Here is a 57,671-nt window from a genome sequence, read left to right as displayed (position 1 = left end):
GCCGCGATCACGCCAACACCGAGATACCAGCCTGGCCGGGCTGGCAATGGCTTGCCGAGACAATGGCCCCGGAGCCTGCCGCCGCGTTCGCACGCGCCCGCCCAGACATCGTCTCAGGCGTCGTCATCGCGCACCCTGAACTAGTCGACCAGGCTGTCACCGCCATCGGCGACCTCGACCTCGACGTCGCCCTCTGGGTCGGCGCCGTCGTCGACACCAACAACGCAGCCCACGCCCAGAACGACGAAGGCACCCGCGCACACATCGTCCTGCCGCATCCAGGCATCTTCGACCGGCAAGCAGCCCGCGACATGATCGACTCCGCGACCCAGGCCCACACCGAAGCAGCCGAACGTCTCACACGCGCTACCGACCGCGCGGCCGATACCCGCGACATCCTCGCGGCGCTGTCACGCCTGTGGAACGACCTGCCCGACGACCCCCGGCCCGAGTATGTCCAGCGGCTCAGGACCGCCAACGAACGGCGCGAAGCTGCCCAAGAAGAACAAGACCGGGCCGCAGGTCGGGTGACCGACCTCGAGCAACAGCAGACCGAAGAGCAAACTATCCGTGATACCGCCCAGCAACTGCACGACGAAGGAGCCGACACCCGTCGCCTGCTCGCCCCGGTGATCTCCGCCGCTGACTCACGTGCCGAGGCACAACGACAGCTGCCGGCATTGCGCGCCGCCGTGGCCGAGATCGACCGTCGCGTCGAGGACCTGACCAACGGCCGCCCCCTCCTGATCGCCGAGGCCGACACCGCGGCGGGGCAAGTAACCGAATACACCAGACTCCACGAGGACACCGCCGAGAAAATCCGCGCGGAAGGCCTGTCACCGACGACACAGGGACCACTGCCCAGCGACCACGAGACCACCATCAAGGCCAGGCTGGCCGGGGCGCAAGAAGCACTCGAACAAGCCGCTATCGATCCCACGATGCGCGAGCAGCTCCGCCACACCAACCAAAGCCTGGCCGACCTCAACGCGAAACTCGACGCCGACCCTGCCCGCCGCACGCTTGCCAAGCAGTTGGCCACCACCGATGCGGCCCGCCACCCCGTGGCGCTGAACGCCGCGATCGAGTCCGCGCGCCAGAGCGAGGCCCAAGCTCGAGAGGAATATGCCAAGGCCCGAGCAAACGCCGAAAGGACCGCGGCCGACTACGACCGATGGACCAGGGATACCACCGACAAGACCTCCCCTGACGTGGAAGGCATCCCAGGGGCCTTCCGAGTGACTCACCCCGCCGACGCGGACCGACACGCAGACCAACTCGACTCGCTAACTGCCGACCTGCTCGACACCCAGCGCCTCGAAGACCGCAAGGTCACCAGCGAAGCCGAGAAAGCCCAGAAAGCTGACCTGGCCCGACAACTCGTCGACGCCTCGATCAAACCGCTACGCCACCTCGGCGACAGCACACTGACCGGAAAGCGGTGGGCTGACACCGGCGACCTCATCAACCGCATCACCGAGGTCTCCGGACGACTCCGTGAAAGCACTACCGCACTCGGCGACGCCGAGCGAGTCCAGCAAGCAACAGCCGGAACCGTCCGTGCGCATGCCAACGGCCCCCACGCACGCAAGGTCGAGGATGCGGGCGACCCCCGGGTCATCGACCTGCTCACCCTTCTGCGCGCCGACGCCCAGCTCCCCGCCGAAGCCGAACGCCTGGCCGAACAGCTGGAACAACGAGCGGCAACCCTGCGCGACGACCTGAACCTCCACGAACAGCGGGTACGCACCTGCGCCAACATGCTGCACATCCAAGCCGCCACCGCCATGGACCGCCTGCGTGCCTACCAGAACCAATCCCGGCTCCCCGACGGACTCGGCGACTGGTCCCAACGCCAGTTCGTCATCATCGACCACGAGCCACTCCCGGCCGACGAGTCCGTCGCGGTCGACCGGGTCGCCCGCGTCGTCCACAGCCTGCTCACCGAGCAGACAACACGCACCGACGCCCAGTCGCTCCTCTTCGGCGCCACCCGCGCCCTGGTCGACGCACCATTCCGGGTCCGCATCCTCAAACCCCACACTGACCTGTCCCTCGACCGGGTCGACGTCGCAGAACTCAAGAACTTCTCCGGCGGCCAAAGCGTCACCGCCGGCGTCCTGCTTTACGCGACAATGACCCGAGTACGCGCCACCGGCGACGCCACCTCCATCGGCTGGCTGTGGCTGGACAACCCCTTCGGTCAGGCCTCCGCCGACCAATTCGTCCGCACCATGCGCCGCGCCGCCGACCAACTCGGACTCCAACTCCTGTTCACCGCGGCGCCCAAGGACAAAGGTGCCCTGTCGATGTTCGACCGGACGATCATGCTCGCTCGCAGACACCGCCCCTCCGCCAAGGAGAACGTGGTCGTCCTCGACGACGGATCCAAGGACATCGTCGACCTGACCCTCATCCAACGCGACGTCACGGCGGTACTCGGCGGATGACCATCGACCCAGCAGCACTGCGCGACCACCTCGACCCGGACGGACGAGGCGGTCGCCGACACATCGACGACGTCGCTCGCGCAATCCGCGCCCTCGCACCACACCTCGACGCCGCCGCGACCCCGGAACTGGTACGCGAGGTCGTGCAGGCCGGAGCACAACAAAACCTCTGGTCGGCCGCCCGGACCACAACCGTGACACGCGGCCGCACCACCCTGCCCCGAACGATCACGCTGCCACGCACCGCCGCACCGGCCGACCGGCTACGTCCCGCGAACGTCCCCCTGCGCGACGAACTGGCACCCTGGGCCACCCGATTGCCGCTATCGCAGCCCCAACGCGACGTGCTGCTGGCCGTCAACGACTGGCTACGCCGAACCAACGGCGGAGTCACCCCCGTCGTCGAAGCCGCCGAACGCGCCTACGAAATCCTGCGAGATGAGAAGGCATTCGACTCACACCCACCCCGCGGCGGCGCAACCCTGTGGGCACCCGACCGGATCACCCTCGCACTCCTGCGATGCCACCGGACGCCGACACCCCTGACGTGGGAACCAACCACCCCCACGATCAGCCAGTCCGGCCCAATTCTCTGCGTGGAGAACCACGCAACCTTCCGAACCCTCCTGCGCATCATGCGAGCACAACACCGGCCGCGCTGGGTCGCCGTGGCCTGGGTCCAAGGGCGCAACACCGCGCCCCTGGAGTCCATTCACAACCTGCCCTTCATCGCGACACGCGTCGACTACCTCGGTGACCTCGACCCAGCCGGGCTCGCCATCGCCGCAACCGCCTGCGCAATCGCTCAACAAGCCGGAGTGCCGGCCGGACCAGCCGAAGAACTCTGGTCTTTGCTGGTCCAGCAGCCCCACAGAACCGGCCCCAGCATCGACGTGAGCAGCGGCCGCGCGCTCGTCGGCTGGCTACCGGACGGAGTCCGGGAACCGGCCTTGTCCCTGATCACTGCTGGCCTGGCCATACCACAGGAAGCTCTACGCTTCGATCTGCTTGACGCGGCACTCTGCCCATAGTCCGCGCGGTACAACGCTAGGACCGCAGCGCCGCGGCAAGCAGGCACACACCTCTGGCGGGTGTAGGTCCTGCCGCTATCGAACGCGGGTGATTTCTTTAAGGCAGTGAGATGGTCGTGCTCATGCTGACGGCGGGTTGGGTATCGGCATGTGTCGATCTGCCGACACGAACTCCCACGACCCGTATAGCAGGGGTCCGGCACCCCCGTTTACCCCCCGAAAACCCCCGCTGGCGGGCGACAATCGGTGACAACTGCTGATCAATGCTTGGTTGCGTTTGTCCAGCTCAACGCAAGGTTTCGACAACCAATGACAAGTGGCGAACCGTCGCGGTCTAGCACAAGGGGTCGCCGGTTCAAATCCGGTTACCCCCTGACAACCGTCACCTCGGACGGGTCAAGGCAGCAACAGGTCCTCAAACAGCCCGGATACGTTAACCCCCACAAATCCCTTTCACGTTTCCTGAGGGGCTGCGGTGGGGGTTCCTCTTTGCCGCCGTTTGATCGGCGTTTCGAGTCCAGGGATCGTCGGCTGGATCGGTCCCGTTGGGCCCTGCCTTTCACCTGTTGCAGCGGGAGTCTCGAGGACGGCGCTGACCGCGGTGCAGACGATCGTCATCTGACGCGCTTTCATTTGCGCGGTGACATCATTCGGGTGGACGTCCGGAAGCTTCGCGGCCGCTTGAGTCAGGAGTTGGTCCTCCCGCAGGTAGAGCGTGGACATCCGGCTGGCGGTGGCATCTCGGCTGCTGGTTGAACCGTGCCGGCAGCGATAGCGGGCGCGACCATTCGCCCGGTGTCCCTCGGCGCGACGTCCGCACAGTCCGCAGATGATCAACCCGGTGAGCTGGTAGTGGCGCGGGCTACCGCCGTCGTCAGGTCGGGTGATCGCGTTGACGTGCTGGGCGCGGACGAAGTCAGCTTCATTGATCAGTGGTGGGTGAGCCTGCTGGGTGGAGATTGCCCACTGGTCTTTGGTGTTCCAGCCGTGCGTCGGCCGCCGGCCAGGAATGCGGGTGGTCTTGTCGCCGGGTTCGGTCTCGTGATGGTCGGCTGATTGGCGGTTCCAGACCTGCCGGCCGGTGTAGCGCGGGTTGCCCAGGATCGCGGCGACCGTGCGCAGGGTCCAGGCGGCGCCGGTGCGATGCGAGTTACGGGCCCGGTCGTGCGCGGAGGGTGGGATGACGCCGAGCGCGTTGAGGGTGCGAGCGATGCCGGCGGCGCTGTTGCCGGCGAGGCGTTGGGTGAAGATCCATTGGACGTGTCGGGTGGTCTGCGGGTCCGGATCGAGGCGGTGCAGCCGTCGGCCCCACCGGGCGTGGACCTGGTTGGGGTGGGCCGGCGTCGACCAGGCGGTAGCCGTACGGCGGGCGGCCGCCGAGGTGCCGGCCTTGCTCGCGGACCTGGGCGCACATCGCGGCGCTGGTCCGGACCGTGAGCGCAGTACCTCCCGCTGGGACTGATGGCCGAGTAGCAGGAGCAGCGCTTGGTGGGCCGGGGCGTCGAGATTGATCGGCCCTTCGGCCTCAGGGAGCCAGACGACGATGTTGTGTCGTTGGAAAAAGGGCATCAGTTTCTTGAGTTGTCGGCCGTAGAAGGCGCGTTCGTGTTCGCCGACCACGATCGCGTCGAACTTGCGGTGCGGGCTGGCGATCGCGGCCAGCTGGGCGGCAGCGCTGGGCCGGTGCGTCCAGGCCAGACTGCGGGAGTGCCCGACGTCGAAGAACTCGGCCACGATCTGGCCGTGTCCGTCGATGAGGCGGGCGGCGCTGTCGTACTGCCACTGTCGTGACGACACCGGATCCTGGTACTCGGCGGTGGAGATCCGCCCGTAGAACGCGAACCGCGTGCGGCCCGCAGTAGGCCGTGTGTGCTGTCCTCGAGCGCGTTTGCTGCCGGTGGTCTGCAGCCAGCGGTCGAGAGGGTCGTCGTTGTCGGTGTCAGCAAGGGGCGTCATCGCGATCACCTCATCCAAGCCTGATGCAAAGCCAGACCCGGTTCGCCCACCGCGATGACGCGACCAGCGTCGACGTCACCCAGACGGCAACGAACACCCGTCTGATGAATTGACCGACGCAAGGACCTCGTCCTGCACGCTCCTCCGCCGTCGTCGCTTTCATCAACTGGACCGACAAGAGATCGTGTTGTGGGCTTGACCCGTTTCGACGGACAGGGCTGATGTGTCGATCTTATTCAGGCGGCTTCGCCGGTCGTTAGCCGGTGCGAGCCAGTGGCTTCGAACGCGTCGACCAGACTGTTACCCTCCGCATCCTGCGGGTCCTCAGCTCAGCCAACATCCGGATCCGGCTCTCCACAAAGATCGCTGTCTGGAGGTGCGCGGCCGCTGCGGCCTCCTTCTGCAGGAAGGCGGGGATCCAGACCGGCTTCCGGAAGGCTGTGTCAGCGCCGTCGTTTCGCATCAAGGAAATAAAGTCAGTCATGAGATCGCGAAAGCAAGAATTGCGGAGGATTCGCGCCTGTACCGTCGCAGCCGGTGCATGCGTTTGGGCGGTCCGGCCGGCCGTGCGGCGGATGGCTTGGGTGGTGCCTATGCTGTCGCTCCTGGCGCTGGCCGGGTGCTCCGGGGCGGCATCGCCGAACCTGACGGCAACGGCGGCGGCCAGGACAGCGACCGTCGATTGTGACCGGATCGCAGGTGGCGGTCGGACGTTCTATGAGAGCAATCCGACCGCCCGACATGCTTCACCGGTCAAGCGTGCCCGGGTTCCCCTCCGATTGGCGAACGCAACAGAGCCGCTCATGCCTCCTGACTGATGGTGATCGACGACCCCAAATGTCGTAGGTGAATCCCCATCGGAGGTGACCGTGTGTAGTGTCTCTTGTGGACTTCTGTAGCCGGTTCATACGATGCTTTCGCCGTTGCCGGATTGGCGTGTGGGGGTGGGACCGGATGGTCTCAGAGCAGGGTTCGTCGGACATCTTCGAGCGCTGGCACCGGTGGATCCGAACTGTGGTGTACGGCGCCGCCGGGGTCTTGGTGGCGTCCTTGGTGTCGGCGGGTCCGGCGCAGGCCGATCCTGGCGTCTCGCTGAAGACGGCGAAGGAGCGGTCGGTTGTCGTCCGCCCGGTGTCCCCGCGTACTGCTGCCGCTTCGCAGACGGATACCTCGCGGTGGCAGCCGGGCAAGGTGGGTTGGCCGGTCGCGGGTACGGCTGCGGTGTCGCTGCCGGAATCCGGTACGGCGCGGGTGGCCGTCGCGGGTCAGCCGGTGCGTGTCGGCCGGCCCCAGGCGGCAGGATCTGCGTCGCGTGCAGCTGTGCCGCCGGTGGCATCAATGCGGTCGCAGGTGCTGAGTCGTGCGCAGGCAGACGCTGCCGGCATGTCCGGGCTGATGCTGCGGCTGGCCCGGTCGGATGACGCTGGTGTTCCCGGCCCGGTGTCGGTGGAGGTTGACTACTCGGCTTTCCAGCATGCGTACGGCGGTGACTGGGCGCGCCGTCTGCGGGTGGTGACGTTGCCGGGCTGCGCGGCTGTCACGCCGGCGGACCCGGCCTGTCAGGCCGCCGTAGTGGTGCCGGCCCGTAACGACATGGCCCGTTCGACGGTGGTGGCGGACGTCCTCGTGCCCGGCGCCGAGGACGGGGATGCCGCGGGCGGGATGGTCCTGGCGATCACGGCGGCGGCAGCCTCGGCGGACACCGGAACGTTTGCCAGGTCCAGTCTTGCGGACGCCTCGTCCTGGGTGGCGGGGCAGCAGTCCGGCGACTTCAGCTATTCGTATCCGATGCCGGTGCCGCCGTCACCCGGCGGTCTGGACCCGGACGTCGAGTTGGTCTACAACTCTGGTGCGGTCGACGGCCGGACCAACGCCGAGAACGCGCAGGCGTCGTGGATCGGCGAGGGCTGGGAATATGAGCCCGGGTTCATCGAGCGGCAGTTCCGGGCCTGCCGCGACGACGTCGAGGATTCCACGCCGGCGCAGTACACCAATGCCACCGACGACCTGTGCTACCGCGACCAGAACGCGTTCCTGCACTGGAACGGCACGACCACCGAACTGATCCTGGACGACGCGACCGGTAAATGGCGGCTCGCCGACGACGACGGCTCCCAGGTTCAGCTCGTCACGACCTCCGGTGAGACGCAGAACTACAACAACGAGAAGTGGAAGCTCACCACCACCGACGGCACCCAGTTCTGGTTCGGCAAGACTCAGCTGCCCGGGTGGGCGGCCGGTGACGCCACCACTAACGCGGTGTGGGGGGTCCCGGTCTTCGCGAACCGGTCGGCCGAGCCGTGCTATCAGGGCGGCGGGTTCGCCGGATCGTGGTGCTCGATGGCGTGGCGCTGGAACCTCAACTACGTCGTCGACCCGCACGGCAACTCGATGTCGTACTGGTACCGCAAGGAGGTCAACTCCACCAAACTGGCCGGCGGCACCGCAACGAAGGGCTACGACCGGTCCGGTGTCCTGACCCGCATCGACTACGGCACCCGCGCCGGAACGGAACTCCAATCTCCGGCGCCGATGAAGGTCGACTTCCAGTCCGGGAACCGATGCCTGGCCGACTGCGGCACCGAGTCCGCCCCGGTGAAGGCGAACTGGCCCGAGACACCGTGGGATCTGCAATGCGGTGCGGCGCCGTGCAACAACAACCCCGCGCCCTCGTTCTGGACCTCGCGGCGGCTGTCGATCGTCACCACGCTGGTGCGCAACGACGGCGCCGACATCCCGGTGGACCAGTGGGCCTTGACCCAGAGTTTTCCCTCCAACGGCGACACCCCTGCCACCGATCCCGCCCTGTGGCTGTCCAAAATCGCCCACACCGGGAAGAACGGTGGCAGCGCCACCCTGCCGGACATCACCTTCGGCGGCACCAAATACGCCAACCGCACTGACTTCAACGTTTCCGCAGCCGTCCCGCAAACGTTCAAGTACCGGCTGACCAGTGTGAAATCCGAAACCGGCGGCCAAACCTTGATCGCCTACGAAGGATCCGACTGCACCGTTTCCTCCCAAGGGGAGCCGGACGCGAACCCGAAACGCTGCTTCCCGCAGTACTACACCCCGCCCGACGCGCCCGCGGGCTGGTCGTGGTGGAACAAGTACCGCGTCAGAACGGTCACCGAACGGGACCTGGTCGGTGGCTCACCGGACGTCGTCGACACCTACGACTACAGCACCGCCGGCTCGTCCACCCCGGTGTTGTGGCACCACAACGACACCGCCAAGTTCGCGCTGCCGCTGCCCAAGCGCAGCTGGTCGGACTGGCGCGGCTTCTCCACTGTCACCGTCACCTCCGGCGCGACCGGCGGAACACGCACCAAATCCTCGCACCGCTACTTCCGGGGGATGAACGCCGACCGCACCGACGCCGGCGAGACCGCGCGTGCCGCGTCGATCACCGACTCCCACGGCACGGCCTGGACCGACCACAACCCCCGCGCCGGGTTCCTGCTCGAGGAGATCGACTTCGCCAGCGACGGCATCACCGCCCTGACGAAGAGCCGATACGCGCCGTGGCACACCGCCGAACCCAACGCGCAACGCGTCGAGCACCCCGATCACCTGCAACCCACCCGCGCCCAGGCCTGGTACACCGAACTGCTCCGTCAGGAGAATTTCGAGTACCTCGCCGCCACCACCAGCTGGCGCGAGGACGAGATCGAATACGAGTACGACGACACCTACGGCCAAGTCACCCGAGAGATCGACCGCGGCAACGCCGCCACCACCGATGACGACACCTGCACCACCACCAGCTACGCCCGCAACACCGCCGTCACCGCGTGGCTGATCGAATACCCGGCCGAAGAAGTCACCACCACCTGCGCCACAACACCCGGACCAGGCGACGTCCTCACCGGACAGCGCACCTACTACGACTCCTCCGGCGTCCTGGGCGCGGCCCCGACACGCGGACTGGTCACCCTCACCGCCGACCTGAACTCATACACCGGCAGCACCGCGAACTGGGTCGCCACCCTCGCCGCCACCTACGACGCCCACGGCCGGATCCGCACCGCCACCGACGCGATCAACCGCACCAACGAAACCACCTACACCCCCGAAACCGGCGGACGCCTGATCACGGTCGCCGTGAAAAACCCCGCCGGGCACATCACGACGACCACACTCAACCTGCGCGGCAAACCCCTCACCGAAACCGACCACAACGGCAAGACCACCACCGCCGCCTACGACCCGCTCGGCAGGCTCACCAAACTGTGGCAGCCCGGCCGCACCACCGCCCAGACACCCAGCACCGAACACCGGTACACCGTGCGCGGCGACACCGGCACCAGCCATATCGAAACCCTGGAACTCGGGCCGAACGGCAACACGATCGGCTCCTTCGAGATCTACGACGGTCTCGACCGCACCCGCCAGATCCAAACCACGGCGCCGGACGGCAAGAACGTCATCGCCGACACCCGCTACGACTCCCGCGGCCTCACCGTCACCGAAACCGAGCTCTACAACAACAGCTCCGGACCGACCGGCACCCTGGTCACCTACGCGGACTCCGCCGTACCCACCCAGACCCGCTACACCTACGACGCCGCCGAACGCCTCGAAGCCGAAGAACTGTGGTCACTCGGCACCAAGAAGTGGGCCACCACCAACACCTACGACGGCGACCGGGTCACCACCACCCCACCCGCCGGCGGCACCCCCACCACCGTGCTGAGCGACACCCGCGGCCGCACCACCGCCCTGCTGCAATACCGGGGCGCCACACCCAGCGGTATCAACGACCAGACCAACTACACCTACGACCGGCTCGGCCAACTCACCGCCATCCAGGACCCTGCCGCCAACACCTGGACCCGGGCCTACGACCGCCGCGGCCGCACCATCACCCAGACCGACCCGGACACCGGCACGACCACCCTCGAGTACGACAACGCCGACCAGCTCGTCGCCACCATCGACGGCCGCGCCAAGAAACTCGTCACCATCCACGACGCGCTCGGCCGCACCAAAGAACTCCGTGACGGCTCCATCACCGGAACCCTCCGCGCCAGCTGGACCTACGACACCCTCCGCGCCGGACTGCTGACCTCCGCCACCCGATACAACGGCAGCGAGCAATACGCCACGACCGTCACCGGCTACACCGACCTCGGCGACCCCACCGGCGTCTCGGTCACCATCCCCGCCGTCGCCGCCTACGGCACCATCGCCGGTACCTACACCACCGACTACACCTACAAGCCCGATGGATCGCCCGCCACGACCACCTACGCGGCAGCCGCCGACCTGCCCGCCGAAACCGTCACTAACGCCTACAACGACGCCGGATACCTCACCACCCTGACCGGCGTAGACACCTACCTGTCCGGCACCGAATACCACTGGAACGGCGCATTCAAGCAGGGACTGCTCGGCAGCAGCGGCAAACGCATACGGCTCAACGAGGACCTCGACGAGGCAACCGGCCGGCACACCAAACGCCAGGCGCACACAGAACACCCCGGCGGCCCCGACACCTGGGACGAGCAACTCACCGAGAGCTACCGCCACGACCCCGCCGGCAACGTCCAAGCCATCAGCGAAACCAGCGGCGGCACGACCATCTCGCAGCAATGCCTGCAATACGACTACCTCCGCCGGCTCACCGAAGCGTGGACAACAACAGCCGCTCAATGCCAAGACGTGCCCACCCAATCCGCCGTCGGCGGCCCAGACCCCTACTGGCAATCCTTCACCTACGACCGAGCCGGGAACCGGCTCACCGACACGGTCCACCAACCCGCCGGCGACACCACCCGCGACTACATCAAACCCGCCGCCGGAGCCGCCCAGCCACACACCTACATCAGGCACACCACCCGCGGCGGCGGACCCACCACCGCCTACACCTACGACGCCTCCGGCAACCTCGCCACCCGCACCGGCCCAGGCATCAACGAGACCTACACCTTCAACGCCGAAAACCTGCTGACCACCGTCGCCGCCACCACCGGAACCCACAACTACCTCTACGACACCACCGGCCAGCGCCTCATCGCCGACGACCCGGCAGCAATCACCGCCTACCTCGGCCACACCGAACTTCGCCGCGACAAGACCACCGGGCAGGTAACCGCCACCCGCTACTACCCCAACGCCGTACGCACCAGCGCAGGCCTCACCTGGACCATCGGCGACTACAACGGAACAGCCCACCTCGCCATCGACGCCGGCAATCTTGCGACCACCCGCCGCCGCACCACCTCCTTCGGTGAAGCCCGCGGCACAGCACCCACCACCTGGCCCGACCGCAAAGGCTTCGTCGGCGGCACCAACGACGCCACCGGATACACCCACCTCGGCGCCCGCCAATACGACCCCACCACCGGCCGCTTCCTCTCACCCGATCCCCTGATCGACCCCAGCGACCCCCAACAAACTGCACCCCTACGCCTACGCCGGCAACAGCCCCGTCACCTTCACCGACCCCGACGGACTGAAACTCAAGTGGGGAGCCGGAGGCGGCGGTGGCGGCGCACGCGGCGGCGGAGGCGGTCGCAGCATCGCGGAATCCCCCGGCCGCGCCGGCGAGAAAAGCCAAACAACACCCAAACCGCAGCCGCCCAGGGTGTCTCGCGTCCAGGCGAAACAAATCAGAGCTGAAAGCCATTCGATCCGCGGAGAAATCCAGGCGGCTAAAGGCCGTGCTGGCGCCAAGCGAGCGACGCAAGGCAAGAAGACGTCGCCGAGGACGACCCCCAAGTCAGGCCCGCGCAAGAATGCTCCGACCGAGAAGGCGTCTCCGCAGAAGCCAAAAGCGCCGGATGGGGGCAAGGCGGACAGCGGAAGCAAAGCTCCAAAAGGAAAGCGGCTGCTCAAGCTCAAGCGGCCGGGATTCGTGAACTACGTCCTTGCTCGAGGAGGAAAGCCATATTACAGCGGGATGCGTGGGCCAGGACAAACTAAGGGTGACGTCGGATACCGTCACGGCAAGAACGGCGACCGTTTCGATCCGGCGAAAGACCAGGTCATCGAACAGCCAGGAACGCGTACTTACGGCGAGGCGCGACTCAATGAACAGGTAACCGCCGAGAAGTACGGTACAATTATTGGGCGAGGGGCGTCGACGATGAGAGGAAATCGGCAAAATCCACTTAGTCGATTCAAGCGCCCGGAATACGAATCGTACGTTAATGGTCTCGGCTAATTGGGACAGGGACAATGCCTGAAAGCATTTTGAGCAAAGAAGCCGTCAGTGAAGCTGCAGAACTCGCAGTCAATGTCTTCACTGAATGCGCAGATGACCTGCATCGGCCGCCGAGCATCGGCGAATTCCTCGAGGTCCTAGGATATGCGGTCCCGGAGAGCGTTGACCCGCAACCAGCAGAGCTTCCCGTCAGATACCGGGTGTCCTTTAGCAAGGGAGTAGTGCCGTCTACAGTATCGAGAGCCGCGGATCTGAACGATTCTGCTTTCCAGGCTGGCATGGATCTTTCTATTTATATCGCTGACCAAATCAGCAAACACACCAGCGAGGCTCCCACGATAAGCGAAATAGCCTCGGCCCTGAAAGAAGCCTTGGCGCACTCGAGAATTGAATTCAATGACGTCGCCGCTGCCGATCTATCGTCAATTAAGGTCGTCGGTGGTCGACGGGCGAAAAAAGTAAAGCTCGCAAGGGGAGACGTGATAGCCATACCGGCCGGAAGCGCTGGCTACCGGCTAGGAGTCGTGGCAGCCATAAACCAGTTCGGTACCGCCCTCGCTTTCCTGGACAAGCCGTCCAGAACTCCGCGGATATCGAGCGCCAATTACGAAATGAGCAGGCCCGCATATACAGACGACCGTGAGATCGCCAGCGGAGCATGGAGGTTGATCGGGCATAACGAGGAACTCCTGGAACACGTCAGCCCAGCACCTGAAATATTTCATCGACCCGACATCATCTGGCCTAATACCGACGTCGGCCCCTTCGGCTCGGCTGAATCTCCAAATGGTGCGATGCGGAAGCTGACCGAACAGGAAGCCAGTGAGATCGGTCTCATGGAAGACGAATTTCGTCAAATCTATCCCAGTTCCTTCCTTCAAACGCTTCTCGAAGAAGGCACTTTCCGCTAGCCGATCCAACGGCTGTCAATAAAGCGATGTCTTGTAACTCGATGCAGGCGTTGCTCGCCACCGGTTTCCGGTCAGCTGGACAGAGCGATGTTGTGCAGGTGGGCGATACCGGATGCGGTGAGGGCCAAGGTCCGGGCGGCGCGACGGTAGTCGCGTAGGATCTTTGTAGGTCTTGAGCCGGGCCAGGGCATGTTCGACACGGGCCCGGACTTTGCGATGCCTGGCGTTATAGTCCTGCTTCCACTCGGGTAACTCGCTGCCGTCACGGGGCTTGCGGTACGGCATGATCACTTCGAGGTTCCGGCGGTAGCCGCCGTCGGCCATCACCTCGCGACCGGCGAGTTGGGTGTTGATGCCGCTGCTGCGGTACACGATTGTGTCGTTGCGGTTGCCGGGTTGCGGGTCGCCCGAGGCGATGACGAGGCGGGTGTTCGCGTCGATCGCCACCTGCAGGTTGGTCGAGTAGCGGTAGTTCTTGCTCTGCGCGGCGAGCCGGTGATCCTGGGTCGGGATCAGGGTGCCGTCTACGATCGCGACCTGGTCTTTCGGGCAGTGGCGTACCGGCGCCGACGCGAGTAGCGGCCCGAGGATATCGATCACCCGGTGCACTGCCGAGTGAGAAACCCCGAACAGGGCTGTACCGTGCCAATACCCCGGTTATGATCTGTGACCTGCGGTTTTGCTGGTTCGGTCAGGCCGCTCGTCGGTACTGGTTGATGACGCCGCCGAGGACTCGTGTTCGCCGTAGCGGGCCGTCGAACGCTGTACCTGCCGAGAATGTCGTCCGGGCAGGTCAAGCTGCGTGCTCGTACTCATGGAGGATGCCGCCGAGGCGGTCATGTCGGTGGATGTTCAGCTGGGCGAGCCGGCCCGGCTCGGTGATCGGTGTGGGCAGCACAGCGAGCGGCCGGGCATTCGCGCCGCCCTGATGCGGCCGGTGAAGGTTGTAGAACCGCTCGTACTCCCGCAGCGCGTGGAGCAGGTGCCGCTGGTTCCAGATCAGCGTCCGGTCCAGCAACTCGCGTCGGCAGGTTCGCACCCGGCGTTCCATGATCGAATTCATTCGAGGCATTCGGATGCCGCTGAGCACACCGTGATCCCGACCTCGGCGAGGATCGCGTCGAACAGGCCGGGTACTTGCCGTCCCTGTCACGGATCACGTACTTCACAGGAGTCCTCGCGTCCTCGAGATCCATCACCAGGTTACGGGCTGCCTGGGTCACCCACGCAGCGCTCGGGTGCGCAGTCGCAACGAGGATCCGGATGCGGCGACCGGCATGCGCAATGACCGCCAGGACGTACATCCTGGTGCCGGTGAGCGTGATCGTCTCGATGAAGTCCACGGCCAGTAACGCCTCGGCCTGCGACCGCAGGAACTGCGCCCAGGTCGTGGCGGCCCGGTCCGGGGAAGGATCGATCCCGGCGTCACGAAGGATCTGCCAGACCGTGGACGCGGCAACCTTCACCCCAAGGGTGAGCAGTTCCCCGTGCACCCGCCGATACCCCCACGACGGGTTCTCCGCCACCAAGCGCAACACCAGCACACGGATCGAACGGACCGTACGTGGCCGTCCCCGCCGGCGCGGCCGGGACACCCTCGCGTGGCGGCGAGCAAGCAGGTCACGGTGCCAGCGCAGGATCGTGTCCGGGCGTACCAGCAGGTGCAGGCCGTGCAGGGTCGTCGCGGGAGCCGATGAAGTAGCGCCGCCAGCAGCGCCCGATCGGCTGGCTGGAACTGGATCTTCTGCCCGCCCAGCTGGCGCTGCAGCACCCCCAGCTGGTGCCGTAGCGCCAGGATCTCGGCCTCCTTGTCGCGATCGCTGCGAGGCAGCAGTCGCAGCAGCGCGAACGCGTTCGTGACGCTGAGGTATGCGATTGGGCATCATCGCGCAGTCATCGGTGACGATGGGGAGTGACGGTGCGGTGAGCAGGCAAAGATCAACCGCTGCGACCGGCGCGGTCGTGACCAGCGTGGACGCAATTTTCGGCAGGCACAAGGCTCTACGCCGGCATCGACGTGGGCCGTGTGCTAACCGGCCCACCAATACTGGTCCGCCCAGTACGGGTGGCCCGGCCAGTTGAAGTCGCACGTGGTCTGCACGACCCGCGAATCGCCGGAGCCGCGTGCGGCCAGGCACAGACCCGAGTTCACGTTCTGAATCTGGTAGACGTCTGGTGCGCCGCCGAGGGTGTAGAGGAACAGCCACTTCTGGTCCGCATAGTTCGCGCACCCGGTCGCCACCGCGGCGGACTCCCCGGAGCCGCGCGCGACGACGCACAGTTGCGGCGAGGCGAGACGCTGAATCGCGTTCTCGCCCACATTGGTAAAACTCCAGCGCTGGTCATCCCAGTACTTGCCGACGGTGAAATCGCAGGTCGTCTGGAAGACCGGGCGTTCTCCGCTGCCGACCTGAGCGGCCATGCACTTGCCCGAGTTGATGTTCTCGAGGTGAACGGCCCAGTACTGCGTAGCCTGGGCGGCGGTCGCCGGCACGGACAACGTCGCGACGGCCGCGAGCAGGATGACGACGAACAGTCTGATGAGTTTCATAGCCTCCCCCGTGGATGCATGAAAGTTTGCTCCACTGTAGCCAGTCCGGCGGCCGCGCACTACTGGGGCGGTATGCGAATGGCGTTCCAGAAGTTGCGGTTTCCGCCCGAGATCCGGCTGAACTCGGCGGGCAGTTCCGGCCATGTCGTGCGCACCAGGTTGCGCACGTAGTCGGTCAGCACCTGCCGGTGCTCGGCGAACTGGGCGTCCGTCATCACGCCGCGGATCGAGCGGACATAGGTGCCTTCCATCGTTTCGAGCTGGCGTTCCCGGAACCACTGCATCTCCTGGTTCACCGCCGCCCGCTGGCCGGCGTTCGGCGCGAACTCGTCGATGTCGCGCAGGTGGTTGCGGATCTCCCCGATCGACCGCCGTGCCACGAACTTGCCCCTGTCCAGCATGGTCATCGCCGGGCCCGGTGTGTACCGAGTGGCCATGAGCTCGGCCTCGTGAAGCTGCGGCATGCGCGCGCAGCCGGATCTGCCGAGTGTGTTGAACGTCGGGCTTGTGGACTGCCTGGCCCGCGAGACCGATCACGCTGCGCCCGGCGTCGGACCGCAGCCCAACACCCCCGAACACGCCGAACGATCAGCAACGCGATCGCATAAACCTGTGGGGCTCGTAAAGTCGGTTCGGCTACGCTGCCTGCGAGTATTCGTTGATCAATCCGCCGAGGATCGGGCGTCGTTGGACTCCGGCATTGTTGAGGTCGACGACCTGCGGCGGCGGATTCGGTGGTCGCTGTTCGAGTGATCGGTGTGGACGGTGCTGATTGTAGTGACGGGCATAGTCGGCCAGGACGGCGGCGAGATGCCGTTCATTGATGACGAGTAGCCGGTCGGTGCATTCACGGCGGACGGTACCGACCCAGCGCTCCGCGTGCGCGTTCGCCCGGGGCGCCTGCGGTGGGGTGCGGATCACCTCGATGCCGGCCGTGGTGAAGACCGCGTCGAAACCGGCGGTGAACTTTGCGTCCCGATCGCGGAGCAGGAACCGCAGCGCGTCGGCGCGCTGGTCGAGGTCCATCAGCAGGTTACGGGCCTGCTGGACGACCCAGCCACCGGTCGGGTGCGCCGTGACGCCGACAATGTGGACCCGGCGGCTGGCCGGCTCCAGGAGGAAGAACACGTAGATCCGTTTGAAGAACACCGTGTCGACCGTGAAGAAGTCGCAGGCGACGGCCGTGCGGGCCTGGACGGTGAGGAACTGCTTCCAGGTCGGGCCGGCCCGTCGCGGCGCCGGGTCGATAGCGGCGCGTGCAGAATCTTCCACACGGTGCTGGCGGCGATCTGCCGACCCAGCCTCACGAGTTCGCCCGGGATGCGGCGGTGTCCCCAGGTTGGGTTCTCGGCGGCGAGGCGTAGCACCAGCGCGCGGATCTGCGGGTCGATCGCTGGCCGGCCGTGGCCACGCTTTGTCGGGTCCTGCGCGCAAACCGGCAGGCCGTCGAGCGGGCGCCGGCTGGCCCGGCACCCGACCCGGGCCCGGCCGGAGCTGATCGCGACCGGCCCGGGGCAGGTGTTCTCCTGGGACATCACAAAACTGCCCGGCCTCACCCGGGGCGTCTACTACGACGCCTACGTGATGATCGACATCTACCACCGGTACATCGTCGGCTACAAGGTCGCCGCGACCGAGTCGGCGGTGCTGGCCGAACAGTTCATCATCGACGTGTTCGCGGTGCACGGCATCCCACAGGTCGTCCACGCCGACGGGGTACCTCGATGACCTCGAAGAGGGTTGCGGGCCTGCTGGCTGACCCGCGCGTGCTGCGCTTGCATTCACGTCCGCACGTGTCGAACGACAACCCGGAATCCGAAGCCGCGTTCAAACAGTCAAATACCAACCGTCGTTCCCAGGCCGGTTCGGGTCGATCCAAGACGCCCGCATGTTCTGCGTCAGCCTTTTCACCTGGTACAACCACGAACACCACCACACCGGGATCGGCCTGCACACCCCGGCCGCCGTCCACTACGGCCACGCCGACGCGATAGCCGTTGCCCGCCAACAGGTCCTGGACACCGCATAGGCCGCAATCCCGAGCGATTCACCAGCCGGCCCGAACCGAAATCCCTGCGAATTGCCGACACCGCCTGGATCAACAAACCCGAACCCGCCACCGACCAGCTCGAGGCCTTGATCCTCGCTGCTTAACACGCACTGGCCTCACCGATCTTGACAAATTCCGATCCGTCCTGGACGAGTCGCGCCGTTGCATGAACGTCTCCGTTCACCTCTGTGCGCGTGCGGGAGCCGCCTGTTTTGCTGGAATCACTCGCTCGCTCACGGCGCCCGGCATTCCAGCCATTGCCTCCCGTTCCAGGTCACCTGTCTTTTCGAAGAGATGCTCGCAAGATGCACCGATGCGCTGGACTTGGTAGACCAGGTACGGAACTGCTGGCCACCAGGAACCGTCCGCAGCGGGGTCGTGTACCGCTCTGCCGAGAACGATCTCCCGTCGAGGCTCCATGATCGACTCGACGAGGCTGTTGGGCTCTATCGGCCAGGCTTTCCTGAGGACACGCTTTCCGCCGCATTCGGTCTGCGCACCGTCGGTGGCGGTTGAGTTTGAAGTAGAGGCAGACAGCGGTTGGCGACTCGGAGCCGGGTACGGCTTTGAAGCCTGGACGGACGCGGGGACGGACGAACGAAGAGGCGAGTCACCCAACCGATCGTCCCGAGCGATTACCAGGTCCACTTTCAGCCGCAAGAGGTGGAACTTTTTGGGAGGAAAGTACGCCATCACCGATACGGTGCTGGAGCCGCCCGGTGCCAACGTCGCCTGGTCCCTGGCAACCTGTCCAAACTGGATCAGCGTGGGTCGCCCTAGGTGCGACGTGGCGTTGTACCGCGAGCTAGCACCGTGATTGTCGCGGAGCACTGCATCCAAGCGGACTCGGTCGAGATCCGGTCCGATGTTCTGTGTGTCATTCACGTTGACGCCCATAAGGATATACAACGAGCCGATAATGCGGGCACTGATGGTCCCGCTATTCGTTACCTTCACAGTCACTGCTACCACGGCCCGCCCGGCTCCCGTGGTGACGCTGCCGAGCTCGGCCGTCACCGATATTGCAGGCGCCGTGTTCGCTGGCACGTAGTGGGTTGAGTACCAAGTCAGTGGCAATGCCACAAGGCCGGCGAGCAGGGTGGCAGCTGCGCCGGCGGCCTCAGCGCGTGTAAGCCGGTGCCCCTTGCCCTGCCCACCTGTCGAGGGCCTGGCCGGGAGGCGGCGGGCCAACACAAAGGCGAGGCCGAGCACGACCACGGACGCGAGGGCGACGACCACGGCCGTGATCCGAACCCAGACGAGATGCAGCTGCGGCTCGCCCGCACCAGCGCCCAGGGCCCAGAAACAAACAATCAGCATCGCCGCAGCGGCCACCGCACCGGCACGCAGACGGAGTCGGTGTTCTTCCTGCCAACCGACGATAGTTGCGGCGACCGTCAGTAGGCCAAAGGCGAGCAGGGCGGCACCGGTGATACGCACGGCGAGGCCGGGGCCGCGTAGAAGGTCATGGCCACCTATCAATAGGAGAGTTGACCCAGCCGTTCCCAGCACTGCGAGGCTCGCCCACCAAGCTAGGTCCGAGCTGAGATCCAATCCGCTCCAAGACCGCTGCACAGCGGCCCAGATTCTGGCTTTCGCCATACCACCAGTTCACCACAGAACGAGTCAGCTCGAACCGGCAGAATGGATGAGCCGAGGCTGTGCCTCACGCTGACCGCTGAGCCGCAACACTGATTCGTGGTGGCGTCGTTACTTGTCTTCGCCGGCTCCGTAGCTGGAACCCTCTCGTAGCCCGTGGATGAACCCGGCGACTGCCGCTCGTTCTCGGGCGGACATCTTCATCAGCGAATTGAGGATCCATCCGATGTCGTTGGGCGAGCCTCCCTGGGGCTTCTCCCTTGTTGGTTCGGCCGGGAGCGGCCGTGCCACGGGTGGTTATGGGTCAGCTTGCCGTCAGCTGCCCGGCCGGCAACAACGCTCTGAAGCCGATGGGGTTCCCGGCGACCATTCCCGGCGTGGTGGTCGCGGCTGGCCAGGATGCGCGCGGCGGCCGCGCCGCCTACAACTGCCCAGCCCCGGCCGGTGTGCCGGTGCAGGCGATCGAGGCGTTCGGCGGGCTCACTGCGGACCCAGTCGGGACAATTAACGGCAACCGTCCCCTCCAGGAAGCTCGTATGCGACGGCCCTCGTGACCGGCGCACTTGCCCGGCACCACCCGATCGTGGGGCGATGAGGTCGAAGGTCACAGACACAGCTGCCCCAGCCGGAGCAGGATCGACCGAGCAGGTACGCGGCTGACGTCCAGGCCACGCGATTCGCCTGATAGCCGAAGCCCGGCTGGAGCACGGCACCGAGTGGGCGGCGGCCACCTCGGTGGCCAAGAAACTGGGGAGGAGCACCGAGACGCTGCGCAAGTGGATTCGCCAGGCCCGGGCCAACGAGGGGCAGCGGCCGGGCAGCACCAACGAGGAGTCGGCGGAGTTGAAACGGTTGCGGCGGGAGAACGCGGGTGGAGCATCGCCGTTGGGGGAGCAGGTTGGTGCCTCTTCCGAGGCAGCGATACGCGTACCCAAAATGCGGCCGGACACCCTTGTTGAACTTCGCAAACGCTGGCGAAGTGCAGGTCGATCTCGATGGCGGGATGTATCCCAAACTGCTCCCCGCGGCGAAGCGGTCCTCGCAGATCTCGAGCAGCAGCGGTAGTAGGTCGGTGCCGGGCTGGCGGCGCCGAGCGCGTTGAGCCCGCACTCACTGCGGCATACCGCGATCATCGAGATCCTCAACGCCACCGGCGGCGACCTGCGCCGCGCCCAGGATTTCGCCGGCCACGCTGACCCGTGCACCACCCGCCGCTACGACCGGCTCGACAACCACGCATGGGTCTTGATGGGAAAGTTGGTACCGCATGGGGTGGCGAGTGCGGTTCTGGGAGCAGATCCGGGCTGGGTTGTCGACCGACGGGGCACGGCCGTGACGGTGATGTACTGGTGCAACCCCGAACTGCACGATCAGCTTGACCAGGCTGTACGCCCACGCACGCCGGGAACCGCTCAACATGGCTCGGACCGTCCGGCACCGGCGGCAACGCGCACGCGGCCCCGTGACCGGGTGCGCCGCCGACGTGAAACCAGCTGTCCGGTGAATCGGTGGATGGCGCAACCCTGGCCCTCCGGCCGCCCCCTTCATGCGCCTGTCCGCAGCGCCCATGCCTGTTCTGACCACTGTCCGACCGAACGCGCCGCTACCGGTCACGAGGGCGTTAACGTGCGGGTGGAGGGTACGAAATGGCCACCGACGTGCTCCGCGAAGTCGTTCAGCCACTGACCACATGCCCGTCCTGCGGTCGGCAGCATCACCTTGTCCTGCAGGCGCGGTACATCCGCGACAGCACCGTCGTCATCATCGGCGGCGACCAGCCGCCGCCTCCCGGCTCATCATCCAGCATCCCTCAAGAGGTATCAGACGCAGTGCAGGCACCCCGTCCGGTGTCCTTCGTCTGCCCGGTGACGAGCACGCTGGCGTCGGCGGAGATTACCCTGCCGCCCGCCACGGGCACGCTTGTCGGCTTGGCCGTGGTGGGCGTCGATCGTCCGCAGCCCACGAGCGCCCAGCAGTCCCAGCAATCGCCGGACCTTATGGAGCTGGAGCTCGCCGAGTGGACCAAATCATCGGCCGCGACCGCTCGGGACTTCTGCAAGACCATGGTCTCGCTAAGCCTGGCCGCGGTGCCGCTGCTGTTCGCGGTGCTCAAGTTCCTCGGCCAGGAAACGGCTAAGCAGCCCTGGGTCGCTGCCGCCGGCGCCGCCGCTGGCCTTCTGATGCTGGCCTCAAGCCTCGTCTTCGCTGCCGCGCTGCGCCCCCGGTATGCCGCCGTCGCCGTCGACGAGTTCCCGCGGTGGCGTGCCGAACGGCTGCGCCGGATCAATCACGTCATCGGTTGGGGCTCGGCGTTCATGGCGCTGGGCATGGCGACCTCGATCATCCTGTTCACCGTTCTGTTGGTGAGGTGAGAGTGATGGCTGTCGTGTTCTCCGGAGCGGGCGGAAGCGGGTCATCCCAGACGAGCAGGCCCGCCGACCCAGGCCGGCCACCCTGGCACACCGACTACGGCTCCGCAGACGCCATCGTCTGCCTAAAGATGTACCTGACCAAGATCTGGGCGCCGGCGCATGATGTCCCGCTACACGCCGACGAGCTCGCCGCCTTCTCGATGAGCAGCCTGACGACATCGTTCATGGAGTACGCGACGGAGCACGGCGTCGAAGAGCTGCTCCGCGACGGCCTGAACCTCACCCAGGGGTGGATGATGGCGCAACTCTTCACGAAACAGGAATGGACCTGTGTCGTGAACCTGCACGCTCCCGACCTGGCTGAACACGGTGGTATCGCCCGCCTGTTCACCATGGAGCCGGATGACATCCTGCACGTGGCGCAGACCGCGGTGGACACCTACGGCCAGTGCTCCTGCAACCTTCTCTTCTCGGATGGACACGGACACCACATCGTGCTCGAGAGCTTCGATCCCGCCGACCGCACCTTCGTCTACTGGGATCCATGGCCGGGGCTCACTCTGCTCAGCCAGTACGCGGACGACTCCGAGGTCTGGCACGCCGCCGAACTCGTCCGCCACTGGAAAGTGACCTGGTCCGCCCTGAGCCGACTGCTGTACGGCATCATGATGCCGACCTGGTGCTGGGACGAGTTGCATGGCCGCCGGCCGGCCCGGCCAGCACCACCGGCCGGGCCGACACTACCGACCCGGCCCGTCACGTCGATCGACGACCTCACCGATTCGCAGATCCGCGAGCTTCTCGACTTCGTCGCCTTGTGTGACCAGTCAGGCTGTCTCTCCGACCGTGTCCTGCTCGCCTTCGGTTTGGCTGCCGGCGACGGTCTACTGTTCGCTGCCGCGGACGGTGGGACCACCCTCCTGCAGCTCCTGGTGGGCATGCTGGAAGCCGGCTCGGCTCGAGGGTGGAACCTGGAACCGGACGTGCTGCGAACGCTCGTCCTCTCAACCGAGCCCTCGATCGCCCACCAGAATGCCTATCCGTCGGCCAAGACCATCACCGACTCCGACGTGTTGGGCTATGTGCTGCGCCTGCTCGGCACCTGGTCGGACCGCGCCGGTGACACCTCCGGGGCGCGCCGATGGCTGACACGAGCCGCCGCGGTCTCCCGTGGCTGGCCCGGCGCCGCCGCGTCGTACGATCTGGGTTGTCTGGAGGAACAAGCGGGCAACACCGAGGACGCTGAACGCTGGCTGCTACAGGCCGCCGGCTCAGGCCATCCCAGTGCTACACCGGCCGCCCAGGTCCGCCTGGGGCACCTGACGATGAACATGGGACGCGAAGGCGAGGCCCGGCAGTGGTTCGAACACGCTGTGACGGCCGGCGAGCAGACCAGCCGGACCGCGGCGGGTCTGGTCGGGCTGGCCTTGCTTGCTCTGAGAGCCGACGACCGGCAGGGCGCGATACGGTGGCTGCACCAGGCGTTCAAGACTGAGGACCCGCGGCAGTCCGGGCTGGCAGCGGCCATGATCGGCGCGATCCTCGATGAAGGGCCAGATCCCCGACGGGCCCGGCCGTGGTTTGAGAGAGCTGCAGTCTCGGCACACCACGACGCTGCCGGTCTTGCGGCCGCATGGCTGGCCGACGAGGACCTGGCCGCAGGCAGGTTCCAGACCGCCCAGCGGTGGCTGAGCCTCATCATCGACGCCGGCGACCCGGGCCGCGTCCCCTCCGCCATGCTGTCACTCGGCCGGATCGACCGCGACGACGGCCGCACCAGCGAGGCTCGAGCCTGGTTCGAAGCTGCTGCGGCCAGTGACGATGCCGAGGTGGCAGCCAGCGCCATGAACGCGCTGGCCGCTCTGAGCCGCGACGACGGCGACGCGGCCGAGGAGGCCTTCTGGCTGGGCCGGGCGACGACGGCCGGCGGGCCGAAGGCGGCGTGGACAATGCTGCACATCGGCGGCCGGCATTTGATGGCGGGCGAGTTCGACCAGGCTCGCACATGGCTGGACAAGGCCCGCCTGCATGGCGACACCGTGGCGCGCAGCCGGGCGATGATCCTGCTCGGCATCGTGGAGGAGGAACAGCACCGCCTGCGAGAGGCGATGAGCTGGTACGAGCAGGCCGCCGTCACGGGTGAGGAGCAAGACGCCGCCGAAGCGCGCCAGCGGCTGGAGAAGCTTCAGAGACAGCAAGAAGAGAAACGAATCCTCGCGGCATTCCATGCCGCCAGGCGTGCCGAGCGGAAGACGGGCGGCACTACCATGTCGTGACACCGGCTGCGGGCGGCCCGATCACCGGAGGCGCCGCTGGGCCCTTGCGAGCATTGTTCGTATCCCCGCCTGGCAGACCGGGGAACCCAGAGCCGGAGACCGCGTAGCGGCGCCGCCCGGGTCCGCGCCGGCCCCGAGAGCCTCATGAGGCGGTGGGTTCCAAAGACACGCCGACCGAAACTGGCAAACAACGCCTGGGCCCAAAACTTGCGCTCAAACGGGACCACTACCAGCGCTCAGAACCACCGATGCGGGCCGCGGCGCGGCTGCGCAACGACACGCTGTCGGCGGCCAGGTCGGGGATCCACAACGGCCGGGCGTGCTGGTAGACGCGGCCGGGTAGTCCGACGCCGGGGTCGAGCTCGTCGAGGGCGAAGCGGCCCAGCCGCTGTCCGGGGGCGGCGTGCCGGGCGGTGCAGAGCAGCATCTGCCGGTCCTCGTCGGCCAGCCACAGCTCACTGACCGGCCAGTTCATCTTCATGCCGAGGGCTTCCACGACCCGGGCGGCGGCGATGCGGCTGGACGGCGCTTCGGCCAGGCCGCGGGAGACGGTGGCTTCCACGTCGGCGAAGCGGCTGATGCGCCAGGTGGTGGTGACGTCGTGGCATTCGACGACCGGCTGACGTTAGGCGACGCCGACGACGAAAGCCTCGCGCCTCGAACGCTTCTTGCGCCCGGATGGCCAGCCAGCCGGCAGCGCAGGGCGCCGCGAGGCCGGTGTGAGCCTCGATCACCGTCGACTTTGCCTCTGCCGTGGACTCCGCCACCGCTCTGCGGCAAGTGCGGCGAAGACTACCTCAATACCCGCCACCATGATCACCTTAAGTTAGCTGGGACGGCGTAGAACCACGAGCCCCGCAACGGAGCCGTTGATTACTTCCGCATGCGGCGCGAGAGACGGTCAGCTCTTGGGCGCTTCGTGGTCGAAGACGCCGATCTCGCGAGCTCTCGCAACCCAATGGCGTCCCGCAGCAGTCAGTCGAGCGAAAGCGGCAAGGTCAAGTTCGTCATCTGTGATCTGCGCGATGCGCCTGTCCGATGAGGTCAACTCAATGAGTCGTACGTCGCGAAGATGCCTTAGTTCGTCACGAAGTGCGTTGCTCCCGCGATACATGACCGGCCTATGTCCGCGTGCGCCTGCGTCGAGCTCCTCAAGATGCTGACGCTCGTTGGCGGGAAGCAGCAGGGGGAGTATCTCTCGAAGGAGCTGAAGCTGTGCGGCCTGCTCCTGTTGGGTGTGCTGGAGGTCGTTCTGCTTGCTTTCGAGGAGTTCCAGCCGGAAGGCGCCCGCCGAAATGGAGTGGACGGACGTCAGCACTTGGGGCCAGATGGCGACCGTGGCCGCTATCCCGCAGAGTCCAAGGAGTGCAACGTGCGTCGCCGACAGTTGGTTGTCTGCGACGATGCGCCCGGACAGGACGCCGGCCGTGTATACGACAACAAACAGGACGATGATAGTGGCGAAGCACAGCCTGACGGCCCGAGAGCCCCGACGCTCGGACGGCTTGGGCGCCGTAGTGGGTCATGTCCTCGTCGTCTTGAGCAGTCACGAGCCGCTTCCCAATCTGCGCGCGGCCAGGGCGGTCGAGAACCGAGGGTGGCGGTCTGTCTCCTCGCTCCTAGCCTGCACGTCGGTCGGCTGCGGCGGACAGAGGCGGCCCGCAAGAAGATCACCGCGACCCGCGTCGCAGACCTGGCCAGTCTGCAGCGCGCCAACTCGGTCAAGTCGCTGCTCCTGCTCATGGCGGTGGCCGTGCAGGTCGCCGCGGTGCTCCTACTCGTCTGGGCGGTCACCGCCCTGCTGGATTGACGGGGAGGTCCTGATGGCCAAACGCGTCTTCATACCGGAACGGCCCGCGCGCGGCATTGAGCAAGGCCCGGCAGCTCGAGGCAATGATCGACCGGGCGGTTGCCCATGTTCAGGACAACAGGGCCGCATGCAACGGCTGCGGCAGGGCCATCGACGTGGACCGCGAGTTCGCATTCATCCTCGGCTGGCCGGCGCCGTTGTACGCATGCGACCAGGAGTCGTGCGTGGCAGGTCTGCAACAGCTCGCGGAGACGTTCATGGCCCCGATGCTCCGGGTCCATTGACCCTGTACCGGCCAAGAAAGGCGCCCGTCAGGTCGCGGGCCTCTGGGGCGTGCGGGATGCAACGTCAGCGCGCGGCTGTGAGCAGCGGTGATGCGACGTGGAATGATCGGTTGCCGCGGTGGTGCGGACGCTTGCGTTCCTGGTCCTGCGCCGGATTCTCAGCGAGGCCGGCACCGGTGGAGCTCCCGATCCTAAGAATGTAGAGATCGCGGTGCTCCGTCACCAGTTGGCCGTGGTGCGGCGGGCAGGTGCCCGGCCCGCGCTTCACGACCTATCCCACCAACGGTCAACGCCGAGGATTGGACCCGGAGCTACCTGAGCCGGTGCTGCGGTTGGTCCGCAACGACCACCGATGGGGGTACCTGCGCATCGCCGGAGAGTGCCGCAAACCCGACGTGACAGTGTCCGCCACGTCGGTGCGCACCATCTGCGTCGGCACCGCCTCGGCACTGTGCCGCGGCGGTCCGAGTACCTGGCCTGAGTGTCCGCATCTGGCACCGCCGATAAGCGCGGCAACCCTCGATGTGCGTTGCCTCGCGTCAGTTTCGTGGTCGCTTGATCCGGGCCTTCAACTGTCTGATCAGCTTTCCGGTCGTTCCGACGTCGAGCGCCAGCAACGAACCGGCGATCATCACGGCGCCGGCAACGAAGGGCCGCAGGTCCTCCTCGCGGCCACCCTGTGGCCAGCCCAGGACCCACAGCGACAACATGAGTGCGACCCAGGCGGACGACGTGCATACAAAGTGAACCACCCCCCATGCCAAGCGGTCCCGGCCCACGCCGCCTTGGTGGCTGCTGAACTTGGCGAAGAGAATGACCGCCGCGGTGGCGACGGCGCCAGCGTAGAAGTCGACGGGCACGTTGCCTGCAGACATCCGTCCACCCTCCGGAGAAGAGTTCCGACCACAGCGTCGGGCCGGCCTTTGATGAATACCATCGACGTGTCGGCCATCCGATTAACCAACGCACTGACCTTTGTGGATGAAGTAGCGCCCGCAGCCGAGTATGTCGATCTTCCGCATGCCGGAACTGCGACGCGGTCCTCCTCCAGACTCACGCCGTGGTCGGCGGTCGCCGTGGAGGCTTCATGTTCGATGCCGCGTTGACCTTCGGCTTGGCCGGTCAGATAGTGCAGGCAGCGCTTATGCCTGCCTCGCGGCCCCCCGTGTCCGCTGTTCCATCCGGGGTTGGGTCACGACCGCGTGGCAGCCGAGGCGCCGGCTGGGCTACACCGCGCAAACTGCCGATCCATCGTGGTGTCGAAGGTGCTGAGCAGGCGATCGAGTACTGGCGCCTTCAGCGAGCGGGATCGCGGCACGCATCGCTGAGCTTTGTGAGCGTGCAGGGCGTCCCGCGGTCGGCGATGAAACGCAGCCTGGCCAACCACTGCGTCCGCATCGCCGCCAACCCCGCCGCCACCGTGAAGAACCGCCTCGAAGCGCCACCAATAGCGACCCGGCGGGGTCGGCGTCGCGGCGCAGTCCGAACGAACAGGTCGTTGAGGGCGCGCCCGCGATCGCGTCGAGTCAGCCGTTCGAGCCGATGGAGAAGGATGGTGACGAGCCGGTGACGGCGAGGTGTGACTGTTCTGGGATGGCCTCAGGGCGTTTGCCGCGCGTCTCACGGGCGAGACGTGGCCACTCGTCGGCTTTCCCGTCTGGCCCGCTGTCCTCGCGTTCCGATACGGCCGCCGGGGTCCGCGCTGTGCTAACGAGCTCTGGCACCCAGTGGGGTGGAGGCTCCTGGACCGTTCCGGAGCCGCTGTTCGGGGCTGACTTCGGCCGCGTACGGCTGCGAAGTGAGTCGGCGGCGGTCAAGCCGGCCCACCCTCTGGCCGCGGCTTTCTATACCGCCGGACAGCACCTTATGTTCGGTGCCGACGCGTTCGCGCTCGGCAGCGATCGCGGCCTTGGCCCGCTGGCCCATAAGCCGGCGTATGTAGTGCAGCATGAAACGGCGGTTGAGGACGACGTCGGCGCTCGGCCGATCGCCAACAGTGACCACGGGGGCTCGGCGGTGCGGGCGGCGAACCGGACCGCTGGCGCCGTGCGATCGGGCGGGCATGCGGTCGGCGCAGCCGGGCCCCGCCCGGCGGCCGGCCTGCTGATCCAGCGAGTCGGCATGGGCGAAGTCAAGCTCGCCGAGGCCGGCGGTCCGGGTCCCTCGCCCTCCACCGCGCCGGCGGTGTCGTCGGACCCCAAGGCGCCCGGTGCCGACAAGGACTCCCCTTATCCGGCTGACGTCGCCTATCTCAGCACCTACCTGCTGCGCAGCGGTTATGTGGAGCGGATCGCCAACCTCATCGGCCCGAACTGGCGGTCGATGTCCGAAGCGGAACTCACGGCATTCCTAGGACAGCGCTTCACGGAGCAGGAACTCGAGACGCAGTTCTTGAAGACCTATGCCGCCCGGAACGCGATCAAGGCCAAGGTGCGCGACCGCAACGTTTTGGCTGCCTTTGTCATCGGGCTCATCTGGGCGCGGCAGAATTTCGCCGAAGGCGAGTGGCAGCAGGGGATCGCCAAGGTGAGCGAGACTACCGTTACCGCCTGGGTGTTCAATCGCGTCGTGTACGCGCGAGATTCGACCGCGGCCGAGATCATGACGCGAGCGCCGGCCCGATTCGGCCGTTGGTTCCAGGGTGCGGCCAGGCATAACAAGGTGGTCAGTTTCCTAGCACGCGACGTAGCCCGAGGCCTGCTGATCTGGGACCTCAAAGACCTGCTGATGAGCGGCGGCGGCGAGGGCCCGAGTATCCCGTTCGACGTTATCTACAACGTGGATATCGACGATCCGCGCACCTGGGAGCCGCCCAGCCAGCTCATGCTCGATCTCGGATTCGACATCTGGTATCGGCAGATGGAGACTCCCCGCTATCCGATGGCTAATTTCTACCTGGGGAAAGTGGAGGGAAGCCAGCTCAAAGGCCTGACCCGGCTAGGTGAAGGCGTCGCTAAGACGGCCCTTCCGTTCCATCAGGAGATGGTCGAGGAAATGGTTCGCGCACAGGCGCACCGCGATTACGAGTCATTCAAGGGACTCAACCAGGACGCCACGTCCGCCGACTATGTCCGGCTGCAGCAGCAACTTGAATACTTCGACACCTGGGGCGACTGACCGGATCAGGTTACGCAGCTGACCAAAGCCCGCATGAGGGCGGTCGCACACGCCCGCAGCCGGACATACCGCGGGGTCCCTGCCGGAAGCATCCGCCGGTCGGGGTGTCACGGCGGACGGCGCCTGCTGCGGGGTCGTTGTGACCGGCACAGGCGCCGGCGCGTGGCGGGAGTGCCACTCCCGCGTAGAGCAGGGTCAGGGAGTGCCGATGATCTCGTTGCGGATTGAGGGCTTTGCCCGGCGCTGGCAAGTGCCCCGAGCGCCGCCCGGATCTGCGGCCCGAGCGTCCGCGCCGGCGTCCGATCCGGGATGCAGCCTTGCCCCGAATACGGCGCTGCTCAGTCCACGAACCGCGGGTAGCCGGCACATGAAAAGTTTGTTTGGTCGGCGATATGGGTTCCCTCCGCGGCAAACACGTCCTTGAGCTCAGTGACTAGACGAAGAGCGGCCTGCCCGTCTCTCGGGGCACTCCCGTCAGCTCGCGTGCCGGCTTCCCAGGACCGGGCGGATCAGCTCAACCAGGGCCGTGTGCGGCTCGACGGCCAGCTCCTCCGACAACAGGCGTCGGTAGGACTCGAACTGATGCGCAGCCGCACTCCAATTTCCCTGGGCGAGGTGCGCCGTGATCAAAGCGTGCTGAGCACTCTCGCGGAGGGGCTCGATCGACGCGGCGAGCATTGCCACGCTCACTGCATCCCGGGCGAGACCGCGGCCGCAGAGCTCGGTGCTCAGCAGCTCGAGTCCGTGCAGGATGCGTTGCCGAAGACGGTCGCGTTCGCTCAGCGCCCAGTCGTCGTACCAGCCCGGGAGCAGCTCGAGCGCGTTCGCGCCGGGCGTGCGGAGGGCCAGGTCGGCGGTCGTTGCCGACCCGGTGTCCAGGCGGTCGGCCCAGGCCGCCAACAGATCGACGTCGGACCGGACACCATCGTGCAGGGTGAGCGTGTGCTTGTCCGCGTCGATCAGTTGGACACCCGAGCGGTTCAGCCGCCAGAGCGCTGACCGCAGGTTTCCTGCGGCACGCCGCTCCGGGACGTCCGGCCAGAGTATGCCTGAGGCGTATCGCCGCGGCACGCGACCGCCGTGCAGGGTCACGAAAGCGAGCAGCCGTTTACTGGCCTCCGGCACCCCGATGCGCTGCGCGCCGATGGAGATGGACGGGCCACCCAGCAGGTGGATCACCACGACATCGTCGTGCTCATCCAGCAGAACACTCAACCAGTCACGGTTCACGGATCGGAGACTAGGACGACGGCCGTCAAAGCCTTGTCACACCCATCGCCGGCCGGTGTGACGGGCCGGTGACACCACGGATGTAGGGAGCTACCGGAAGCGAAGGGCTCGATTCTGCGAATAGCGTCCGTCGTTATGAACCTCCAATGTGAAGTCCGGCTCATCGGCGGATTCAGCCTCGTGAGCGGCGACTGCCCGGCGACCGTGCCGGAGTCGCTGCAGCGGCTGATCGCCTTCCTCGCGTTGCGGGGCCCGACCCCGCGCACGGCGATCGCGGGCACCCTCTGGCCGGGCACCTCGGATGACCGTGCGATGGCCAGCCTCCGCACCGCGCTGTGGCGTCTCCGGCGGGTCGCGCCCGCCCTGCTGGCCGCGGGTCCGGGTGCGCCGGCGTTGGCCGAGGGGACCTGGGTGGACGTGTCCCGGCTCACCGACCGCGGTGAGGTCGGCGTGTTCGCCGGTCACGCTTGGCCGGATCTGCTGCCCGGGTGGTACGACGACTGGGTGATCATGGAACGGGAGCGGCTGCGCCACCGCTACCTGCAGCTGCTCGAGGCGGACGCGACAACGGCGATCGACGCCGGGCGACCGGCCGCGGCGCTGGACCGGGCGCTTGCCGCGGCGGCGGCGGATCCGTTTCGGGAAAGCGCGCACCGCCTGGTGATCCGCGCGCTGCTGGCGGACGGCAACCTCGAGTCAGCGCAGCGGCACCTGGCCCTGGTCCGCACGCTGTTCCGCGAGCAGCTGGGCGTCGCGCCCACCGATCAGCTCACCAGACTGTTCCGCTGGCGAGCGCCGGCCGCGGCCGTGACCATGCCGTGACGCCGGAGGCCGTACCGTGCCGGCATGCCGCAGTCGCCCGGTGTCTCGTGACCGACCTGGTGTTTCTCGCTCGCGTCGCCACGCTGCTCGCGCGCCGGGCGGCGGCGGTCGACGCGCCGGACCCGGGCCTCGACGGCCGCGGGGTGCTGGACGCGATGCTCGTGGTGGCTTCGTCCGGCAAGCGGATCGAGGACGACCCGGTCCACGCCGAGACGGTGCGCGGGCTGGTCGTCAGGGCGTACGCGATCCCGGCCCTCGCCCGTGATCTCCCGGATCCGGCGCCGGAGGCCCGGCCGGGTCCCGCGCGGTGAGGCCGTTCGCCGCGAGGTAGCCGACGAGCTGAGTGCGTGAGCCCACGCCCAGCTTGCGGTAGACCCGGGACAGATGGGCCTCCACGGTCTTGCGGGAGAGGAAGAGCGCGCCGGCGATCGCCGGATTGTTGAGTCCACGCGCGACGGCGAGCGCCACCTGCAGCTCTTGCGGAGACAGCCGCTGCGCCACGGTCGCCTCGCCGGCCGGTCGCGGTGAACCGCCCGCGGCGGCCAGCTCGGCCGTGGCGCGCTCGGCGAACGGCGCGGCGCCCAGCAGTCGGAACGTGTGCAGCGCGTCCTCTAGGGCGCGTCGCGATGCGGCGACCCGCCGGTGCCGGCGCATGGCCTCGCCGTGGCACAGCGAGGTGCGGGCCTGCTCGAAGGGCCGGCTGCACCGCTCGTGCCAGGCGGCGGCGCCGCGAAAGTGCCGCTCGGCGGTGGCGGCGTCGCCGGCCAGCAGGCCGCGGCAGCGCTCCACCGCGGCCTGGGGTGTGGGCAGCCGGGTCGCGGCCGCCCGTGCGGCGAACGCCTCGAGCTGCTCCGCGGCCCGGTCCGGCTGCCCGGCCCGCCAGTACGCCTCGACCAGATCCGGCTCCCAGAACACCACCTCCGGGTTGTCGAGGCCGTTGCGGCCGGCGAAGTCGCGGGCCGGTTCGAGGCAGGCGATCGCCTCGTCCGGCCGCCCCTCGGCCAGGTGCAGCAGGCCCCGCGCCCCGCGCTCCCAGAGCACCAGCCCGCCGCAGCCGAGCGGGCCGGACATCTGCCGGGACTCCTCCAGCCGGGCCCGGGCCACCTCGCCGTGGCCCTGCGCGGCGTCCAGTTGCGCCAGCAGGACCAGCACGAACCCGATGGACAGCGGCTGCCAGATCTCCCGGGCCAGGCGCAGCGACTCCTCGCCGTCGGCCCGGGCGCGGGCCCACTCGCCGGCCCGCCGGTTGGTCTCGCAGCGATGGCTGAGGGCGACGGTGAGCGGCCCCAGCGCGCCCGCCCGCCGGCAGGCGTGCACCACGCGGTCGAGGATCTGTCTCGAGTCGGCCAGGCCTTCCAGCCAGCCGTGGGCCGCGCCCATCATCGCCAGCACCAGGCCGTTCTCCACCGGGTCCAAACCTTCGGCGTACGCCCGCAGCGCCGTCACCAGGCGCCGGGAGTGCCGGGTCCGGCCGGCCATCGCCAGCGCCTGGGCCAGGACTATCCGGCCCTGGGCCTGCTCCGGCTCTGCCCGCGCGTCGCCGGCCAGTGTGACGGCCCGGCGGCAGAGCTCCACACCGTCGGCGATGTGCCCCTCGGTGAAGGTCGGCAGCGCCGTTTCGCAGAGCAGCCGCGCGGCGCCCCGGGGATCGACGCGCTCCACCGCGTCGGCGGCGCCGAGCAGCACCTGCTGGGCGATGGCCGGCGTGCCGCGCATGGTCAGCGCCCGGCCGCGGGCCAGCTCGATCTCGGCGATGAGCGACGGGTCCGCGGTCAGCTCCCGGGCCGCCTCCAGCCAGGCCGTCGCCTCGTCCGCGCGCCCGGCTACGAGCGCGAGCGACGCTCCGGACAGCAGGCGGCGGGCGCGGCGCGCCGGTGCGGTGGTCAGCGTCGCGGCCCGATGCAGCGTGCGGGCCGCCGCGACGAACCCGAGGCGGTCGCGCATCTGGCCGGCGGCCGACTCCAGGTCGGCGGCGAGCGCGTCGTCCGGCCCGGTGGCTCCGGCGGCCCGGTAGAGCACCGCCTCGTGACCGGTCGCGGTGTCCGCCAGCGCCGCGTACGCTCTCTGCCGGTCCCCGGCCGTCGCGTCGTTCTGGATCACCGACCGGATGAGCGGATGAGCGAACCGGACCCGGAGCCCGTCTGAAGTGATCAGTCCGGCCGACCGGGCGGGCTCGAGCGCCGAGCCGTCCAGGCCGAGCGCCCGCATCGGCGCCGCCAGGCCGGTCACCGCCGAGGTGGCGCTGAGCGCCAGCACCAGCAGCGCCAGCCGGCTCTCGCCGGGCAGGGACTCCAGGCGGACGGCGAACATCCGGCGGATCTGGCCACCGATCGGCAGCGGATCGGGTATCCGGATGCGGGCGGCGAGCTGCGCGGCGCTCAGGCGGCTGCCGATCTCGTGCAGGGCCAGCGGGTTGCCGCCGGTCACCTCGTGCAGTTCGTCGGCGACGACCGGCGCCACGGCCTCCGCCCGCAGCGACGCCAGCAGCGCCCGGCTCGCCACCCGGTCCAGGCCGCCGAGCCGGATCTCGGTGAGCCCGGCGGGGCCGAGATCCCGGCCCGGATCGTCGCGCACGGCGAAGACCACGAGGACCGGGTCGTCGGCGAGCCGCCGGGCCGCGAACCGCAGCGCGGTGGTGGACTCGTCGTCCATCCACTGCGCGTCGTCCACCACCACCAGCAGCGGTCCCCGCTCCGCGGCCGCGCTCAGCAGGGTCAGGACGCCCAGGCAGACGGCGTAGCGGCCGCCGGCGCTGGCACCGCCGTCGAGGGCGAGCGCGGTCCGCAGCGCGGTGGCCTGCAGGCCGGGCAGTTCGCCCAGGTGGCGCAGCAGCGGCCGGAGGAGATCACCGAGCGCCGCGAACGAGAGCGTGGCCTCCGATTTCAATCCGGTGGCGGCCAGGACCGTCATCCCGGCGGCCCGCTCCGTCACGCCCTGCAGCAGCATGGTCTTGCCCACGCCGGCCTCACCGGACAGCACGACGCCACCGCCGCGACCGGCGCGCGCCGCGTCGAGCAGCGCGTCGAAGTGGCCGAGCGGTTCCTCCCGGCCGATGAGTGATCCGGCCGGTGACAGTGCGGTGGCGATGGTCATGACCGACACCTCCGGCGTGCTCGTCCGGTGGTCCCAGCATGCCGCGCCGCCGCCGGGTGCGCGGTGTCGGCTTTTCGACTGACCGCGGTGACGCCACGGTGACGCGGTGGCCCCAGGCTGGCCCGGGGAGGGGTCCACTATGCGGATTCACCAGCCGGCGACCCGCCGGGCCGGCGGCAGGCCGGTGCAGCGGTGCGGGGTCGGATCGAGTTGCGACTGCTCGCACGAGGACCAGATGGCCGGCATCCAGCGGGACATTCAGCGGGCCACGATCGGGGGAACGCCGTTGCCGGGTGCGATCCGCCGACCGGTCGAGCAGGCCTACGGGCACGACTTCGCCGGCGTCCGGATCCACACCGGCGCCGAGGCGGCGCGGGTGGTGGCGGGCCTGGGCGCGCGAGCGCTCACCGTAGGCACGGACATCCTGTTCGGCGCCGGGCAGTTCCGGCCCGGCACGGCCGCCGGCGACCACGTTCTGCGGCACGAGCTGGCGCACGTCGTCCAGCAGGCGCACGGACTGCCCCGCGAGGCGATCGACGGTGGCCCGTCCGACCCGCTGGAGATCGCCGCCGAGCAGGCGGCCACCGGAGCCGCCCCGGCGATGCGCCGGCTCGGGGAAGAGCCACCCGGGCCGGGCCCGCCGGCCGGTCGGCACTGTGCCGGACCGCCCGCGGTCCAGCGGCAATCGGCACGGACTGGCCCGGAGACGAAGGTCGGCGATGTGCTGCGGCTCGACCAGACGGTACCGACTCGGGGATCCGCCACCGCCGAGCCGAACTACGTGGACCGGGCGGTCGCCGGCATCGACTCGGCGCCACTCTGGCCGGATGTCGTGCTCGTGACGGCCCCGGGGGGCGCGGACGGCGTCTCGGTCCGGAAGGGTGACTTCTTCCTCGACGCAGACCCGTTGTCAGGCGCGGCGATCGCCCACAATCAGGTCTATCGCACGCGTGAGACCGCATTGTCGGTGGTGGCCGATCTGAGTTCGCGCACGCCGGGCGTCACCCACTATGCGTACTACTTGGACGGCGGACTGATTCTCCCGACCGTCCTGTCGGAGACCACCATTCCGCGCCTGATGCCGCTCATCCGCGAAAACCGGAAGCAGGACCTCGCCGATCTACACGCGACGGGCGACCTGGGCGAGCGAGTGCTGTGGTGGTATGTCGGGGCCCGCTTCCCGATCAAGGCAGGACCGGCCACGGCTCCCGCCCCGGCCGCCCGCTCCGCCGTGGTGGATGTCGCAAAGTTCGCCGACGAGTTGGTCTCGGCAACGAAGTCCATCGCCTCACCCGGACAGAAGATGCTGGCGGCCGCCCGGCAGCTGTCCGGCCTGCGCGGGCTGACCGCCGCGCAGAAGGTCCAGGTCATGATGCGGTTCTTCGATCATCTCGGTTTCGCCATCAGCGGGGCAGGAGTCGTCGACGACGGCGCCCGGCTGATCGTCTACGCCCCGGACTCGCCGCGCGCCTTCGCCTTCATCAAGGACACCGGGCAGATCCTCTACGGTCGACTCGACGCGAAGACGCTGCAATACGTGTGGGAGGTTCTGAAGTAGCCGCCCAGGCGATGCGGTCCGGCTCACGGCTTCGTGGTCAGCTCACACAGGGTCTTGAATGTCCGGCGCAGGTCCGACAGGGGTGGGTTGGCGGTCGGCTCGAACCAGGCCAGCGGCGCGTAATGGTGGGTGGTCCCCGCCGGGGGGCGGTATGCCGGGGCCGGCGGGAAGCGGGTGTGGTCGAGCGGCCACTCGACGTCGCCGGTGTCCACCCGGGCCGGAATCAGCCAGTGGTCGCCGGGCCGGCACTGCCCGCCCTTCTCGAAGGTGATCTGAATGCCGTCCTCGAGGTCGATCGGCTCGTCCGCGAGCGCCGGGATCGTGCCGTCGTCGTCGACCTGGTCCGGTGCGCTCTGATCCCAGCGGCGCAGCGCAGGCCGGATGAGCCCGTGCGGGTCGACGCTGTCGCTGAGGCGCACTACCAGGTCGTCCTCGTCGACGGCCTCGACCGCCCACAGCGGCCGGCCGCCCAGGCCGTCGACGGCGTGGTCCTCGTCGGTCAGCTCGACCCAGTCGCCCTTGCGCAGCGTGGTCCGGTCGTCGCGGCCGAGGTCGGACACCACGTATCCGCCGTCGGCGCCGGCGGTGACCGGGAACACCGCCCGTGCGGCGTTGTCGCGGGACCACTTGAAGGTGGGCCTCTCGCCGGCGACGGCGGCGCCCACCTTCCCGCCCCGGTGGATCTCGACCCGGTACAGCTGATTCTCGCGGCGGCGGAACCGGGCGTCGGGCGACAGGGAGCACGGGCCCTGGCCGGGGTCGTCCCGCTTGGCCTCCGCCCGCAACCGCGGCAAGGGGTCGGCGAGCAGTCCCTTGACGGTGTCGTCGGGAGTGGCCGGGCGCTGCTGGACCGCCAGCAGCCGGACCTGCCAGACCACCTTGGTCCGGGTCGTGGTGTCCGGTCCGCCGAGCGCGACCTCGCGCAGCAGCGGGTCGTCGTGGCTGGAGAGGTCCCGCTCCCAGACGTCGAGATAGACGAGGTGGATGCCCGATCCGGGGGTGGTGAGCCCGGCCGGCCGATCCGGCTGGAACTTGAAGGGGACCGGCGCGGCGGCGTCGTTCTCGCAGAGGATGCCGTCGACGTAGTAGTGGCCGCGACCGATCATCAGGTTGCCCTGGTTGACCGTGACGGCGAAGCCGCCGGCAGGGCCGCCGTGCGGGCCGACCAGGTCGCGCACCGTCTGCCGCACCTGGTGCAGCTGGATCGCGGCCGCGGCGTTCCAGTCGCTGTCCACCAGCACGCGGCCCTGCTGCATGACGACGCGTGAATAGTGTTTCCCGGCGACGTGGATGTCCCGTGAGATGTCGGGGTTCACCGGTGCCTCCTCAGGTCGCGAACCACAGCCCGGCCCGCGAGGCGGCCGGGGTGTACTCGTCCAGGCGGGCGCGCAGGATCGCGGCCCGCTGGGGGTCGAACAGGTCGTGGAACACGCCCATCTCCGACTCGTCGTCGGCACCGCGGCGGATCTCCACCGGCCCGTCGTCGCGGAGCCGGGCGTAATCCGGCCGCCCGTAGCGCAGGGACCGGAAACGGGGCGTGACCCGGTCGGTGGCGACCTCGGCGCGGGCCGGGCCGGCCTTCTCCCGCGCGAGGTCGGGCTGGCAGGCGAAACGGCGCGGGGTACGCGAGCCGACCGGGACGAAGCAGCAGCGCACGCAGCCGTGCTGGGTCCGGGCGATGTCCAGCCGGCTGGTGAAGATGGTGTTCTCAGCCAGGGCGACCGCGCGGACGCCGACCTGCCCGACGACCGTGCTGCGGGCGATCGTCAGCAGGACGTGGGCCCGTTTGCGCCCCGGCCCGCCGATCGCCCGCCGCCCTCGTCCGGTGGCGTCCAGGATGCTGTCGGTGACGGTCAGCGGGATCGGTTCGGTCTGCACCTCGTCGGCGGCGGCGAGGATCGTGCCGACGATGCTGTGCTCGACCTCGACGGCCGCCCGGGCCCGATCGAGGACGAGGCTCGGCTCGTCCGGCTGGTAGGGCTCGCAGTCCCCGGTCAGCGTCCAGCCCGGCACCAGCGTGCAGTGCCGGATCCGGATGCGATCGAAGTCGCCGGTGAACCGGAAACCGCGGCCCTCGACCAGGATCCCGTCGATGGTGAAGGAGCTGCCGGCGGCGCTGTGCACCCGCGCCCAGTCGAGCCGGCTGGCGTCGTAGTCGAGCAGGCGCAGCACCGGCCGGACGCCACTCGCCGCCCTGATCCGCAGGTGCTGCGGGCCGGTCTCGCCCAGCCGGATGTTCAGCGGTTCGGTGTGGACGGCGCTCTGGGTGAACTCGATGACCGCGTCGGCGTCGCCGGCCTGTGCCCAGGCTTCGAGCGCGGCCTTGATCGTCGGATGGTTGCCGTCGCCGCCCACGAGGTAGCGCCGCGTACCGGCGGAGTCCGTGACTGCGCGGGGGTACTCGCCGCCGCCGAGGGCGGTCGGCGCGCCGTACCGATAGGAGACCAGGACCTTGCCCTCGGGGGTCTCGCCCTCGGGAAAGGCGAGCCGGCCGAGCACCGGGTCGACGAGCACCTGGCCGGGGCCGGCGACGTTGACCCATCTGGTCAGGTCGGCGGCGGTGATCTCCTCGGCGGGCACCAGTTTCGGGTCGGCTTCGCGGTCCATCGCCCGCCAGACGGCGAGACTTCGATGCGGGCCGTAGAGGTCCGTGCGCCGTTCCTCCAGCAGCTGCCGGTCGAGTGGGACCGGCAGGCTCAGCTCGCCCTGGCCGTTTGCCGGACGGACGTACAGCGGTGCGTCGTTGCCCAGCACGCTGAATGTCAGCCGGGTGGCGTCGCCACGCTCGAGCCGGTTCGCCTCGGTACGCGTGACGCCGTACTGACGCAGCCGCCACGCCACGAGCCGTACGTCCGGGATGTTGTGTGGCCCTCGGACGTCGACGCTGTGCGCCGCGGTGTCGAACGGCCCGCCCAAGCGCCGCAGGAGGGCGACGTCCCGCAGATCGGCGGTGCCGCCGCGGCCGGGCGCGACATGACCCGGAGGCTGGGTCCAGCCGAGCAGCCGGTAGCACTCGACCGCCCGCGCCGGCCAGTCCGTGGCGTCGGCGGCCAGGTCCTCCAGCAGCGCCAGCGCGCCCTTGCGCCGGCGATGCCGGATGGTGTTGGCGACCTCCCGGCGCGGCAGGAGGACGGCGTTGCGGCGCCGATCGCGGTCGGAGGTCACCTCGCCGGGCGCGCCGGCCTCGCCCACCACCTGATAGCCGACCAGGTCTGCGAGGTAGGGCACGACCCAGTCGTCGCAGGTCTCGATGAACCAGTTGGCGTAGAGGCCGTCGATGTCCGCCTCGACGACGTCCACCTGTTCGGCGATCACCTGCAGCAGCGCGCGCAGCGGGCCGCGCCCGGGGCCGTCGCGCAGCCGGTGGACGCCGGGCAGCAGGTCGAAGAGCCGGTCCGGGGTCATGGCGCCTCCCGCAACAGGATGGTGTCGGGCACGTCGGGGGAGAGGATCGCCAGCTCGGCGCGCTCGTCGCCGGCCGGCCCGGTGCGGCCGGTCCGGCGATCGGGCGGGTAGACCGGGATCCGGCTCTGCGGTTCGCCCAGGGCCGCCACCGCGGTGATCTCCGCCGGGTCGGCCGAGGCGACGCCGAGCCGGTCGAGGTCGACGTGGGCCACGCCGGCGACGGCCTGCATCACCGCGATCATCTCGGACGCGTGCAGATCCTGGCCGAGGTCGCGGGCGCGGAAGCCGAACGCGCGCAGCAGGGCCGCGCGGACTGCCGGCGCCACCAGGTCGAAGCGGTGGTCTGCAGAGATGCCCAGCCGCGCCTCGACGACCACGAGCAGCAACGCCCGGGTCTCGACCGTGACCGGGACGCCGGGATCGCCGAACTCGCGCAGCGCCCGCCGGAGGTTGACCACGGCGTCGCCGCGCGCGCCCAGCGGGGCGTCGTCGACGCCGGCCACCGTCACATGCACGCGCAGCCGTCGCCCGTCGCTGCTGCGCACCGCGCGAGCCTTGCCGATGCCCGCGAACGTCCGCGCGAAGTCCTCGTAGTCGCGGACCGACACCAGACGGTCGAGCGCGGTCGTGGTGAGCGGGGCGTTGTCCCGCACGGCGTCCCGGTCGTCCGGCTCGGCGCCGCCGGTCGCGGGCAGCGGATTGACCACCGACCGGACGTCCTCCGGGGTGGTGGCCAGCAGACTGATCCGCCCGGCGGCGACGTTCCCGGCGGCGCCGATGCCGCTGCGGTACTGCGCCGTCACGTTGTCCAGCCCGGTGGGCAGCCGGCGGCCGTGGTGCCCGTCGCCGAAGACCACCTCGGCGGCGCGCGCCTCGTCGGTCCGCACGGAGTAGCCGCGGTCGGCCGGGCCGACCGCCAGTGGCTCGGCGGCGGCGGGCCAGCGCACGCCGTCGACGCGGACCTGCAGGGTGCTCGCGATCCCGGACGGGTCGGCCGAGGCGACGTAGGTCAGCGGCGAGTGGGTGAGCGGGAACCGCTGGCCGGCGACCGCCGCGTCGCCGCTGCCCAGGATCTCCACGTGCGTCGCGCCGTGCGTGCCGCGCGCGACGTTGCCGTGGATCACCAGGGTGCGGCGGCGATAGTCGTAGGCGAGCGGCGCGGCCAGCACCAGCGTCGTGCGGGGAGTGGCGTCCGGGAACCGGGAGTCGGCGCGGTGCTCGGCGCCGGCCACCATGACCAGCTCGGCGGCCGGCACGACGCCCACCGCGTTCCCGGTCGGCCCGGTCACGATCCTCTCGCCGTCGACGACGAGCCAGCGCCCGGCGTCGAGGCCGCCGTACAGCCCGTCGAGAGTGATGCGCTGCCGGTCCGCGCTGTCCGGGATCAGGTCGGTCAGCGGCTGCTCGGCCAGGGCCAGCTCCTCGGCGCCGGTGTGCACGATGCTGCCCCGGATGTCACTGAACTCCGTGCCGGCCCACCACGCGGTCGCCACCGTCACCACGGTGGTCGGGACTCCGGTGAGCCCGTACCGGCTTCGTGGTCGGGTGGTCACCCCGGTGACCGGGAGTAGCCGCGGGCTGGGCGCCTTCGGCGTCTCCACGACGATCCACCCGTTGCCCGCGATGGCCGGGTACGAGCCGTCGAGGTTCAGGACGGTGGTGAGCTCGTCGTCCGCGACCGGCCAGTCGGGCCATTGCACCTGTGGCGTGTTCGGGACGAATGGCCTCGGCACGGCATGGCCGTAGAGCCCGGTCGTGGTCCGCAGTGCGTACACCTTGGGGGTCTCCCCGCCGGTCGACGTGGTGGCCCACGCCGCCAGCAGCGTGCCGGCCAGCTGCGGCTCCAGGGTCGACAAGAGCCGGTAGGTCGACTCCCGACCCGATCCGAAGCGTTCCGCGAGATCGCCGCCGACGCGCTGCGGGCTGGGCGGCGGGACGGACGGCGGCACCAGCAGCGAGGCAGCGAGATCGAACGGCGTCACCGCGCCGCCCACGGGGCCGGCGGCGGGCGGCGGCGCCACCGCGGCCCGGGGCTGCGCGGGGCCAAGCGCGTCGCGGGCCGCCTCCAGGCGCGGCACAATCTTGTCCAGCCAGATCCGCAACGGGCCCTTGGTGACGTCCGCGCGCTCCAGCTCGAACGCGGGCAGGAAGGTGTCGACGATCCGCGCCCGCAGCGTGCCCGGGTCGCTGTCGACCACGATCGCGGCCAGCTCGGCCAGCCGGGCCCCGATGGCGTTCGCGCGGATGCCGGGCGCCACCTTGGACTCGGCCGCGGTCAGCGTGGTGAGGATGTCGGCGAGAAGCTCCCGCCCGGCCTTGTTGGCCGGCAGGCTGATGCCGGTCAGGGTGACCCGGGTTCGGTCCTGGTCGCGTTCCGGCGTGACCGCGGCGACCCGGGCCAGTGCCTGATCCCCGCCGGCCACGATCACCAGCAGGTCGTCCGCCGCCAGGCCGGTCGCCTGGCCGGCGAGATAGAGGTGGTCGACGTCGTTGACGTGCGGGAAGAAGGCCGGTGCGGTCTGCCGGGGGCGCAGGATGTTCCATGCGGCGCGGGCCGGGAGCCGCTCAGCCGTCTCGAACGGCTGCGGCGTCTCGCCGGGCCCTGGCCGGCTCTGTGCGCGGGTGCCGGCCGGGACGTCGGCCATGGCGCCGTCGCGCAGGGTGAAGGCCAGGTACGCGGTCGCCGCGACGCCGGGTCGTGGCGTGTGCCCGATCAGCCGGACCAGTTCGACGACCGAGCGGTACTCGGTGGCGGTGCGCAGGTAGCCCTCGTTCGCGATGCGCTCCTGATAGAACGTGAGCACGTCGGCGACCACCGCCCAGGCGTCCAGCAGCGCCAGTGACGCGTCGCCGGGGTCCCGGGTGCGCAGCCCGGCGAGCGCGGCGTCGGCGGAGAGGCGCCCGCGCATGGTGGCGAGGAACGTTCCGTGGGTGCCCGCGCGGTAGGCCAGGCGGCTCAGCCCGGGCCGGTTCGCGACCGGCAGCGGGGTGTCGCGGCGCCCGCAGCAGAAGCAGGGGCCCTGGTGCGATGCGGTCATCGGTCCCCTCCGTCCGCGGTCACCGGCGTCACCAGCAGCCGGCCCAGCTCGGGGCGGCCCGGCGCGTTGTCCAGGCGGGCGACCTCGTCGGGGCCGATCGGCAGCACGCCGGCTTCGAGCTCGCCCCGGGCGGGTCCGAAGAGCCGTTGGAAGCGGGTCACCAGCACGCTCTGCACGCCCTCGACGGCCTGGACCGCCGCGATGAGGCGGCTGAGCAGGACCGGTGTGCCGAAGGTCAGGGCATCCGGGTGGAAGAAGCCGACGCCGCCGCCCGGCCGGAGCCCGCTGCCGAGCACCGCGAGCACCGCCGCCCGCACCCGTCCGGGCAGGTGATGCGGTGAGACGCAGATGGTCACGGCGATGTCGAGCGGAACCTGCACGGCGGTGCTGACCCGCAGGTCGTGGCCGATCCGCCGGTACGGCTCGAGCGCGCCGGCGATCGCTGGCAGCAGCTCAGGGCCGCCGGTCTCGGGCGCGCCGAACGGGTCGACGGCCACGTCCACCTCGTACCAGCTGCCGGTCCACCGGACCGCGCCGTGCGCCCGCTGCACGCGCGGGTCGCGGGCGGCCAGGGTCGCGTAGTCCGCGCCGGTGACGGCCCGCCTCGGGACCCGCCGGTAGGCGTGCGGCGAGGCTAGCCGGACGTGATCGAGCGGCTCGGGCGCGGCGCCGCCCAGCGCCGGTAGCGGGTTGCGGGGGCGCAGGCCGATGTCGTCGGCCTGTCCGGCCGGCAGGACCACCCGCGTGATGGTGTCCGCGCCGACGTTGCCGCCAGGCCCGGTGCCGCACCGGTAGTCGGCGACGAACCGGCTGTCCGGCGCCCGCGGTGCGCCCAGCGTCCCGTCGCCGAACCGCAGGGTGGCCCGGCCCCCGACGTCGGTCTCGACCACGAAGTGCCGGTCCTCCGGGCCGCTGCCGAGCAGATCGGGCCGGGCGGTCCAGGCGGCCGTCACCCCGGCCGCGGTCGTCTCGGTCAGCCGGATCGCCGGCACCGCGTCGGCCGGATCGGGCCGCAGCAGGGCGACCGCCGGAGCGCCGGGCTGCTCGGGCACGGCGAACGTGAGCGGCGCCCGCCGCAGCGCGCCGCCGACGTCTTCGGCGTCCACCGGTGCGCCGTGGTCGACCAGCAGCAGGTTGGCCCGGGCGACACCGAGCTCCGCGGCGTCGCGGCCGGACAGGCACAGCGGGAACGGCAGGCCGTCGGCCACCTCCCAGGCGATGTCGGCGATCTCCAGCTTGGTGACCGGGTCCGTGCCGGTCCGCACGGCGGTGAGCACGACGACGTGCCGGTGCGCCGGGTCGGCGGCGTCCTCGAACAGGAGCGGATCGCCGGGCTCGAGGTGCAGTCCGCCGGGCGGGGCGAGCAGCGTCGCGGTCGTGCTGCCGGCCGGCAGGACGCAGTCCCGCAGGCCCCAGGTGTAGATCGGGATCTGGTTGTGCACCCGCCACAGGCGGGGCTCGTCGCGCACCGGGGCGAAGACCTGCCCGCTGCCGGTCGCGAACGTGGTGCCGGGCGGCAGGGTCACGTCGCCGTCGGTCTCCACGTGCAGCCAGGCCCGGGCACAACATCCCTCGTGCACGGCGTAGTCGACGAGGCGGGCGTGGCGGCGCACCGAGGTGCGCAGGCGGGCGGTGTCCAGATAGGCCTCGGTGGCGACCGCGTCCTGGTGGTAGCTCAGGTGATCGGCGACGTACGCGAGGAGCTCGACCAGCGTGATGCCGACGTCGGGCACGTGCCGCTCCCGCCACCCCGGCATGGTGAGGGTGAGCCGATCGAGCATCAGCCGGCGGAAACTGGCGTAGTCCTTGGCCAGGTAGTCGATGTCCGGCTCGTCCGGCCGGTCCGGCACGCACGCTTCGGGCGCACAATCGCCCGGCCCGGGGCAGTCGATCGCGAAGCTGAAGCCGAGCGCGGCGAACCGCGGGTCGACGTCCGGGTGGCCGACCACCCGCAGCACGTAGCGACCGGCGTCACCCGGGCGGTCGAGGGTGACCGCGACACACTCGTCGACCGCCGGGTCACGCTGCCGCTCGCGGCGGACCCGCAGCACGCCGACCCGATGATCCGGGCCGCCGCCGTCGATGCGCAGCTGGGCGGCGGTGAGGCCGTCCGGCGGCCGGTTCACGAAGAACACCCGCAGGGTCCGCCCGTCCGGGTCGACCTCGACGAAGTCCAGGCCGGTCAGGCCCGCGACGCGGACCTGATCCCGGCGGGCGTGGTCGTCGGCGCAGGTCAGGCCGCCGGCGGTCATGGCCCGGCTCCGGTGAAGGTGTCCACCCGGGTCTCGCCGGTGGCCAGCACGGCGTAGCTGACCTCGACGGCCAGCGAGGTGTCCTCGTGGGTCACATCCACAGCACGCACCACGATCAGGTCGCCCAGCCACTCCAGCAGCCCGGCCTGCACGTTGAGCTCGACGGTGGAGGCCAAGTCGGTGCTGTTCGGCTCGAACACCAAGGCCAGCAGGCCGCTGCCGTACCCGGGCCGGTTGACCCGCTCGCCCGGCGAGGTGAACAGGAACTGGTCGATCAGGTCGCGGATGTGGTCGGCCGGGCCGGTGGTCGCGGTACGCCCGGCCGCGTCGAAGTGGAACGGGTGGTCGATGTCGGTCATCTGCCCACCACCCGGTGCTGTGCCGCGGCCACCGACGCGACGCCCTGCGGAATCTGCGGCCCGCCGAGGCACTGGGACGGGCTGTCGCGCAGCACGACCGCGCGGCCCCCGGTCGTGACCCGGGTCGCGCCGGCCGTCCAGCGCACTGTCGCGCAGGGCTGGCTGACGCCGTTCGGCAGCGTGAAGGGGCACGTCGAGACGGTCGGTGTCACGTCGACGGTCCACACCGGACTTCCGGCCAGCGTGACCCGCGACGCTCCGGTCGTGGCGGACGCCGGGGCGCCGTGGAAGCACTGGACCGTCGCACCAACGTGCAGCAACTCGGGCATCACGTCACCTCCAGGGCGTTGCCGTTCAGCGACACGGTCTGGTTGGCCAGCCGCACGGTCGCCTTGCCGTTGGTCAGTTCCACCGCCGATGACGTGATCGAGAGCCGGCCCGAGTCGGTCTCGATCGCCACGCTGCCGTTTGCGTCGTTGATGGTGATCGTGCAGGTCTTGGTCTTGAGCATCTTGGTATCCGGGGCGGCGATGGCCGGCTTGGTCGCGTCGATCGAGGGCAGGTCGGTCCAGAAGCATCCGGTCCAGATCGGCTTGTCCCGTTCGCCGCCCTCGTACTCGATCCACACCCAGGACTTCTCCGGAGGGATCAGCAGCAGGCCGACGCCCGGCCCGGCGTACGGCAGGGCCGGCAGCGCCCAGGCGGTCTCCTCGTCCTGGAACTGCCGGACCTTCGCCTTGATCCGGCCGATGCCGTCCGGGTCGTCGTTGCGGCTGACCACCGCGCGAAACTTGCCGTACCAACGGTTTCCCGACGACTCAGCCATCAGGCACCTCCGCCGGCGGGCGTGTCGAGACCGTCCCGGGCCAGGCCGAAGGACTGGGTGGCCGAGCCCCGCCGCAGCGTCGTGGACACCTGCCGGATCGCGTAGTCGCCGTCGTACGAGCGGCCCACGCCACGGACCCGGATGCGCCGGCGAGGGCGCAGCAGCGCGCCGTACCGGCCCAGGTCGAGTTCGCCGACCACGATCACCGCGTCCGCGGCGAGCAGACGGGCCTGCGTCGCGCGCAGCTCGGCCAGTTCCCTGGTCAGGCCCGCGGCCCGGTACAGGTAGTTCTCGCGCAGCACCGCGGCCGGCACCCGGGCCAGCCCAGGGCCGTCGCTGGTGGCCGCGCCGACGGCGACCGACGAGTCGGCCGTCTCGGGCACCGACGCCGTCGGCTTGACCGGGCCAAGCATGTCGAAGCGGAAGGCGAGCGGCTGGTCGACCGTCGTCAGCGAACCCATGTTCATGGTCAGGTCCGGCTCCTGCCGCTCCCGGTCGTCGATCGGGCCCCACCGCGCGGTGCTCTCCCCGGCGCCGGTGTCGTCCGGCACGACCGCGAACCGGAAGCCGTTCTCCTCGGCCAGATAGCGGAGAAACTCCAGGTCGGTCGTGGTCCGCACGCGATGGCGTTCGGTCGCTCCGGGCTTGCGCGAAACCGTGGTCACGTCGGTCCGGAGGCCGAACTTCAGGTACGGATCGAGCACCTGCGTCACGATCTCCGAGTCGGTCCGGCCCTCGAAGGCGGCCGGCCGGTCGGTGAGCGTCAGATGCGCCGACAGGTCATCGCCGCTGACCACCAGCGCCGACCCGCCCGGGGTGTTGCTCGGCCGCACCTGGTGGTGGGTGACGACACCGTCGATCAGGACCTGGCGGCGGAGGCCGAAGCCGACCACCAGCCGGACCCGGGTGAGCGCCCGGAACGTGTCGCCCGTGAGCAGATCGAGGTCGCCCCGGCGTTTCGCCGGGGCGAACGTCAGCCGGAACACGTCGACGTCGTCGTGCCGGCTGTCCACCTCGACGCTGACCAGCGCGTCGATCACCGAGCCGGGCAGCCGCTCGGGGCGGGTCGGCCCGGCGAGCACGGTCAACCGCAGGCTGGAGACGGCCATCATCCGGCCTCGGGCAGCAGGATCTCGCGACCGGTCACCTCGAGCTCGGCCGGCCGCAGCACGCCGTTCACGTCGCACAGCGCCCAGAACTGCGTCGGATCACCCAGGTGGCGGTCGGCGATCCCGTCCAGCCGCTCACCCGGGCGGACCAGATGGGCGCCCGCCGCCGGGTCCGATGCGGTCCGCGGCACGAAACGGCGCCGCAGGTACGGGATCTCCCGGCCGGCGTCGTCAGTCCACACCGCCACCTCGGTGGCGGTGTAGCGGCTGCCCACCGGGAATCGGCGCGGCATCAGCCGGCTCCGATCGAGGAGCCGAGCTCGCTGACGTTGGCCGCCACGTTCGAGGTCGCCATGATCTCCTTGGCGATCTGGTGCGCCAGGAAGAGCCGGTGGCCGAGGGTGCCCGGCTCCAGATCGGCGGTGCTCAGCACGGAGAGCTGGAGGTCCGCCCGGGCCCGGATCGGGTTCAGCCGGCCGTCAAAGGCCTCCTCCACGATCGTGAAACCGGTCAGCCGCACCGGCAGCGCCCGCTTCGCCCCCCACACGAAGACCGTCAGCGGCGCCTCCGGCGGGAGGATCTCCAGGGCGCTCTGCTGGGCCAGGGCCAGGTCCTCCTGCACCTTGCGGTATTTCGGATACAGCAGCATCTCCAGGGCGGAGAGCGTGGCGTACACGCCCAGCGAGCCGGCTTGCGGATCGCCGCGATCGAGCAGGTCGGTGGCGTCCACCTCGGCGCTCAGCGACAGCGTCTCGCGTGGCGGGCCGGACAGCCGCAGGGCCTCGGCCCGCGCGCCCCCGTCGCCGCCACCCGCGGTCCGCGCCTCCAGCCGGCGGGTCAGCGTGTCCGGGTTGTACTGGAACGCGATGACGCTGGCCAGCGGGTTCGCCGGGTCCATGCCGACCAGGGCGGCGCGCAGCATCCGGGGCGAGCGGGGCGGGCTAGTCACGGCCGATCGCCTTGCGCACCTCGGCCGCGACCTGCCCGGCGATCTGGCCCGCGAGATCGCCGGGCATGCCGTCCGGCCGGCGGCCGGCCAGCCGGTCGGCGATCAGGGCCTCGGCCGCGGCGCGCAGATCCACGCTCCCGGACGTGCGCCCCTCGACCACGACACAGTCGATGTGCACGATCATGGTCATCCGGAACTCCGATCGGCGGGCGGCCACCGGAAATCGGCCGCGGAGACGGGCACCTGCAGCTTGCGGAGTTCCGCCTCGACCGCGACCAGGACGATCGGCATGGTGACCGGTGACCCGGCCACCGCGGCTTCGAACGCGGCGTTGAGCGCGGCGGCGTGGATGCTGCCCCCGCTGAGCTTGAAACCGGCCAGGCGGGACCGGTCGAGGCCGGCCACCGGCACGCCGGCCGGGAACGCGCGGGCCCAGATGTGCTCGCGCAGCTCGTGCCCGGGGAACGGGAAGTCCACCACGAAGCGCAGGCGCCGCAGGAAGGCGCGGTCCAGGGCCTCCTTGCGGTTGGTGGCGAGAACGGCGAGCCCCCGGTAGGACTCCATCCGCTGCAGCAGGTAGTTGACCTCGAGATTGGCGTACCGGTCGTGGCTGTCGCGGACCTCGGTCCGCTTGCCGAACAGCGCGTCGGCCTCGTCGAACAACAGCAGGGCGCCGCCGGAGTCCATCTGGTCGAACAGGGCGCCCAGGTTCTTCTCCGTCTCGCCGATGTACTTGCTCACCACCGCCGACAGATCGACCCGGTAGAGCTCGAGCCGGAGCTGCCCGGCGAGAACCTCGGCCGCCATGGTCTTGCCGGTGCCGCTGGGGCCGGAGAACAACGCGGTCACGCCGAACCCGCGGTTCATCACCTGCCGGAAGCCCCAGTCGTCGTAGACGGTCGTGCGCCGGGCCACCTGTCCGGTCATCCGGCGCAACGCCGCGAGCTCGGGGTCCGGCAGGACCAAGTCGGGCCAGGTGGCTTTCACGTCCAGCCGCTCGGCCAGCCGGTCGGCGCGAGGGCGGGCGGTGCTGACGCAGGCGTGCCAGATCCGGTCCTGGTCCTTCTCCTCGGCCGCGGTCCGGCGGATGTCGCCGAGGCTGAGGTCGAACTGCCCGGCGAGCGCGTCCGCCGCGTCGCCGCCGACCACGTCTGCCCAGGCATCGTGTTGTTCCGCGGCGGTCGGCCGGCCCACCTCGGCGGTGATCGACCGGTGCCCGGACGCCGGGCCGCCGCCGTCGAGGAACACCAGGCCGCCGACCGCCTCGGCCAGGCGCTCGGCCGCGTCGCCGTGCGGATCCGCGGCCGGGCCGTCCGGGCCGGGGCCCTCGACGAGCAGGGCGACCGGCAGGAGCAGGCACTCGCGGTCCCACAGCCGGACGAAGGTCTCCAGCTCGGCCGGCCCCGGGGCGAGCCGCCGGGGCAGGCGGTAGAGCGCGAGGCCGAGCCGATCCGCGGTGGTCGCGGCGACCAGCCGGCGGCTCCCCGGATCCGGTCCCAGCAGCCGCACCCGGGGGAGGTTCTCACCGGCGGCGGTCCGCCGCAGCCGCTCGGCGGTCCGCTCGGCGACGGCCTCCTGGGACGGCGCGAGGTCGAGGGCCGCCAGGCCGGGGTCGATCGGCACGAGCAGTCGCCGGACCCGGATGTCGAGCAGGTTGAGGCCCTTCAGATAGCCGACGATCCGTTCGTCGGCGACCAGCCGGCCGGAGATCACCGGGTCGGCTCCGTGCGTCACCACCTCGGTCAGGTGCAGGCGGCGCAGCGCGCCGTGCGGAGTCACGGCCAGCCAGGAGGGATCGTCGAACAGGGTCAAGGCCACGGCAAAGCTCGGGTACGCCCGGGACAGGTCACCCTGGATCCGCCCGCAGAGCGCACCGATCCGGGTGTCCAACATGGGCGCCGCGCTCAGCAGCAGGGTGTCCCGCTCGAAGCTGTCCAATCCGAGCCGCTCGGCCAGCACGGTCAGCGCCGGCGGGGGATCGGTGGCCCGCTCGGCCGCCAGCATCGCCTCGCGGGCGTCCGCGACCGCACGGTCCGCCCGATCGTCGCGGTCCGCCTCGGGCAGGTGAGCCTCGAGCAGCGCCCGCAGCCAGGCCAGCGCCGCGGACAGGAACCGGGCGTTGTCCTGCTCCCAGGCCTCGGCGGTGCTCATGTGATCTGCACCCGCTCGGCGGCGGCGAACGTGCGCTCGCCGGCGGCCGTGACCGCGTACGGCTGGCTGTCCACGCCGTCGACGCGCACCCGGACGAGGAAATCGCCCGGCGTGGCGGCGCCGACCCGGAACGTCGACGTGGCGCTGCGTTCGGTCCCGGCCGGCAGCGGCTGGGCGATGATCTCGCGGTCCCCGAGCAGCAGCGAGACACGTTGCCCCCGCCAGACCCACGGCCCGGTGGTGACGGTGAGCGTGACGGCCCCGCCGACCCGGGCCGCCGGGCTCGGTGCGATCGCCAGCACCCGGGGCGCGAGCGGGAAGGGCACCTCGTTCGACACCCGCGTCCGGCCCTGGTCGGTCACCGCGACGGTGACCGTGTACTGCCCGGCCGGCCAGAGCTCGCGGACCGCCGGGCTGTCCGGTGGCAGGGCCACCTCCAGATCGCCGGCCGCCGACAGGGCGAGCGCGAGATCCGTGGCCTGGTCCCACAACCGCGTCCGGAATTGCGCGGTGCCACCGGCGATGCCCCGGCCGGCGAACCGCAGGGTGTCACCGAGCCGGACCGCGGGCCGGTCCTCGCCGACGATGCCGACCCGCTCCAAAGTCGGGAAGAGGGCCGGGTCGGCGGCCACGTCGACGCCGCTGTCCCGCAGGTCACGGCGGCCGAGCACGGGCAGCGCCGCCGGTGCGGTCCGGCGCGCGTCGATCAGGACCACGGTGGCCACGTAGGCCGTGGACAGCCGGTAGGGGGAGCCGAACGCGGTCCACAGCTTGGTCATCTCGTCCAGGGACAACGGCGCGTGCGAGATCCGCACGCGTTCCGGCTGCTCGTGCAGACCCGCGGCGGGCCGGATGCCGCGGACCTCGTCCCGGCCGAGGACGGGATGGTCGTGCAGGATGCGCATCGCGTTGCCCAGCGCCGCGTGGGCCGAGACGTCGTCGCCGTTACTGCCGTAGACGGTCAGCAGGTAGGACAGGTCCAAGGCCAGCGGCGGCCGGGCGCCGGCATTCGTCCAGCCGGAGTTCGGTTCCACCGCGTACAGGAAGAGGTTGATCTGGTCGATGCTCTCGTCGGTGCGGGCGTTGTCGGGCACCAGCGTGGTGCAGTCCGGCCCGCCGAGCTGGGTGTCCAGCAGCCGCCGCAGGGTCTCGGTGACCGCGGCGACCGCTTCCGAGGTGCTCACCCGCGGCTCCCGGTCCGGTGCCGGCGGTAGTCGGCGAGCGAGAGCAGCCGGTTGGCCCGGTCGGATGGCGGCGCGGGCGGCGTGGCCGGTGGTGCGGGAGTCGGCGGCGCCGGTGGGACTCGGACCTCGACGCGGCCGATCGTCACCTGCACGGGCATGCCGGGCGGGGGCGTCTCGACGGTCGGCGCCGGTGCCGGCCTGCCCTTCGCCGGCCTGCCCGGCGCGCTTGGGGCGTCGTGCAGCCTCGCGACGTCCGGGACGTCCGGCAGGAATGGCTGCGGCGCCACCGCGCCCGCCGCGGCCTCCGGCCGATGCCAGGCGGTGCGGTCGCGCCCGGCTTCGGTAAAAGCCGCGCCGAGACGGACGGCGTCAACGAACGCCGAGTCGGAGAAAGCCGCGCCGGGCGTGGCCGCGCCGGTAGTGACTGCGCCGGGAGTGGCTGGGTTTTCGACGGCGGCGCCAGAGAAGGCCGCGCCAGAGAAGGCCGCGCCAGAGAAGGCTGCGCCAGAGAAGGCCGCGCCAGAGGAGGCCGCGCCAGAGGAGGCCGCGCCGGGAATGGCCGCTGCGCCGGGGACGGCCGCCTCGGCGAAGGCTGACTCGCGATGCCGCCGGGCGGCGCCCGGGGAGCCATTCGTCCGGCCCGTGAGCCCCGGTTCCGTGGCGACGGCCGGGAAGGTCACGCGCGGAACCTCGGCGGCGGGAGGGGCGGCATGGCCCGGCGCACGAGCTTCCTGAGTGACCGCAGGCCACTCCGTGGCGGTCCCGTCCTCTGCTGCCGTCCGTCCACTGCCGTCCGGCCTGGCCGCCCGCGCGCCGGGGGCGCCGGCCCGTGGGATCGAAGGCGCCGGAGCCGCGTCCCGGGCGGCCGGCGGGACGACCGTCGTCCCGGCCGCGGGCCGGCCCCGCACCTCCGGCTCGAGCGTGCGCCCGGCCGCCGCCGGCGGCGGTGTGTCGAAGTATCGATCCAGGAGATCGGCGCCACCCACCCCGGCCGGCGGCTCGAACAACCCGGGAGTCCGCGGCAGGACACTCCGCTCCGGATGCACCAGGCGCGCGGCGAGGCGCTCGAAGAAGTCCGTCATGACGAGACCAGATCCAGGTACGCCTGCCGGCGATGCGCCCCGAGGCCGAGGATCTCCGTCTCCGACCAGCCGTACGCGGAGGCGAGCTCGTGCACCTCGAGCAGCGTGCGACGCGCCCACACGGCGACCTCCGCCCACGTCGCCAGCCCGATGTCCAGCGGCGCGAGCCAGGTGCCGTCGCAGCTAGGACAGGCGAGTCGCAGCTGGACGTCGGCGTGCGGGGCGAGCTGGGTCAGTCGCTCGGCGGCCAGCGCCAGCGCGTCCGCCGGGAGTGCGTCCACGTCCACGGCCGCACCGAGCCGGTCCACCGCCGACAGGCAGCGCCGCAGGAGCACCCGCCGGGCCTCGGTGACCTCGCCGGTCAGGGCCGCGGCCCGGGCGTCCCCGCTGTCCGGCACCCGCACCGTCACGTGTCCTCCGTCGTGCTCGACCACGTCCTCGTGTCCGGATGCGGCGGGCAGGCCGGCGCAGAGATCGGACAGCGACACCGACACCTCGATGCGTTCCGCGCAGAGCGGGCAGGACTCGATCGCGGTCAGCCGGTCCCCGAAGACCCGGCGCCGCAGGTCGAACAGCAGCGCGTCGCGGGCGTCGAGGGGCAGGGCCGCCACCGAGGCTTCGTCCCGGCCGGTCGTGGCGGCGAGCAGCGCCACCGCCCGCGTGGTCGGGTCGCGCCCCTGCCCGCGCTCCCACGCCGCGAGGAGCGACGCGCTCATGCCGGCTCGGTGAACTGCGGCTCGGTCGGCTCGGGCACCTCGTAGTCGCGCTCCCAGCCCTCGTTCTCGAGCCGCATGTTCTGGATCGCGACCGCCGCGCCGTTGGCGTCCGAGTCCGGCCACGCCTCGTACTGCGAGGGCCAGCACCGGTACACCTTGTAGGCGATGGCCAGCTGGCCCGCCTCGTTGTACATCTCGATGATCAGGTCCTTGCGGAAGTCCTTCAGCGACACCTCGAGGCCGAGGCCGGAGCCCCAGTTCCACACCTTGTTGGCCCACTGCTCGAAGGCCTTGTCGTGGGTGACCCCGCGGCGCAGGGTGATCGGCTCGTACTCGCTGCGCCCCGGCGACTTGCGGCTGCTGCTCGGGTCGCCGCCGGAGCGGTGCTGCACCACCTCGGTGGTCCGCCGCAGGGCGGTGACGCCGCTGACCCCGGCCACGTAGACGCCGTCCCACTTGACCCGGAACTTGAAGTTCTTGTACGGGTCGAAGCGTTGCGGGTTGTTGTTGACGGTGAATTCGGGCATGACCCGTCCCTCACGTCTCGATCTGGCCGGCGAGCTGCTTGATGCGCAGGATGACGAACTCGGCCGGCTTCAGCGGGGCGAAACCGACTACGATGTTGAGGACGCCGAGGTTGATGTCGTTCTGGGTGGTGGTCTCCCGGTCGACCTTGACCAGATAGGCCTGGTTCGGGGTGGCGCCCTGGAAGGCGCCCTGCCGGAAGAGGTCGTGCATGAAGGCGCCGATGTTCAGCCGCACCTGGGCCCACAGCGGCTCGTCGTTCGGCTCGAAGACCACCCACTGGGTGCCGCGGAACAGGCTCTCCTCGATGTAGAGCGCGAGCCGCCGGACCGGGACGTATTTCCACTGCGAGGCGAGCCCGTCGGCGCCCTGCAGGGTGCGTGCTCCCCACACGACCGGGCCGACCGTGGCCTTGGTCAGCAGGCAGTTGATCCCGAGCGGGTTGAGCCGGCCGCATTCCGGGTCGGTGAGCGGGACGGTGAGGCCGGCCGCCCCGGAGATGGTGGCGGCGAGCCCGGCGGGCGCCTTCCACACGCCGCGCTCGGTGTCGGTGCGCGCCATGACGCCGGCCACCGCGCCGCACCCGGAGAACCCGCCGATCCGGTTGTCCCGCAGCGGATCCGCCTGCTGGAGCCGGGGGAAGTACACGGCGGCGTTCGCGCTCGTCGTCCCGATCGCGGTGCGGCCGTCGATCGCCTGCTGCACGGTGGTCCAGCCGGTCGGCGGGTCGAGCAGCAGCATCGCCCGGCGTCCCTCGCAGTAGCGGGCCGCGGTGGTGACCACGGTGGCGTCCACGTCGCCGCCGTTCTCGCCGGCCTTGTAGGGCGGGATGCACAGCAGGTTGAAGAGGTCGGCCTTCTCGAGCGCGAACAGCCCGGTCTTGTCCCGGTTGCCGTTCTGCGGCAGGAATTCGGCCGAGGTGATCGCCACGCCGTCGTGGCCGGTCTGCTGGTCGACCAGCGTCTTGAGCGCGGCCCTGGCCGCCACGACGGGTGCGGCCTTGGCGTCGGCGGTGGTCAGCGCGGCGGCGGCCTCGTCGCTCTTCTTCTGCGCCGCCGCGATTTTCGCGGCATCCGGTTGAGGGTCCGCCTGCGCCGCGGCCAGGTCGGCGGCGGCCTGGTCGGCCGCCTGCTTGGCCGAGGCCTGCGCCCGCTCGGCGCCGGGGCTCTTCTCCTCCGCGTCGCTCACGGTGACCCGGGCCGCCGTCACGGTGTCCGGCTTCGGATCGTCCCCGGTCGTGACCGCCGGGTCCGCCGCCGGCCAGTCGCCGTCCCAGCGCACCAGTTGCGACGACCTCAGCACCCGGTCGACCCGCCGCCGGGTGTCCTTGACGGTGAGGTTGCGGAAGGTCTCCTCGGTGCCGTTCCCGTCATCCGCGATCCGCAGGTCGAAGATGTCATCCGGGCCGACGCCGAGGTCGGTGGCGACGGCCTGGGCCACGTCGGCGGCGGGCTTGGGCAGGATCGTGGCCTGCAGGCGGTTGCCCCACGCTCCGGGCGTGCGGGCGACGAGTTTGAGGTTGCCGACCGACAGCTTGGCCACGCCCGGGGTGTTCGCGTCCCGCGGGCGGTAGAGCCGGACCACGATCGCCTGCCCGCCGCCGTTGAGGAAGAAGTCGCGGATCGCGTAGCCCAGGCCGCTCTGGCTCCACAGGCCGCCGAACTCGCGCTCGACGTCGGCGAGGCCGTTGACCACGACCGGTTCGGCGACACTGCCGCGCGGCGCTCGGCCGACGAACGCGGTGATCGCGGTAGCGACACCAACTATCGTCCGTACGCCACTGGGCAGTTCCTCGACGTAGACGCCCGGATAACTCACCTGAACCGGCATCGGTCCCCCTGGGGCGGTGATCGGATCACCTGACGGATGCCATGCTTCGGGCCGGTCGTCACCATGCCGTCACCGGTCTGCTGACGTCTGGCATGCCGCGATGGCGTGGTGACGGCGTGGTGACGGGCGCCGACGAACATCGCACAATGTTCGCTAGGGCCGTCGGGAGCCGAGCCATGAAGGGCCTGCTCGGGAAGGAGTCGCCCGTCATTGGCGACGTACTGAGAACTGAGGGGCGGCCGCTCGACCCGGACACCCGACATCAGATGAGCACACGCTTCGGGGTTGGCTTCGCTCGGGTACGGGTGCACGGCGACGCGGCCGAACGGGTGGCCGGGAGCCTCGCCTCAGCCACCGGGTGTCAACCGGTAGTCCAGCGGTCGGCCGGCGGTCCGGTGACGGTGCAGCGGGAGATCACCGAGGACTCGATCAAGACCAAGGACGGCGACTTCTACTCGACGCACTGCGGCTGGGTCGACACCGGCCACGCGAATCCGAGGCTGGCTCGGAGTCTGATCGCCGCAGTGCGTGAGGCGTCCCAGCGCATGGAGCGACGCGAGAAGGTAGAGACCAGTAGCCCCGCCGTCGCGGCTCCCGCGCTGGTGAGCGAGCCCGATTGCCCAGCGGAGTACGAACCGGGTGAGCAAATGCAGTCCCGGACGGATGCCCCGGTGATGAGGGACAGACAGCACCCGTCCGGCGCGGTTGACATGTTCCTCGGCGGCTTCGAGGTGGGCAGCTCGGACGAAACGAAGTTCACCGGGATCATCAACGCCATCGCGGACTCCCACGCAGCGTGGCAGGCGATCCGCGGCCGGAGGTTCGGTGTGGAGATTCGAGGCTTCACAGATTGCGTCGGCCAGTCCCGTAGAAACGTTCGACTACGCCACGCTCGTGCCCTTGCTGTCGCGTTGGCTCTGCGACGGGCGAGCCGAACAATTCCCGTCAGCATAACGATGGCCGGCGACCAGATCGAATACCCGGCCGGGAACTCAACGCCCGAAGGGCGCCGGCAGAATCGTGGAGTGCTCGTCCGGTTTGTCCCGGAGGCCAAGCCTGAACGGTTCGCCACACCAACCATGGAATCGCGTAAGTTCGGCGTCAGATTCAGTGCCGTCACGCCGACCATACAACTCTCCCGGTCGCTCACGGAGAACGAAGTCCTCGCGGTCGCCTTGACGATCTTCGCCGCGCAGTCCACGGCGTTCGAGAAGACCCAGAGCTGGCGCGATTCCATTCCGTTCGCGCCGCCCAGCTCGATGTTCGCGGAGGAGGACATGCCCTCTAATCTCATCGGCTTTTACCGAGCGGCGCGCGGATTCAGCATCGATGAGGTCCGAACACTATGTGACGCTTGGGACAAACCTAGTTCTCTCGCCAAGCTGAGTGGATACGAGTTCACACCGAACCCGAGGTTTCGGCCCCGGGATCTCGCGTCAGGCGGCACCTGGCCAGCCGCGTTCCAGACGATCAGCCCTGAACCCTTCAGCAGTGATGCGTTCAGGATTCTCCGACTGAACCTCGACATACCGATCCTGGATCTCGAACTCGAGTGCTCGATCGAACCCGGCAGGGGCACCATGACTTGTCCGTGACAACCGTTGTGGTGCCGAGCGTCGGGCCGGTCCGGTCGGCGAGTGCCTCGTCGTCGGCCCGAACCCAACCCGCGGTACGCTCGCGGTGCTGGAGCGCAACGGCGATCGTGGCCGATCCAGCCTGCTGCATGAGGCCGTGTCCTGCCGATCACCGCAGCCAGATCAGAGCAACGATGACCGGTAGAGGGCAGCGCGTTTGGCGTAGCGGGTGGCTAGCGCACGCCATTGCTTCAACCGGTTGAAGCAGCGTGTGGGATGCCACTTCAGGGTGATGGCGCTGGTCTGGGAAGATGCCGGTGCGGCAGGCTCGGTGGTGTGGTGGTTCATACGATCGCGTTGCTGATTGTCCGGCGGGTTCTGGGTGTGTTGGGG

General features: G+C 69.7%; 46 protein-coding genes and 2 pseudogenes (1 of these 48 running past the window's edge). 18 read left to right on the top strand and 30 right to left on the bottom strand.

The features are described from left to right. Positions 1–2,450: the 3' portion of a hypothetical protein gene (locus ACZ6TI_RS42430; protein WP_465350951.1), read on the top strand. It extends 1,939 nt beyond the left edge of the window; 2,450 of the gene's 4,389 nt are visible here — the last part of the coding sequence; the start codon falls outside the window, past its left edge; it ends in the stop codon at positions 2,448–2,450. Next, positions 2,447–3,481 (top strand): hypothetical protein, encoded by a 1,035-nt coding sequence (locus ACZ6TI_RS42425; protein WP_465350950.1) that lies wholly within the window; start codon positions 2,447–2,449, stop codon positions 3,479–3,481. The genes ACZ6TI_RS42430 and ACZ6TI_RS42425 overlap by 4 nt, the downstream gene beginning before the upstream one ends. Positions 3,482–3,934: 453 nt before the next feature. Here ACZ6TI_RS42425 and ACZ6TI_RS42420 read toward each other — a convergent pair whose 3' ends face one another. After that, positions 3,935–5,446: a recombinase family protein gene (locus tag ACZ6TI_RS42420; RefSeq protein ID WP_465351022.1), complete on the bottom strand. Its 1,512-nt coding sequence runs from the start codon at positions 5,444–5,446 to the stop codon at positions 3,935–3,937. 1,374 nt (positions 5,447–6,820) lie between these two features. On the opposite strand from ACZ6TI_RS42420, the gene ACZ6TI_RS42415 reads away from it, so the two are divergent. Genes ACZ6TI_RS42415 through ACZ6TI_RS42405 form a run of 3 tightly spaced genes read left to right on the top strand, consistent with a single transcriptional unit; the run spans position 6,821 to position 13,516 of the window. Further along, positions 6,821–12,061, top strand: coding sequence for an RHS repeat domain-containing protein (locus ACZ6TI_RS42415; RefSeq protein ID WP_465350949.1), 5,241 nt, complete (start codon positions 6,821–6,823; stop codon positions 12,059–12,061). Continuing rightward, positions 12,027–12,605 carry a hypothetical protein gene (locus tag ACZ6TI_RS42410; RefSeq protein ID WP_465350948.1) on the top strand — a complete coding sequence of 193 codons (579 nt, stop codon included), beginning with the start codon at positions 12,027–12,029 and terminating at the stop codon, positions 12,603–12,605. Before ACZ6TI_RS42415 ends, ACZ6TI_RS42410 begins: the two co-directional genes overlap by 35 nt. 14 nt (positions 12,606–12,619) lie before the next feature. Next, the gene (locus ACZ6TI_RS42405) at positions 12,620–13,516 is read left to right on the top strand and encodes a hypothetical protein (RefSeq protein WP_465350947.1); all 897 of its coding nucleotides are present in this window, start codon (positions 12,620–12,622) and stop codon (positions 13,514–13,516) included. 71 nt (positions 13,517–13,587) lie between these two features. Here ACZ6TI_RS42405 and ACZ6TI_RS42400 read toward each other — a convergent pair. From ACZ6TI_RS42400 to ACZ6TI_RS42380, 5 genes and pseudogenes are all read right to left on the bottom strand, one after another. Then, a pseudogene (locus tag ACZ6TI_RS42400) lies at positions 13,588–14,149 on the bottom strand (transposase family protein); the annotation flags it as partial. A gap of 160 nt (positions 14,150–14,309) precedes the next feature. Beyond that, a complete protein-coding gene (locus ACZ6TI_RS42395; RefSeq protein WP_465350946.1) occupies positions 14,310–14,567 on the bottom strand; it encodes an integrase in 258 nt (85 codons plus the stop codon). Positions 14,568–15,545: 978 nt separating this feature from the next. Beyond that, positions 15,546–16,067 (bottom strand): RICIN domain-containing protein, encoded by a 522-nt coding sequence (locus ACZ6TI_RS42390; protein ID WP_465350945.1) that lies wholly within the window; start codon positions 16,065–16,067, stop codon positions 15,546–15,548. Positions 16,068–16,126: 59 nt separating this feature from the next. Further along, positions 16,127–16,531, bottom strand: coding sequence for a hypothetical protein (locus ACZ6TI_RS42385; RefSeq protein WP_465350944.1), 405 nt, complete (start codon positions 16,529–16,531; stop codon positions 16,127–16,129). Positions 16,532–16,703: 172 nt separating this feature from the next. Beyond that, a complete protein-coding gene (locus tag ACZ6TI_RS42380; protein WP_465350943.1) occupies positions 16,704–17,339 on the bottom strand; it encodes an integrase core domain-containing protein in 636 nt (211 codons plus the stop codon). Between the two features lie 246 nt (positions 17,340–17,585). On the opposite strand from ACZ6TI_RS42380, the gene ACZ6TI_RS42375 reads away from it, so the two are divergent. Together ACZ6TI_RS42375 and ACZ6TI_RS42370 are read left to right on the top strand one after the other, a co-directional pair. Further along, entirely contained in the window at positions 17,586–17,795 is a 210-nt protein-coding gene (locus tag ACZ6TI_RS42375) for a hypothetical protein (protein WP_465350942.1), read from the top strand. Between the two features lie 85 nt (positions 17,796–17,880). After that, positions 17,881–18,096 (top strand): integrase core domain-containing protein, encoded by a 216-nt coding sequence (locus ACZ6TI_RS42370; protein ID WP_465351021.1) that lies wholly within the window; start codon positions 17,881–17,883, stop codon positions 18,094–18,096. A 201-nt stretch (positions 18,097–18,297) separates the two neighbouring features. On the opposite strand, the gene ACZ6TI_RS42365 is transcribed toward ACZ6TI_RS42370, so the two are convergent. Continuing rightward, positions 18,298–19,557, bottom strand: a complete 1,260-nt coding sequence (locus ACZ6TI_RS42365; protein WP_465350941.1) for a hypothetical protein — start codon at positions 19,555–19,557, stop codon at positions 18,298–18,300. Between the two features lie 834 nt (positions 19,558–20,391). On the opposite strand from ACZ6TI_RS42365, the pseudogene ACZ6TI_RS42360 reads away from it, so the two are divergent. The 4 genes and pseudogenes from ACZ6TI_RS42360 to ACZ6TI_RS42345 all read left to right on the top strand — a co-directional run. Continuing rightward, positions 20,392–20,586 (top strand): annotated as a pseudogene (locus ACZ6TI_RS42360) (transposase); the annotation flags it as partial. A 228-nt stretch (positions 20,587–20,814) separates the two neighbouring features. Further along, positions 20,815–21,402, top strand: coding sequence for a hypothetical protein (locus tag ACZ6TI_RS42355; protein ID WP_465350940.1), 588 nt, complete (start codon positions 20,815–20,817; stop codon positions 21,400–21,402). Further along, positions 21,363–22,088, top strand: a complete 726-nt coding sequence (locus tag ACZ6TI_RS42350) for a hypothetical protein (protein WP_465350939.1) — start codon at positions 21,363–21,365, stop codon at positions 22,086–22,088. Before ACZ6TI_RS42355 ends, ACZ6TI_RS42350 begins: the two co-directional genes overlap by 40 nt. Before the next feature lie 128 nt (positions 22,089–22,216). Then, entirely contained in the window at positions 22,217–24,364 is a 2,148-nt protein-coding gene (locus ACZ6TI_RS42345; protein WP_465350938.1) for a hypothetical protein, read from the top strand. A gap of 226 nt (positions 24,365–24,590) precedes the next feature. Here ACZ6TI_RS42345 and ACZ6TI_RS42340 read toward each other — a convergent pair whose 3' ends face one another. Both ACZ6TI_RS42340 and ACZ6TI_RS42335 read right to left on the bottom strand, forming a co-directional pair. Continuing rightward, positions 24,591–24,926, bottom strand: a complete 336-nt coding sequence (locus ACZ6TI_RS42340) for a hypothetical protein (RefSeq protein ID WP_465350937.1) — start codon at positions 24,924–24,926, stop codon at positions 24,591–24,593. A gap of 339 nt (positions 24,927–25,265) precedes the next feature. Continuing rightward, complete coding sequence (locus ACZ6TI_RS42335) at positions 25,266–25,682, bottom strand: hypothetical protein (protein ID WP_465350936.1); 417 nt, start codon at positions 25,680–25,682, stop codon at positions 25,266–25,268. A 279-nt stretch (positions 25,683–25,961) separates the two neighbouring features. On the opposite strand from ACZ6TI_RS42335, the gene ACZ6TI_RS42330 reads away from it, so the two are divergent. Further along, complete coding sequence (locus tag ACZ6TI_RS42330; protein WP_465350935.1) at positions 25,962–26,174, top strand: hypothetical protein; 213 nt, start codon at positions 25,962–25,964, stop codon at positions 26,172–26,174. Between the two features lie 83 nt (positions 26,175–26,257). Further along, positions 26,258–26,458, top strand: a complete 201-nt coding sequence (locus ACZ6TI_RS42325; protein ID WP_465350934.1) for a hypothetical protein — start codon at positions 26,258–26,260, stop codon at positions 26,456–26,458. Between the two features lie 539 nt (positions 26,459–26,997). Here the strand turns inward: ACZ6TI_RS42325 and ACZ6TI_RS42320 are convergent. Next, a complete protein-coding gene (locus tag ACZ6TI_RS42320) occupies positions 26,998–27,333 on the bottom strand; it encodes a hypothetical protein (protein WP_465350933.1) in 336 nt (111 codons plus the stop codon). 667 nt (positions 27,334–28,000) lie between these two features. Here ACZ6TI_RS42320 and ACZ6TI_RS42315 point away from each other — a divergent pair. Further along, positions 28,001–29,575 (top strand): eCIS core domain-containing protein, encoded by a 1,575-nt coding sequence (locus tag ACZ6TI_RS42315; RefSeq protein ID WP_465350932.1) that lies wholly within the window; start codon positions 28,001–28,003, stop codon positions 29,573–29,575. Between the two features lie 474 nt (positions 29,576–30,049). Here the strand turns inward: ACZ6TI_RS42315 and ACZ6TI_RS42310 are convergent, their stop codons facing one another. Beyond that, positions 30,050–30,805, bottom strand: a complete 756-nt coding sequence (locus tag ACZ6TI_RS42310; RefSeq protein WP_465350931.1) for an AfsR/SARP family transcriptional regulator — start codon at positions 30,803–30,805, stop codon at positions 30,050–30,052. A gap of 135 nt (positions 30,806–30,940) precedes the next feature. Between ACZ6TI_RS42310 and ACZ6TI_RS42305 the strand changes: the two genes are divergently transcribed. Then, a complete protein-coding gene (locus ACZ6TI_RS42305) occupies positions 30,941–31,627 on the top strand; it encodes an AfsR/SARP family transcriptional regulator (protein WP_465350930.1) in 687 nt (228 codons plus the stop codon). A gap of 47 nt (positions 31,628–31,674) precedes the next feature. Further along, positions 31,675–31,938, top strand: coding sequence for a hypothetical protein (locus tag ACZ6TI_RS42300; protein WP_465350929.1), 264 nt, complete (start codon positions 31,675–31,677; stop codon positions 31,936–31,938). Here ACZ6TI_RS42300 and ACZ6TI_RS42295 read toward each other — a convergent pair. After that, positions 31,859–34,720, bottom strand: a complete 2,862-nt coding sequence (locus tag ACZ6TI_RS42295; protein WP_465350928.1) for a helix-turn-helix transcriptional regulator — start codon at positions 34,718–34,720, stop codon at positions 31,859–31,861. The two genes, ACZ6TI_RS42300 and ACZ6TI_RS42295, sit on opposite strands and share 80 nt — an antisense overlap. A 139-nt stretch (positions 34,721–34,859) precedes the next feature. On the opposite strand from ACZ6TI_RS42295, the gene ACZ6TI_RS42290 reads away from it, so the two are divergent. Continuing rightward, a complete protein-coding gene (locus ACZ6TI_RS42290) occupies positions 34,860–36,278 on the top strand; it encodes an eCIS core domain-containing protein (RefSeq protein ID WP_465350927.1) in 1,419 nt (472 codons plus the stop codon). A gap of 23 nt (positions 36,279–36,301) precedes the next feature. Here the strand turns inward: ACZ6TI_RS42290 and ACZ6TI_RS42285 are convergent, their stop codons facing one another. Genes ACZ6TI_RS42285 through ACZ6TI_RS42205 form a run of 17 tightly spaced genes read right to left on the bottom strand, consistent with a single transcriptional unit; the run spans position 36,302 to position 55,704 of the window. Next, a complete protein-coding gene (locus ACZ6TI_RS42285; RefSeq protein WP_465350926.1) occupies positions 36,302–37,594 on the bottom strand; it encodes a DUF6519 domain-containing protein in 1,293 nt (430 codons plus the stop codon). A gap of 10 nt (positions 37,595–37,604) precedes the next feature. Further along, the gene (locus ACZ6TI_RS42280) at positions 37,605–39,683 is read right to left on the bottom strand and encodes a hypothetical protein (RefSeq protein WP_465350925.1); all 2,079 of its coding nucleotides are present in this window, start codon (positions 39,681–39,683) and stop codon (positions 37,605–37,607) included. After that, entirely contained in the window at positions 39,680–42,721 is a 3,042-nt protein-coding gene (locus ACZ6TI_RS42275; protein ID WP_465350924.1) for a putative baseplate assembly protein, read from the bottom strand. Before ACZ6TI_RS42275 ends, ACZ6TI_RS42280 begins: the two co-directional genes overlap by 4 nt. After that, on the bottom strand, positions 42,718–44,973 hold the full coding sequence (locus ACZ6TI_RS42270) for a putative baseplate assembly protein (protein WP_465350923.1): 2,256 nt from the start codon (positions 44,971–44,973) through the stop codon (positions 42,718–42,720). The genes ACZ6TI_RS42275 and ACZ6TI_RS42270 overlap by 4 nt, the downstream gene beginning before the upstream one ends. After that, on the bottom strand, positions 44,970–45,332 hold the full coding sequence (locus ACZ6TI_RS42265) for a GPW/gp25 family protein (RefSeq protein WP_465350922.1): 363 nt from the start codon (positions 45,330–45,332) through the stop codon (positions 44,970–44,972). Before ACZ6TI_RS42265 ends, ACZ6TI_RS42270 begins: the two co-directional genes overlap by 4 nt. Next, on the bottom strand, positions 45,329–45,661 hold the full coding sequence (locus tag ACZ6TI_RS42260) for a hypothetical protein (RefSeq protein WP_465350921.1): 333 nt from the start codon (positions 45,659–45,661) through the stop codon (positions 45,329–45,331). Before ACZ6TI_RS42260 ends, ACZ6TI_RS42265 begins: the two co-directional genes overlap by 4 nt. Next, on the bottom strand, positions 45,661–46,158 hold the full coding sequence (locus tag ACZ6TI_RS42255; protein WP_465350920.1) for a phage baseplate assembly protein V: 498 nt from the start codon (positions 46,156–46,158) through the stop codon (positions 45,661–45,663). Before ACZ6TI_RS42255 ends, ACZ6TI_RS42260 begins: the two co-directional genes overlap by 1 nt. Continuing rightward, positions 46,158–47,270: a hypothetical protein gene (locus ACZ6TI_RS42250; protein ID WP_465350919.1), complete on the bottom strand. Its 1,113-nt coding sequence runs from the start codon at positions 47,268–47,270 to the stop codon at positions 46,158–46,160. Before ACZ6TI_RS42250 ends, ACZ6TI_RS42255 begins: the two co-directional genes overlap by 1 nt. Next, on the bottom strand, positions 47,267–47,560 hold the full coding sequence (locus ACZ6TI_RS42245; RefSeq protein ID WP_465350918.1) for a LysM peptidoglycan-binding domain-containing protein: 294 nt from the start codon (positions 47,558–47,560) through the stop codon (positions 47,267–47,269). Before ACZ6TI_RS42245 ends, ACZ6TI_RS42250 begins: the two co-directional genes overlap by 4 nt. Continuing rightward, entirely contained in the window at positions 47,560–48,216 is a 657-nt protein-coding gene (locus ACZ6TI_RS42240) for a hypothetical protein (protein ID WP_465350917.1), read from the bottom strand. The genes ACZ6TI_RS42245 and ACZ6TI_RS42240 overlap by 1 nt, the downstream gene beginning before the upstream one ends. Next, on the bottom strand, positions 48,209–48,406 hold the full coding sequence (locus tag ACZ6TI_RS42235) for a hypothetical protein (protein ID WP_465350916.1): 198 nt from the start codon (positions 48,404–48,406) through the stop codon (positions 48,209–48,211). The genes ACZ6TI_RS42240 and ACZ6TI_RS42235 overlap by 8 nt, the downstream gene beginning before the upstream one ends. Then, positions 48,403–50,367 (bottom strand): ATP-binding protein, encoded by a 1,965-nt coding sequence (locus ACZ6TI_RS42230; RefSeq protein WP_465350915.1) that lies wholly within the window; start codon positions 50,365–50,367, stop codon positions 48,403–48,405. The genes ACZ6TI_RS42235 and ACZ6TI_RS42230 overlap by 4 nt, the downstream gene beginning before the upstream one ends. Further along, entirely contained in the window at positions 50,364–51,551 is a 1,188-nt protein-coding gene (locus tag ACZ6TI_RS42225; RefSeq protein WP_465350914.1) for a Pvc16 family protein, read from the bottom strand. Before ACZ6TI_RS42225 ends, ACZ6TI_RS42230 begins: the two co-directional genes overlap by 4 nt. Next, positions 51,548–52,633 (bottom strand): hypothetical protein, encoded by a 1,086-nt coding sequence (locus ACZ6TI_RS42220; protein ID WP_465350913.1) that lies wholly within the window; start codon positions 52,631–52,633, stop codon positions 51,548–51,550. The genes ACZ6TI_RS42225 and ACZ6TI_RS42220 overlap by 4 nt, the downstream gene beginning before the upstream one ends. Continuing rightward, on the bottom strand, positions 52,630–53,349 hold the full coding sequence (locus ACZ6TI_RS42215; protein WP_465350912.1) for a hypothetical protein: 720 nt from the start codon (positions 53,347–53,349) through the stop codon (positions 52,630–52,632). The genes ACZ6TI_RS42220 and ACZ6TI_RS42215 overlap by 4 nt, the downstream gene beginning before the upstream one ends. After that, positions 53,346–53,876, bottom strand: a complete 531-nt coding sequence (locus ACZ6TI_RS42210) for a phage tail protein (RefSeq protein WP_465350911.1) — start codon at positions 53,874–53,876, stop codon at positions 53,346–53,348. Before ACZ6TI_RS42210 ends, ACZ6TI_RS42215 begins: the two co-directional genes overlap by 4 nt. Positions 53,877–53,886: 10 nt before the next feature. Next, positions 53,887–55,704: a phage tail sheath family protein gene (locus ACZ6TI_RS42205; RefSeq protein WP_465350910.1), complete on the bottom strand. Its 1,818-nt coding sequence runs from the start codon at positions 55,702–55,704 to the stop codon at positions 53,887–53,889. A gap of 176 nt (positions 55,705–55,880) precedes the next feature. On the opposite strand from ACZ6TI_RS42205, the gene ACZ6TI_RS42200 reads away from it, so the two are divergent. Continuing rightward, positions 55,881–57,299 (top strand): eCIS core domain-containing protein, encoded by a 1,419-nt coding sequence (locus tag ACZ6TI_RS42200; RefSeq protein WP_465350909.1) that lies wholly within the window; start codon positions 55,881–55,883, stop codon positions 57,297–57,299. A 162-nt stretch (positions 57,300–57,461) separates the two neighbouring features. Here ACZ6TI_RS42200 and ACZ6TI_RS42195 read toward each other — a convergent pair. Then, the coding region (locus ACZ6TI_RS42195; RefSeq protein ID WP_465350908.1) for a hypothetical protein at positions 57,462–57,671 on the bottom strand (210 nt) is incomplete at its 5' end.

The organism is Actinoplanes sp. NPDC051388, from assembly GCF_055586225.1.
The sequence above is the reverse complement of the archived record's forward strand: the minus strand, read 5'-3'. Positions and strand labels throughout refer to the sequence as shown.

Bases quoted from the DNA above. Each gene is read 5' to 3' on its own strand.
- ACZ6TI_RS42425 (WP_465350950.1), top strand. From the start codon at position 2,447: ATGACCATCGACCCAGCAGCACTGCGCGACCACCTCGACCCGGACGGA.
- ACZ6TI_RS42415 (WP_465350949.1), top strand. From the start codon at position 6,821: ATGTCCGGGCTGATGCTGCGGCTGGCCCGGTCGGATGACGCTGGTGTT.
- ACZ6TI_RS42405 (WP_465350947.1), top strand. From the start codon at position 12,620: ATGCCTGAAAGCATTTTGAGCAAAGAAGCCGTCAGTGAAGCTGCAGAA.
- ACZ6TI_RS42395 (WP_465350946.1), bottom strand. From the start codon at position 14,567: ATGGAACGCCGGGTGCGAACCTGCCGACGCGAGTTGCTGGACCGGACG.
- ACZ6TI_RS42390 (WP_465350945.1), bottom strand. From the start codon at position 16,067: ATGAAACTCATCAGACTGTTCGTCGTCATCCTGCTCGCGGCCGTCGCG.
- ACZ6TI_RS42385 (WP_465350944.1), bottom strand. From the start codon at position 16,531: ATGCCGCAGCTTCACGAGGCCGAGCTCATGGCCACTCGGTACACACCG.
- ACZ6TI_RS42350 (WP_465350939.1), top strand. From the start codon at position 21,363: ATGGCCACCGACGTGCTCCGCGAAGTCGTTCAGCCACTGACCACATGC.
- ACZ6TI_RS42345 (WP_465350938.1), top strand. From the start codon at position 22,217: ATGTACCTGACCAAGATCTGGGCGCCGGCGCATGATGTCCCGCTACAC.
- ACZ6TI_RS42325 (WP_465350934.1), top strand. From the start codon at position 26,258: ATGATCGACCGGGCGGTTGCCCATGTTCAGGACAACAGGGCCGCATGC.
- ACZ6TI_RS42320 (WP_465350933.1), bottom strand. From the start codon at position 27,333: ATGTCTGCAGGCAACGTGCCCGTCGACTTCTACGCTGGCGCCGTCGCC.
- ACZ6TI_RS42315 (WP_465350932.1), top strand. From the start codon at position 28,001: ATGGAGAAGGATGGTGACGAGCCGGTGACGGCGAGGTGTGACTGTTCT.
- ACZ6TI_RS42305 (WP_465350930.1), top strand. From the start codon at position 30,941: ATGAACCTCCAATGTGAAGTCCGGCTCATCGGCGGATTCAGCCTCGTG.
- ACZ6TI_RS42295 (WP_465350928.1), bottom strand. From the start codon at position 34,720: ATGACCATCGCCACCGCACTGTCACCGGCCGGATCACTCATCGGCCGG.
- ACZ6TI_RS42290 (WP_465350927.1), top strand. From the start codon at position 34,860: ATGCGGATTCACCAGCCGGCGACCCGCCGGGCCGGCGGCAGGCCGGTG.
- ACZ6TI_RS42280 (WP_465350925.1), bottom strand. From the start codon at position 39,683: ATGACCCCGGACCGGCTCTTCGACCTGCTGCCCGGCGTCCACCGGCTG.
- ACZ6TI_RS42275 (WP_465350924.1), bottom strand. From the start codon at position 42,721: ATGACCGCATCGCACCAGGGCCCCTGCTTCTGCTGCGGGCGCCGCGAC.
- ACZ6TI_RS42270 (WP_465350923.1), bottom strand. From the start codon at position 44,973: ATGACCGCCGGCGGCCTGACCTGCGCCGACGACCACGCCCGCCGGGAT.
- ACZ6TI_RS42265 (WP_465350922.1), bottom strand. From the start codon at position 45,332: ATGACCGACATCGACCACCCGTTCCACTTCGACGCGGCCGGGCGTACC.
- ACZ6TI_RS42260 (WP_465350921.1), bottom strand. From the start codon at position 45,661: ATGCCCGAGTTGCTGCACGTTGGTGCGACGGTCCAGTGCTTCCACGGC.
- ACZ6TI_RS42255 (WP_465350920.1), bottom strand. From the start codon at position 46,158: ATGGCTGAGTCGTCGGGAAACCGTTGGTACGGCAAGTTTCGCGCGGTG.
- ACZ6TI_RS42250 (WP_465350919.1), bottom strand. From the start codon at position 47,270: ATGATGGCCGTCTCCAGCCTGCGGTTGACCGTGCTCGCCGGGCCGACC.
- ACZ6TI_RS42245 (WP_465350918.1), bottom strand. From the start codon at position 47,560: ATGCCGCGCCGATTCCCGGTGGGCAGCCGCTACACCGCCACCGAGGTG.
- ACZ6TI_RS42235 (WP_465350916.1), bottom strand. From the start codon at position 48,406: ATGACCATGATCGTGCACATCGACTGTGTCGTGGTCGAGGGGCGCACG.
- ACZ6TI_RS42230 (WP_465350915.1), bottom strand. From the start codon at position 50,367: ATGAGCACCGCCGAGGCCTGGGAGCAGGACAACGCCCGGTTCCTGTCC.
- ACZ6TI_RS42220 (WP_465350913.1), bottom strand. From the start codon at position 52,633: ATGACGGACTTCTTCGAGCGCCTCGCCGCGCGCCTGGTGCATCCGGAG.
- ACZ6TI_RS42215 (WP_465350912.1), bottom strand. From the start codon at position 53,349: ATGAGCGCGTCGCTCCTCGCGGCGTGGGAGCGCGGGCAGGGGCGCGAC.
- ACZ6TI_RS42210 (WP_465350911.1), bottom strand. From the start codon at position 53,876: ATGCCCGAATTCACCGTCAACAACAACCCGCAACGCTTCGACCCGTAC.
- ACZ6TI_RS42205 (WP_465350910.1), bottom strand. From the start codon at position 55,704: ATGCCGGTTCAGGTGAGTTATCCGGGCGTCTACGTCGAGGAACTGCCC.
- ACZ6TI_RS42200 (WP_465350909.1), top strand. From the start codon at position 55,881: ATGAAGGGCCTGCTCGGGAAGGAGTCGCCCGTCATTGGCGACGTACTG.